We start from the raw sequence: 57,671 nt of genomic DNA on the forward strand, positions 1-57,671 counted from the left end.
CGACGCGCACAGCGGGTTTGAGGCCTCAAAGGCCGCCGCGGCCTATCTGCGCGACGAAGAGGCCCGCGCCGTGGCGCGCCTTGAGGGTGTCACGATCCGCGACGCAACGCCCGAAGATCTTGTCGCCCTTGAGCCCGCCTTTGCCGCAGGGCGCGCGGTCTATGTCAACAGCGCCCCTGAAAACGCCGCCTACCTGAGCGCCATCGAGGCGGCTTTGGCCGCGCAGTAAAACGCGCAGTAATCCGCGCCTGCGCGCGGGTACGGCACTGGTTCCCGCACCGAAGCGGGGCGCGCGACACCAAAACTTGGCAACTCTGCGTCAAGACGAAACCGCGCGCGCCTTTCATTGTGAGTCCAGCGGCGGGCGGGAAACCGCACCGCCCGGCACAGGGAGGATTACCATGACATTCACGAAATACATCGGTCTTGCAGGGATGATGGTGCTTGGCGCAAGTGCTGCCCATGCGGCTGACCCCGAAGTCACCATTCGCATCGCCGCAGGGGCATCGTCCAACGGCAACGTCTGCAAGGGCTACCTTGATGTCTGGGGCGAAAAGGTCAAAGCCGCCTCTGACGGGCGGATCGACTACGAACTTTATTGCGACGGCACGCTGGCCAAGATGGGCGATGCGGTCAACCGCGTTGAACAGGGCGTGGCCGATATGGCCTGGGACGTGCCCGCCGCCTATGGCGCACGCTTTGCAGGCTTTAACGTGATCGGCGTTCCGGGCCTCTACCACGACCCCGAGGTGGCCGGCGCTGCCCTGTGGCAAACCTATGCCGAAGGTACGCTTGGCGGCAGCGACGAGGTCAAGGTGATGTGGGTGCAGGTTGTGAACAACAACAGCTTCTTCATGGCCAATCCGATGGCGGATTACGCCAACTTCGACGGCGCCAAAATTGGCATGGGCAGCCAGATGCGGGCCAAAGTGATCGAAACCATGGGCGGTGTGCCTGTCGCGATCAAGGTGCCCGAATATTACCAATCCCTTTCCAAAGGCGCCATTGATGGCATCATGTCCACCGCAGGCGCGATCTTCGACTTCGGGATGGAAAGCCTGTTGAGCGAGGTTTACGAGGGCGAATTTGGCGGCGGCTTGACCTTTGTGGTGATGAACCAGGATTTCTACACCAGCCTGCCCGACGACCTGCGCGAGATCATTGACGAAAATTCTGGCCTCGAGATGACGAAATGGGCCTCGGCCTATCTGCGCGACCGCGAGCACGACGAAATGAGCGCCCTGCCCAACGTCAAAATCATCCAGGCCAGCGACAGCGATATGGTCGCGTTCGAACCTGCCTTTGCCGCCGCGCGCGACGTCTACCTCGACTCCGATCCGGCGAATGCCGGCTATCTCGCCGCGCTTGAGACAGCCCTCGCGGCGCAGTGAGAGATCGCCTAATCTCGGCGGGGCCGGTGGGAAACCGTCGGCCCCTTTGTCACGACAGGAGGCCGCCATGCCGGACCGTTTCACGCTCGACACTCTGGCAGATCTGCCCCCCGAGGCCCGACCTTTGGCACAGCGTGTGCTCGAAGTGTCCTCGGACGGGATCGGCGGACCGTTCAACCTGTTGCTCAAGTCGCCGCAATCAGGTGCAAAGATCGTCGATCTTCTGGATCACTTCAACGGCGGGTTTTCCAGGATCGACAGCGACAGCCGTCGCCTTGCGGTCTTGATCCTGGCGCGCTCTGCGGGCGCGCGCTATGCGTGGTGGACCCACGAGCGGCGCGCAATTGCTGCGCAGCAATTTTCGCCCGACCAGATCGCCGCCCTGAACAATAAACAGCGCCCCCTCGGCCTGACACCGCGCCTGAATGCGGTCTTTGACTATGTCACGGCCCTGAACAGGGGCACGCCGACGCCCGCGGCCACCCTTGCAGCCTTGCAAAGCGAGATGTCTGAAGCCGAAATTGTGGATCTGATCCTCTTTTGCGGCCTCTACACGACCATTGCCCTGCTGCTAAACGAAGGGGATGTCGCCCTCCCCGAGGGCGCGCACGACAGTCTTAAACGCGACTGACGAGATCGGATAACCACGTTGAAAAGGCGTCAGGATCTTCGACGTGGGGCGCATGGGCGGCATGGGCGAACAGGTGTGTCTTGGCCTGCGGATAGCGTTGTTTCGCCTGTGCCAGCATCGCGGGGGTGAACAGGCGGTCGCGCGCGCCTGTCGCGATGCAAAGCGGGGCCATATCTGTCAGAGCCGCCGGATCAGCGGGGCAAAACTGCGCAGGCTCGCCCGCATTTCGACGCTGGTTTTCGGCCTCTTGCCGGCGCCAATGCTGCGCAGCATTTGTCGAGCGGAAAACATCCGAAAGCTCGCGCTCCTCGCATGTGCCCTGCGGGGAATCCTCTTGCGTCAGCGCAAACCAGTCGCGCGCGGGTTGCCCCAAGAAAGAGCACGCAAAGCCCAACCCCAGAACGCTTGACGGGCTCCGCCGCGCAAACTCCACAAGGCAGGCACCGCCCGCCGCCACACCGACAAACACGGCCCGAGCAATGTTCAGATGGGCCAATAGCGCGGATAAATCCGCCCCCTGACTTTCCGCATACGCCCCGCGCGTCGACTGCCCGTAGCCCCGACGATCCCAGATCAAAACCGGACCGCCATAGCGTGACAGCACGGCCGCAAAGCCGGACATCGTGCCCGAATGCGGATGGGCCAGCACCAGAATCGGCCCCGCCCCCCGCCGCAGCCGATAGGACAGCTGCGCCCCGTCATCGCAGGAAAAGACGGCGGGGTCAGGCACCTTCGGGAACAAACGCATAGCCCTCTTGCGTGCGCGCAATTCGCCCGCAATGCGGCGCGCCGAAATGGCACGGCATGACCAAAGCGCCCGTTTGCGCCATCTCTGCCAGGAATGCGTGTCGCGTGTTGCGCGCCACATCCTGTTCGACATCAATCACCGTGTTGATGTCAGGGCACAGGATTTGCAGCGGCGAGTGGAAAATATCGGCGCAAAACACCCCTTTTTCGCCCTCGCTCTCGAGATCGACGCGCATCATTCCCGGCGTATGGCCAAAGGCATTGCGCGCGCTCAGACCGGGGGCAAATTCCAGGCCCTCGTCGTAAAATTCCACCCGCCCCGCCTCAACGAGCGGATTGATCGCATCCACAAAGGCTTCGGTTTCACCAATGCCCTGCGTCTCTAGAAATTTGCGGTGCCAATGCGCATAATCCTTGCGCGGCATCCAGTAGCGCGCATTGGGGAACATCGCGGCCCAGCCCGATCCATCCGCGGTGGTGTTCCAGCCCACATGATCGCCGTGCAAATGGGTGTTGATCACCTGTGTCACCTGATCGGGTGCCGCCCCCGCCGCCGCAAGCCAGCTTGGGACCAGCGTGTTCAGCCGGTCAAACCGCGCCAATCCGCGCGGCTTGCCATTGCCGACACCCGTGTCGATGACGATGACCTCCTTGCCCAGACGCACCACCCAGATCTGGATGCCGATCACCAGTTTGCCCACTTCGGGGCGGTAATGCGCCGGCGTCAGCTGTGGCGCGATTTCGGCAAATTTTGCAGGCGATAGCGCGGGATAGAGCATTTTGGGGTCATGCGTCGGGCCGATCATTTCGACAATGTTAAAGACATCGGCCGCGCCGATTTTGCGATGATACATCATGGGAATCCTCCGACCCTCAGTCTGACAGGGGGGCGTTATGGGGTCTTGACCCTTGGTGGCGCAGTTTTTGGTCCAGCGTCAAGCAACACGCTTTGAGCGTTGCGCGGCCCGCCCTTGGCGCTAGGCTGACCCGACAGCGACGAGACCCCCATGGAAAGGACCCCCGCATGACCTGGCATCTTTATACCTCACCGCGCTCGCCCTTCGTGCGCAAGGTGATGATTGCAGCCCATGAGTTGGGTCTTGCGGATCAAATAACCACACAGGACGTGGTGACCACCCCCATGACCCCTGCTCCCGAACTGCTGGTCGATAATCCTCTGGGCATGATCCCGACGCTCATGGCAGGGGAGCGGATGATTTTCGACAGCCTCACCATTCTGGAAGTGCTCAACGATGCGGCGGGCGGCGCTTTGTTTCCCGCTGGAACGCGTCAGGACTGCCTGACGCGTCATGCCATGGCCAACGGGATGATGGACAAGGCCGTGCGCATTCTTGATGAACAGTTTCGTGCGCAAAACGGCGATACAGAGGCGCATATCGCAGGCTTTGTCGCGGCCATCAAACGCGGAATTTCCTGGATGGAGCCGCGCCTGACGGAAGGGCGGTTCGACGCGGGCGACATCGCGTTTTGCGCACTGCTGGCCTATCTGGACATGCGCTTTCCAAAGTTCCTCTGGCTTGCGGATGCGCCCGTGGCCGCGCGCTGGTATGCAGACATCAGCACGCGGCCCTGTGTCGCCGATACCGCCTTTCAAACCCCGCCCTTTGTCTAGGCGCCATTGTGTAGGCGCCCCACCGCTAGGCAAGCAAATCGGCGACCAGCTTTGGCGTTTGCAGCGCCATGAAATGCCCGCTGTCGATTTCGCAAAATCTCGCGCCTCTCACGCGCTCTGCCACGGCTTTGACAAGCGCGGGTGTGCGCGCCACATCCTGCGTCCCTGCCACAAATCGCGCAGGACAGGTCAGACCGGAGAGGGCGGGCCCAAGGTCCATCTGCGCGAGCATGCGATAGGTCGCCGCCAGCGATGCCGGTGAGGTGCCCAGTTGCGTGCCACAGAAGATCTCGAACCCTTCCCCCCTCTGCGCGAACCGGGGTTCAGGCCATGCTTTGGGCAATGTGTCCTTCATCAGAAACGCACGCAAGCCGCCCTCCTCCAACATCTGCGCGAGGTTCAAAACACCTGCGCGCCGCTCGGGCGGCACGCCTGTTGCAGGCGCAAAGGCGGTAAGCGCCGCCACCTGCGGCCCCATGGCAGCCGCGGTGGCAATGGCCACGCCCCCGCCCACCGCGCAGCCCGCCAGATGCACAGGCCCAAGGCCCAGCAGCTTGATCAAACCGGTGACATCCCCTGTGTGATCGGACAAAGCGACCGCTCCGGACGGCTTTTCAGACCGCCCAAAGCCACGCAGATCCAGCCGCAGAACGGCGCGCCCGGGCAGATGGCGCAGCACCAGATCCCAGCTTTCCAACGCCCCGCCCATTTCGTGCAGCAAAACCAGCGGAACTCCCGCGCCATCTCGCCAGTCGAAATGCAGGCTAACCCCGTTAACTTGCGCGTAACTCATTGCGCGATAACGCTGTTTTCCAACCGGCCGACGTTGTCGATCTCGACACTTACCACCTTGCCCGGCTCAAGCAGAACCATTGGACGGCGGGTAAAGCCCACCCCCCCCGGCGTGCCGGTGACAATCACATCCCCCGGCAGTAATTCGCAAAACTGCGAACAATAGGCGATGAGGGTCGGGATATCGAAAATCAGAAAGTCGAGCTTGGAGCGCTGCATGATTTCCCCGTCCAACAGGGTGCGCAATTCCAGCTCTTCCAGCGGGCCGGTTTCATCCAGCGTGACCATGTAGGGGCCAAAGGGGCCGGAGGTCGGGAAATTTTTACCCGGTCCCCATTGCTCGCCCTTCATCTGCCAGTCGCGCATCGACACATCGTTGAAACAGGCGACCCCTGCGACGTGATCCATCGCGGTTTGCGCCGTCAGGTAGCGCCCGGGTTTGCCGATGATCACCGCCAGCTCGCCCTCGTAGTCGACTACATCGGAGTTGCGGGGTTTGACAATCTGCGCCCCGTGCCCGCAAAGCGAGGTCGCGAAGCGCATGAAAATCACGGGGTGTTCGGGATAGGCCTTGCGATGCTCGGGGCGGGTTTCGTCGCGGTGATGCTGATAGTTCAGGCCCGCGCAAAAAATCTGCGCCGGATCGGGGATGACGGGGGCAAATTGCACGGCATCCAGAGGAATCGCAGGGCGGCTGCGCAAGTCCTGCGCGATGGCCGCCAGATCCCCCGCGACCACCGATTTAAGGGTCAGCCCATGGGCCGCAAGGTGGATCGCATCGCCTTCGACAAGGCCGAACCGGAGGGCACCCTGATGGGTCACTGTGGCAAATTTCATTTTGTGTCTCGCAGTTTGGCGACCAGATCCATGCCGTAATCCCCGCCGTTAGGCGTGCGGGTGATCGTGTGGACATGGAAACGGGCCGGTTCTTTGTTGGTCAAAAAGACCGCTTGGTGATGATCTAGTTCGACCAGCACAACAGGCGAATAGAGGCGGATATAAAAGGGCGACCAATCATCTATGCCCCCCATCCACACCAGCCAGGTCTGATCCAGATGCGCTTCGATTTCCGCCCTGCGCGCGCGACCCGGTCCTTGCGGCAGGGCGGTGAAAAACGTCTCGAAAAGCGTCATCAGACGCGCCTTGTCGGCAGGGGTGAACTCCTGCGCACAGACCCCTTCTGCGGGGATGATCTGGTTGTCGCGAAATGCGCCGCCCAGATGCAGACTGTCGGCCCAGTGCCGCCGACCCGCGGGCACATCGCCGCTCAGGATCGAGGGCAGCACGATGGCGCGCGCCTGCAGATCGGGGGCCAGCCCGCGGATCAGGTCCAGCGCGGCCTCTTCCGTCTCGATGAAGGCGTTGATTCCTGCCTTGGGCCCTGTGTCGACAACGGTCGGCTCGGCCGCCAGCAGGGTCGGTGAGAGCACATAGGTGTCACCGACCACACGACAGGACAGGCAAATATGGTGACCGTAAAATTGCCACCCCCAAGCGTCATCCTCGGGGGTGCCGAACAGGCCCACCGTGTAGCAAAATTCGTTCAGGTATTTTTCCCGCCCGATCAATTCGCCCGAAAAGCGGTTGATTTCCAACAACGCCTGTAGCGTGGCAAAGCCTTCTTGGGACAGGGAGCTGCGCAAAAGCGCCATCACCGCGTCGCGTTCTGCCGTGTTCATTTCCTCAAGGCCCAGACCATCGCGCGGCCAGGCCATGGGCATGTTGTGCCAGCGCCGCCACGCGGGCGCATCGCTTGGCAAACACACCGCAGCCGCGATCTCTGGGCGCAGCACCGCTTGCAGCGCGCGCATGGCCGTTGTCATCTCGGCAATCGGGGCGTCATTGCCCGCAAGCGTGCGCGTTCCCGCCGCCTCCTGCCCGTCGAAACGGACCCCCACAAAAGGCGCCTCCATGGCTTTCGTCATCAGCGCGAATTGCTCTTGGAAGAAGGCCCCTTCCATCACTTCGGCCGTTCGTTGATGGCGGGTCGAATTCAGCGCAGGGGGGGCTTTTTGCGCGGGCACAAAGGGGCGAAAGTCGCGCGGATGCGCCATCTGGCCAAAGGCCGCTTTCAGCTTGGCATCCGTTAGCGGGGCCAGCGTTTTGGACGGGGCTGCATGGCTCATGTCAGGGTGCCTTCGGGTTCGTTGACGAAAGGCGGAGCAGTCGAATAGTCGATCTGTACCTTGTAGTCGAATTGAGTGCCCGATGCAGGTTCGGGGATCAGGATTGCCAGATGGTATTCCGGCGTGGTGCCGAGATTGAGGTTGGTATGCACACAGCCCTTGGGCAGCATCACCAGATCCCCTGTGCGCGCCACGGCGCGTTCATGGCCGACCTGAATCGTCAATTCACCGCCATAAACATAGTAAAACTGATCGAAATCGTGAAAATGCAACGCCGGACCGCCCGCGCCCACGGGCACTTGGGCTGCATAGATGCGCGCATGTTCTGACCCCGTTTCGCGGCGCGCCAGATGTTGCGAGGCAAACAGCCGCCCCATCGTGTAGCCATCGGGGGTGATCGGGGTGATCAAAGCGGCGGCATCGGGCACTTCGGGCACCTCCCCCTCCCAATATTCGATCAGCCGGTCTTGGGGCGGGCGGGGCACCATCAGCTCCAGATGTTTTTCGTAGGCGTCGGTTTCATTCCAGTTGCAATGCGGCGTGCCGGCGGGGAAATGGACCATCGCCATCGGGCCGACCTTGAACACATCGCGCCCGATCTGCACCGTCGCCTGCCCCTCGAAAATCACATAGAACTGGTCCACGGGATGGGTGTGCAGGCGCGGCCCCCTATGGCCCGGGGGCACGCGGCTGATCAGGAAATTGCAGCTGTCCACGCCCCCCTCCGGCCCGTTGAGCCAGAGGGATTTGAAGGTCTCGGGGAACTGCTCCTCGGGGTTGGGGATGATATTGCGCATGTTAGTGGCCCGCGTTGAACAGGTCGGGCGCTTTCCAGCCGTTCAGATCGTATTCGGCCATGCAGGTATCGACGAGGCCAAGCATCTGTTCTGCCGTGCCATTCTGGAAACTGCGCACATATTGATCGACGCGCACCTGTTCTTGCGACCCTGCATAGTTGGTTTCATACAGCTCGTGACGCGAGGCAAATTCCGACCCGAACGCATCCCACGTCAGCTTGAGGATCTTGGAGCGGTCCACCGATGACATCCCGTTGGAGCCGCGCGCATATTGATCGAGCAGCGGGCTCATGTCGGGGTTCAGGTGATCCTTGGCCGAGGACGGCAGATAGATTAGCCCCGAGGCCACATGACGCAACACCGACTGGCGGATTTTGGAATACATATCGGCGGCGATCACGCGATAGGCATGGCCATGCACGCGGTTGGGCATCTGGTATTGCCCCTGCCAGTCGTGGCTGTCGCGCGCCATGGCTTCCATGATGGCCCAAAGCGTGTGGCGATAGGCAATTGCCTCGCCCACGGCCGCCTGAACGCCGCGAAAATCCTTGGTGCCGCCGACTTCGACCGCTTTCATGAAGGCCCCGCAGAGGAAATCGAGCTTGACCGCCAAGCGCACCCCTGCCTGCAACAATCCGCGCGACGCCTGTCCGGGCACAGCCATGAAGGTATTGGCCTTTTGCGCATCATACATCAGCACGTTTTCCCAGGGCACCAGCACGCGGTCGAGCACAAGGATGGCATCGTTTTCATCCAGCCGCGATGACAAAGGCGCATCAAAGGCGCTGGCGGTCTGGTTCGCCGTGCCCTCATAGGAGCGGCGGCAGTACATCTTGACGCCGGGGCTGTTCACGTCGAGCACAAAGACCGGCGCGAATTTCTTGTCCGTGACGGGAATGAAATGATGCGCAATGAGGATTTGTTGCGCCAGCGCCGATCCGGTCGCGACCACTTTGGCCCCCGACACGATGATCCCCGCATCGGTTTCTTCCTCGACGCGGATCATGATGTCTTGGGCTTTTTCGGGCGACGAGCGGTCGATGGGCGGGTTCACGATCGCATGGCCGATGAAGGACACATTTTCGCGGATGTGTTTGGCCACACCACGCGCATTATCGGCGTATTCCCCGAAATACTCCGCCTCGACCTCAAGGCTGGGCACGAAAGCCGCCCCCACGAAATCGGGCGAACGCCCCAGCCAGCCATAGCCAACCCGCGCCCAAAGCGCATAGGCGTCTTTCTGTTGCAGGCTCTCTTCAAGGCTGCGCGGTGCCTGAAAGGCCGAATGGGTCCAGCCCGTGCCATCGCGCAACGGCGCGCGCATGGTTTTGGCGTTTTTCTCGTCGTGCAACGCCTCGTAAAGCCGCGCGACCATGCGGGCCGAATTGCGAAACGCCGGATGGGTGGTCACATCGCGCACGCGCTCGCCATCGACCCAGACTTCGCGGCCATCATCCTTGATCGAGTCCAGATATTCTGCCCCCGTCTGGGGACGTTTTCCATCCTTGCTGGTTTTGGCACGGGCAGGCGCTGTCAAAGTTGTCGCACTCATTTGGTGGTCCTCTCAATCTGGCTCAAAGGCGTTGCCCCGACTGTTCCAGAACCCGCAGAGGCGGTCTTGAACGAGAGTCGCCAGCTTTTGGGCCTGCGCGAAGGCGCGCAGCATGCCCTGCGGACCCGCGCTCTGAAATTGGCGACTCTCAGGCAATCCCCCGCTGCGCTTTGCGTGGCATGTCTTTGGAAAATGACCCTATGACCGGAGCTTGCCCCCATGTCCTCGCTTGATAACACCGTCGCCCATCAGATCGTTCGCGCGCTCAAACGCCACCGGATCGACTGCTTTTTCGGCCAAAGCCTGCCCTCGGCGCTGGTGCTGGCCTGCGAAGACAACGGCATCCGCCAGATTTCCTACCGACAGGAAAATTCCGGGGGCGCCATGGCCGACGCCTATGCCCGTGTGTCGCGCCGCATCGGCATGGTGGTGGCGCAAAACGGCCCTGCCGCCACGCTTTTGGTGCCACCCATGGCCGAGGCAAAACAGGCGGGCATCCCGATGATTGCCTTCGTGCAGGAAGTTGAAACCCCCACGGTGGATCGCAACGCTTTTCAGGAACTCGACCATTTCGCGCTGTTTCATGGCGTGACCAAATTTGTGCGCCGCATTGACGATCCCGACCGCGTGGATGACTACATCGACATGGCGCTAACGGCGGCGACCACCGGCAAACCCGGTCCTGTGGTGCTGCTGCTGCCCGCCGATGTGCTGCGCGGCCCGCAAGGCAAAGCCCCCTACAAACGCACGCAAAGCCTCGGGCATTTCCCGCTTGATCGCCCCGCCGCCGCCAGCGCTGCGGTGGCCCAAGCCGCCCGGCTGATCGCCGGCGCAAAGCACCCCGTTGTGATTGCGGGCGGTGGCGTGAACATCAGCGATGCCAGCGCGATCCTGGGCGAGGTGATGGATCTGGCCCATCTGCCGGTCTTTACCACCAACATGGGCAAGGGCGCGGTCGATGAAACCCACCCGCTGGCGGGCGGCGTGCAAGGCGCGCTGAACGGTCCCGCATCGCTCGCGCGCGAAACCAAACCCCTGCTCGAAACAGCCGATGTGGTGTTGCTGATCGGCACGCGCACCAACCAGAACGGCACCGACAACTGGAAAATCTATCCGCAAGGCGCGACCTTCATTCACATCGACATCGACCCGATGGAAATTGGCCGCACCTATGAGGCGCTGCGCCTGCAAGGGGATGCGCGCGAAACGCTGACGGCGCTCAAAGCCGCCCTTGCCGCGCAGGACCTCGCGGCGCGCAAGGCCGCGCGCGCAGGACTTGAGGCCAAGATCGCCACGGCTTGGGCGGATTTCGAAAGCGCGCGCGCAAAATATGCCGCCTCGGATGAAACCCCGATGCGCCCCGAACGGCTGATGGCCGAACTCCAGAGGCTGCTTACCCCTGAAACGGTGGTCGTGGCCGATGCCTCCTATTCGTCGATGTGGGTCGTCGGACAGCTGCGCAACGCGACAACTGGTGCGCGATTTATCACGCCGCGCGGACTGGCGGGTCTGGGTTGGGGGATGCCGATGGGGCTTGGCGCGGCAATGGCGCGCAAGGGCGCCCCGGTGATTGCACTGGTGGGCGACGGCGGCTTTGCCCACAACTGGGCGGAACTGGAAACCGCAATGCGCCACAACATCCCGCTGGTCACCATCGTCCTCAACAACGGCATTCTCGGCTTCCAGAAAGATGCCGAAACCGTGAAATTCGGCAAATACACCACCTCGTGCCATTTTGGCGAGGTTGACCACACGCAGGTCGCCAAAGCGGTCGGGATGCAGGCCCTGCGCATCGATCGCGTCGATCAGATCGCCCCTGCCCTGCGCGAAGCGTTGGCCGCGCGCGCCCCGCGCATGATCGAGGTCGTCACCTCCCCCGCCGCGCATCCCGCGCTGTCGCTTTTTGCGGGCAGCCTCGACACATAAACCGGACATATAAACCGGCAGGGCTGCGCGCGCCGACTTGGGTCTGCGCAGCCTATTTTCCCAAAATCCCGCGGGCGCCGCCTGAAATCAGCAGCGCCACCTCGGCCATGGCCACCATGGGCGACACATTGGGCGGTAGCGCGATATAGCGCGGACGCCAATCGGGGCGGAATTTCTGTTTGAAGGCCCGCAGCCCCTCGAAGTTGTAAAACGCTCCGCCGTGGCGAAACATCTGATGCCCGAAGCGATCCCAGAGTTTCGCCGTGCGCCGTTCGTTCAACCCGGCCAGCGGCGCAACCCCGAGGCTGAATTCCTGCGCCCCCGCCTCGCGGTAGTGCTCGATCAGCGACAGGAACAAAAACTCCATCATTCCAGAGGCATGGTCAGGCAGATAGCGCATCAGATCAATCGCGACCCGCGCGCCGCTCCCCGGCGCCATGACATTGGCAAAAGCCACGATCGGCCCCTGGCTGGCGGGCAGATCACCCGTTTGAGCTGTGTTTTTGCGGATCACGGCGATGGGGAAATTGTCCAGATAGGCCGCGTCGAAGCGTCCCACCGAAAACCCTTTTTCGCGACCGGTTTTCCCGCCCAGCCAGGCGTCCGAGACCCCGCGCAGCGTCTCGATAAGCTCGGGCGCATGGGGCGGTGCCAGCATCTCAAGCGCATAGCCTTCGCGCTGCGCTTTGTTGAACGCCGCCCGCATGGTTTTGAATTTGGACCCCGACAGCGAAAATTCCGGCAAGGGGATCACGGCCTCTTCGCCCACTTTGTGCAAGACCATGCCCATCTCGATCCAGAGCGGCAGGCGATGGGCGCTCACCTCGTAGAAAATCGGGCGTCCGCCCGCCGCAAAAGCCGCCTCGCGAAAGCTCCATGCCGCTTGGGTGGATTGCTCGGCATCCCCGATCGGATCGCCAAAGGCCACCCAGTTCGAACGGTGACGCGCATACATCACGCAGGCCCCGCCCTGAGCGGAGAATTCATAGCTTTTGTCGCCCGAAAGCGCGAGGCAGGCCTGTGGATCGTCTTGCCGAGTGACGATGGCCCGCGCCTTGGCCACCTGATCGATATCAGGCGCAAAGGCCGGCTTTCGCGCCGGTTTTAGGGCGATGTAAATCGAAAAGGCCAGCAAGACCGCGGAGCCTGCAAGCCCTGCGCGAAAGGCGCGCGGCGTGTTGGCACCGGGGCGGAATTCGGTCCAGAACGCGTCGGAATAGGGCGTGGCCTCGCGCAGGAAAAACAAGAACGACAGCGCCGCGATGACAACGGCTGCGACCACCGCGAACCACGCAGGGCTGAACACCCCCTCCGTCAGCTTTGCGTGGCGGTGGAATTCGCGCCGGAACGGCAAAAGCGCCAGCGCGCCAAGCACCAGAACGATGGCCGTGCGATAGTCGAAATTGTTGAGAAGGGCAGCAACCATCCCCCCCCCGAGCGCCAGTAGCGTCAACCAGAATGCCCCCTCGATGCGGCGGCGCAGGGCCTGGCTGAGGATGATCAGGATGGTGCCGATCACCGCAGAGGCCATGGTGCCGCCCTCGAACAGGATCGCCGCGACAAGATCGACCTCATCGGGTTCGCGGTAGAGATGGGGCAAGGCCGAGGGCATCAGCGACACGAAGATCAAAAAAGCCCCGAACCCGAGCGCCCAAAGCGCTGCAAGACCCGGTGCCGCGCCCCCCAAGGCGCCCACCACCGGCTTCATCGGCTCGGAAATCCCGCCAAACACCTTGGCGATCCAACCGCCCGCCATGCGCGCCTCGTTGAGCGCGACAACGACAAAGGCCAGCGCAAAGGGCAGCAGGAAGTAGATCAAGCGAAACAGCAAAAGCGCCGCCGCAATATGTTCGACACCAAACTGGCCGTCGGCGGAGACCGGCATCGCGGCGATGACAACCGTTTCAAACACCCCCACGCCACCGGGAACATGGCTGGCGATGCCGATCATCGTCGCGGCGGCGTAGATGGGCAAAAAGTCGATGAAATCAGGCCCGCCAGCGGGCAAAAGCACCCAAAGCGCCAGCGCCGCCATTGTGGTGTCAAACAGCGAGAGCACGATTTGACCCGCCAGCACCTTTGGCGGCGGCATGGCCATTTCGAACCGGCCGATCTTGAGGGTGCTTTTGCTGGCCGAGAGCGCAAAAAGCCCCGCAAGCGAGACAAGGCACAGCGCAACGGCGATGATACGCACCGCCAGATCCGAAAGCGGCACAAGCGCGGCCAGCGCCGCAGGATGGATCGCCACGGAGGCGACCCCGACAAGCGACAGGCCCAAGCCCACGGAAATGGCAATATAGGACGACACGGAGGCCATCTCGAACGCGTTCAACCCGAAAGCCGAATAGATGCGCCAGCGGACCGCGCCGCCCGACAAAACGCTGACGCCCACGGTATTTCCAAAGCCAAAGCCCAGAAAACTGCCCAAGGCCACGGTGCGCGCGGGCAGGTGTTTGCCCACAGAGGCAAGCGCCCAACGGTCATAGCCCGCCATCGCGCCGTAGCCCGCAGCAGTGGCAGCCACGGCCGCCAACAGAAGCTGCGGATCCATCGCGCGCACCTGTGCAAATACGCCCCCGATGTGCACGCTGCGCAATTCATGGGCCAGCGCCCAGATCCCCAGACAGAACAAAACCAGCCCGATCACGATCGGCATCAGCGTGCGCAGCCGCCCCTTGGCATCCAAAGCTTTCGCCCCCCCGTCCCGTTTGGGAGAGGTCGCAAGCTGCGCCGTTGGTTCGCTCTGGTCGGTCATTTGTGGCCCTCGATGCGGTTTGGCGCGGTGGTATCCAGCAGCGCGCAAAATTTCAACAGCGCAAGTACCAATGAGGCGGGGCGGTCAGGCGGCGATCAGGGGGTCAGCGCATCCGACACCAAAACAAGCGTGCGCGCAAGAATGTCGCGCGCGCGCGCCTGATCCGCGGCCTGCGCATAGACCCGAAATTCGGGCGCATTGCCGGAGGGGCGCAGGTGGGCGACATCGCCGCTGTCGAAATTGACCCGCAAACCATCGGTCAGATCGACGGTTGCGATCCGGCCGACGGGAGCAAAGAAGGCCGCGCGGCTGTGGGGATCTTCAATCAACCCCGTGAGAAAGACGTGGGCACGCGCGCGGTCGATGTCTTGCAGACGATCGGCGGTGGTAAAACAGGGCGGCAGGGCGGCCACGCTCTGGGCAAGGCTTTGGCCCGACAGCTTGGCCCCGTGCAGCGGCGCGAGCACCGGCAACAGGCAATCGCGCGTCGCCAGCGCCGACAAAGGCGCGGCAAGCTGCGCGTCAAAGCCAAGCAAAAAGCCGCCGTTGGCCTCGAAACCGACGACCGCGCGCTGCGCCGCGCGCGCCTCGGCCATGCCCGCGATCACAAAGGGCGAGCCGATGCGCGTCAGGATCACCTCTTCGAATTCGGGGCAGCGGCGCACCATGTCGTTGGAGGAGACCGGCGTGACAACGATGGCCGCCTTGAGATAGCGCGCGCTCAACACCCCCAGGACATCGCCTGGGATCACGGTCCCCGAAGCATCGGCCAGCAGCGGGCGATCCGCATCGCCATCGGCAGAGACCACCGCATCCAGCGTGTGATCGCGTGCCCAAGTGACCAGATCGGCGCGGGTTTGGGGATCAACGGCTTCGGTATCGACGGGGATGAAGCTGTCGGAATGGGCCAGCGGCACGACCTGCGCCCCCAATCCCGTCAACACGGCTTCGATCGCATCGCGCGCCACGCAGGAATGGCGGTAGACCCCGATGCGCAGCCCCTCCAGAGCGCCTTTTCCAAAGGCCTCGACGTAGCGCGCGACGTATTGCGCCTGCGCCTGCGGATAGGCCCGGTAGCTGCCGCCAGCCCGCGCGCTCGGGCGCAGTTTTTGCGCGTAGGCGGCGGAGATCGCGACCTCGTCCTCTTTGGAAATCTCGCCCTCGGGACTGTAGAACTTCAGGCCGTTGCGGTCGGCGGGAATGTGGCTGCCGGTGACCATGATTGCCATCGCCCGCGCCGGAAGAGAGGCCAGCGCCAAGGCGGGTGTGGCCAGCGCACCGCAGTCGACGACATGGATGCCACAGGCCTGAGCCGCGCTGCTCAGGGTCTGGGCAATGGCCGGCGAGGAGGGGCGCAGGTCGCGGCCCAGATACAGCGTGTCGCAATCGGGCTGGGTGGTCAGAAATGCATGCAGATAATCCGCAATCAGATCGTCGGTGAGGTCAACCACGAGCCCGCGCAGGCCGCTGGTACCAAAAGAAGGAGCCATGTGGCGATGTCCTTTTATACACGGGGCGGCACTCCCGTGGTTCTCGTCGATTTCACACGGCTCTGGCGCCAACACAGCCACGGGCCGCACGCGCCTGCGCCGATCCGTTTGTGCCACGCTACAGCGCAGGCGCACCAAGGTCGAGTAACAAGCCACCGTGCGTGGCACGCCTGCCCATGAAATCCGCAAGGCGCGCGCGAAAGCCGCCGATTTTTCGCATGGGGCGGGCGACAGTTGCACGAGGCCAAGCGTCAGAGTAGCTAGGAGGCGCAAGAAACCCGACGGAGACCCCCGTGAGCGAGAAGACACGCGCCACCGATGGCCAATCGATTTCGCGCGCCGTCGCGGTGCTGCGCGCCATCGGCGCACGTCCCGGTGCCTCGCTGGGCGAAATTGCCAAGGAAACCGGTCTGGCACGTTCCACCGTTCAACGCCTTGTGGGCGCGCTGAACAACGAAGGGCTGGTGACGAAAAATTTCGGCCAGCAGGGCGTGTTTCTAGGTATGGAACTGGCGCGGCTTGGGGCGCAGGTCAATCTGGATGCGCGCACCATTCTGGCCCCGATGATGGACGAATTGCACCAACAGATCGGTGACAATATCGACCTCACCGTTTTCGAGGGCGACAGGGTGATTGTCATCGACCAAAAGGCCTCCAACGAGTCGATCCGCGTGGTTTCCCATGTGGGCAAAGAGCATCCCATCCACGCCACCGCCAACGGCAAAGCCCATCTCAGCCAGCTGACCCGCGCCGAGGCCGAAGCGCTTTTGCCAAGCGAACTTCCCGCCTTTACCGCCAAAACCTTTACCGAACGCGCCCGGCTTCTGGATCAGGTCGAGGCCTTCGGCCAGCTCGGACTCTACATCGATCGCGAAGAATTCTCGCTTGAAGCCTGTGCCATCGCGACCACCTTGCCCCCGTTTGGCGGGCGCAAGCTGGCGGTGGCGATTGCCATGCCAAGCGCGCGGTTCGCGCGGCGCGAGGAGGACCTGAAATCCGCACTTTTGGCCTTTCGCCGTGCGGTGCAAGAGCGTTTTGGCGCCTCCATCTAAGCCCCTTCAGCCCCCCTGCTCCCCGTGCCCCCCTGCTCCCTGTGCCCCCGTGCTCCCCTGTTTGACGGGCGGGAAGGACAGGGCCGGACCTGGGCAGTGTTCACGCAGTTAACCTGGCGTTATTTTGCACTTCCAATCCCATAAGAAACGTGCAGGCCGCGATAAGCGGGGAGTAATGTGACCGCCTGAGGCGTTGACCTTCAAGCCGTCAGGCACAGCATAAGACCGGCGCGTGCTCACCGCGCTATTATGTTTCAAAGGTCTCCCTGCCCATGTCACCAGCTCACACCCGCCTCTCCCGCCGCCAGCTTCTTGTTTCCCTGATCGCCATACCGCTGTTTTCCCCGCGCAGCGTCTTTGCCCAAACGGCGGGAACAGACAGCGATATCGCCCGCGCCAGTGCCCTGCTGACGGGGCGCAGCACACTTGCCCCTGAAACTGCGATGCGGGTTCAGGAGTTGCTCAGCGCGCAGGACGCTGCCTTTCCCAGCCATCTTGCCAGCTTGATCCGCGCGCTCGAGACCGCCAGCGGCACCGATCCGCAAACCCTTTCCGACAGCCTTAGCGACACCGATGCCGCCACGGCACTTGCGATTTTGGAGGCATGGTATCTGGGCTATGTGGGCAGCGTCTCCACCAGCTCGATGGATTATGACGGCAAATTCGTCACCTATCTGCAAGCGCTGATGTTCGAGCCGACGGGCGATGTCACCCCGCGTCCGGCCTATTCGAAACGCGGTGCGAATTACTGGAGTGCCGTGCCCGAGGGCGTAGCGGCCCCCGCGATGGCTGACAATGTCGCAACCTGGGGGCTTGCGGGGCTGAAACCCACAACATCCCCGCCCGACCCTGATCCGGCCTGGCTTTACATGATGCAAGGCTACGCGACGACGATCACCGCCGCGCGCGCGGCCCTCGCAGGCGGGGCCGCACCGCTGACATCCGATGAGGTCAACGCCAAGTCCCTCGCAGCCGCGCAGGCCTCGGCTGGCGCCCAAACCACTGGCGCCCAAACCAGTGACAGCGAGACGCGCGAGGGGGACTCCAAATGAGCGACTATGATGCAGATGTGATCATCATCGGCTCCGGCACGATCGGCTCTCACGTGGCCTTGCAATGCGCGCAGGCTGGAAAATCGGTAATCATCCTCGAAGCAGGCACCAAATTGCCGCGCTGGAAGGCCGTGCAGAATTTTCACGAAGACGCCGCCAAGCGCAACTGGAACGCCCCCTACCCGCGCCTGCCTTGGGCGCCGCATTCCTACATGGAGGGCTATATCGAGGCCACGGGCGATGCGGATTTCGACTATGTCACCAGCTACCTGCGGGTTGCGGGCGGGACAACGCGACACTGGGCGGCGGCCTGTTGGCGGCTTTTGCCCAATGATTTCAAACTGAAATCCACCTACGGGGTCGGGCGTGACTGGCCCATTTCCTACGATGATCTCGAACCGTGGTACGTCAAGGCCGAACGCTCCGTCGGCGTGTCGGGCACCGCCCAGGACGACCAGTCCGGCCAGAACCGGGGCGCCTATCCTCCGCGGTCGCAAGACTACCCCATGCCCCCCGAAGCCATGCCCTATTCCGTGCAGCGCATGACGTCGAAACTGACGGACATGGGCTACAGTATTGCGCATGAACCCTGCGGGCGGGCCTCGCGGCCCTATGACGGGCGGCCTGCCTGTATCGGCAACAACAACTGCGAACCGGCCTGTCCGATCGGCGCGATGTATTCGGGCGATATGACGTTGGAGAAAGCCGTGGCCGCGGGCGCGGATCTGCGCACCGAAAGCGTCGCCTTCAAGCTGGAAACGGGAGAAGGCGGCGCGATCACGGCGGTCCATTTTCGCAAACCCGACGGCTCGGACCACCAGCTGACGGCACGCCGCTTCGTCGTTGCCTCCCACGGGCTTGAAAGCCCGAAGTTGCTGTTGATGTCGGATGTTGCCAATAGCTCGGATCAGGTCGGGCGCAACCTGATGGACCACACGGGCCTCACCTTTTCCTTCCTTGCAGACGAGCCGCTGTGGACGGGGCGCGGATCGGTGCAGCACGGCTGTATCGTGAACCGGCGCGACGAACCCAGCCGCGCCCAACATTCCGCAATCCGCTATTCGTTTCGCAACCTTGTGCCCAACCTCGATATCGCCCCCGATCTGATCGAACAGGGTCTGCGCGGCGAGGCGCTGGATGATGCCATTCGCGACCGCGCGGGCCGCTACATGCAGATTTCGACGATGTCCGAAACCCTCGCCATCCCCACAAACCGGGTCCAGCCCAACCCCGACTGGACCGATAGCATCGGCTTACCCGGCCTCAAGGTGACCTATCGCCTCGACCGGTACGTGCGCGCCATGTTGCCCCAGGCGCAACGCGACTTTGCCAATTTCGCGCAGGCCTTTGGGGCCGAGGTCCTGACCGCGCCCAACCAATGGCGCAACCAGTTCCATATCATGGGCACCTGCATCATGGGCGATGATCCCGCCGATTCCGTCGTCGATAAAGACTGTCGGACCCACGACCACGACAACCTTTTTGTCGTGACAACGGGCGTCATGCCCACATCCGCCACGGTAAACCCGACGTTGACCGGTATCGCGCTTGCGATCCGCGCCGGCGACACGCTGGTCAAGGAGCTCTGAGCGATGAAACACATGCGTCCCATCCTCGTTCTTCTCGCCGCGCTCTGCGCAGGGCCGCTGAGCGCGCAACAGGCCGATCCTGCGCTGGTCGCTGCGGGCAAAGCCGTGGCCGTTGCAGGCGATTGCGCGGCCTGCCACACCAACCCCGAGGGCAAAGGTGATTTCGCCGGAGGCTATGGCGTCGACAGCCCGCTGGGCACGATCTACGGGGCCAATATCACGCCCTCGCCGCAGGGCATCGGCGATTGGAGCTTTGATCAATTCGACACGGCCATGCGCAAAGGGCGCGCGCCCGATCTGCATTTTCTCTACCCCGCCATGCCCTACACGGCCTATGCGGGGATGGCCGAAAGCGACATGAAGGCGCTTTACAGCTATCTGCAGCTCGGGGTTGACCCCAGCGACAACGTGCCGCCGCACACCGACCTTGGCTTTCCCTTCAGCTTTCGCGCGATCATGGCGGGCTGGAACCTGTTGTTTTTGAACGGGGACGTCGTGGCGGGTGCGAATGCCGAGGCAGGCAGTGCGGCGCGGGGCGAATATCTGGTGAAAACCCTTGCGCATTGTTCCACCTGCCACACCCCGCGCAACGCGCTTATGGGCGAGGAAAGCGACAGCTTTCTGGGCGGCGGCGCGGTTGGCGAATGGATCGCCCCCAATATCACCGCAGGGCCGGATGGCATTGGCGACTGGAGCCGCGATGACATCGCGCGCTTTCTTGCCACCGGGCGCAACGCGCATGGCGTTGCGGGCGGCGAAATGGGCACGGCTGTAGAACGCTCTTTCAGCAAAATGCCCCGAAGTGATCTCGATGCGATCGCTGCCTATCTGGTGAGCGTGCCAGCGGTTGCGGGCAACGGGCCAGTGCGCGGCGCGCGCGATCCGGCCAGCATTCCCGACATCGAGCCGCCGCTCTCTGGTCTCAACGACTATATCGACACCACCGACATGAGCGGCGCCCGGCTGTATCAAGCGGCCTGTGCAACCTGCCATGGATGGGACGGCATGGGGTCTGTGGACGGCGCGCATCCCGCGCTGGTGGGCAATACCGCCGTCGCCCTGGACGATCCGGGCAATCTGGTCATGACCATCCTGAACGGTGCGCAGCTGACGCTTGACCCAGATGCGAGCCTCATGCCCGCGTTTGGCGACCAGTTCACCGATGCAGAGGTTGCCAAACTCGCCAGCTATGTGCGCACCGGCTTTGGCGCAAAGGCGCTGGCGCCGGTCACGCAGGCGCAGGTCTGGAACATTCGCAATGGCGTGGTGCAAACCGGCTGGCTGCTTGCCAATGCCAAAGCCCTGACGATCGCCGGGCTGGGCCTTGGGGCGCTGATCCTGATCGCAGGCCTTGCGGTACTGATCCGCAGGCGGCGGCGCATCCGCTAAAGCGGGGCGGGCCGCCATGCGCGGCCGCCCCCTCCTGACCAGATCATCGTTTGACCAGATCGCCGTTACGCCAGATCGGGGGGCAGGATCTCGGCCGGAAGGTTCTGGAAACAGACGGGCCGCAGGAACCGCCGGATTGCCATCGTCCCGACCGAGGTCGCCCCGAAGTTGGTGCTGGCAGGATAGGGTCCGCCGTGCACCATCGTGTCGCACACCTCGACCCCCGTGGGAAAACCGTTGGCCAGAATGCGCCCCGCTTTATGTTGCAGGATCGCCAAAAGCCCGCGCGCCGTCTCCGTGTCGCCCGCGTCCAGATGCAGCGTGCAGGTCAACTGCCCCTGAAGGCTTTGGGCAACGGCCACCATCTGGGCGGGATTTTCCACCGTCACGATCACCCCCAGCGGGCCAAAGACCTCCTCGCTCAGACTGTGATCGGCCAGCCAATCGGTGGCGCAGACGCGGTAGAGATAGGGCGTGGCCTGGCGCAAATCGCAGGTCGAGGTCAGCACCTCCTGCACCCCCCTGCCCGCCGCCACACGCGCGCGCCCCGTGCGATAGGCCTGCGCGATACCGTCGGTGAGCATGGTCTGCGCACCGGTCGCGCCCAACGCCTGTGCAGTCGCCTCTGCCAGAGCCTGCGCCTGCTCCTGCGCGACAACCGCGATGCCGGGATTGGTGCAGAACTGACCGGCCCCCATGGTGAGTGACGCCGCCCATCCTGCACCGATCTGCGCGGCGCGCGCCGCTCCTGCCTCGGGCAGAATGAACATCGGGTTCACCGAACCAAGTTCCCCAAAAAACGCAATAGGTTCAGCGCGCTGCGCGCATAGGTCAAACAGCGCGCGCCCCCCCGCCAGCGACCCCGTAAAGCCCACGGCCTTGATCAGCGGATGGGTAACGAGGGCCGTTCCCACGTCGCGCCGCCCGCCCTGCACCAGGCTGAAGACCCCGCGCGGCATGTCAGCGGCTTTGATCGCCGCCAGCACCGCCTCGGCGATGATCTCGCCCGTGCCGGGATGGGCGGAATGGCCTTTGACCACCACCGGACAGCCAGCGGCAAGCGCGCTGGCCGTGTCCCCGCCCGCCGTGGAAAAGGCGAGCGGAAAGTTGGACGCCCCGAAGACCGCCACCGGACCAAGGGGCAGCTGCATCATCCGCATGTCAGGGCGCGGCACAGGGGCGCGATCGGGAAGCGCCGGGTCGAACCGGCGATCCAGATAGTCGCCCTTGCGAATGTGATCGGCAAAGAGGCGAAGCTGGCCCGTCGTGCGCCCGCGCTCGGCGTTCAGGCGCGCCTCGGGCAGGCCGGTTTCCTGCGTCGCGATTTGGGTGATCGCCGCGGCACGCGCCTCGATCTCATCGGCGATGGTGTCGAGAAAATCCGCCCGTTGCGCGCGCGAGACCGTGCTAAAGACAGGAAAGGCCGCCTGCGCCGCACAGGCCGCCCGATCCACCAGTTCAACCGTTCCGACCCCGAACTCATGTGCAGGCCCGTGGGCAGGCTCGGACGAGAACCGCGCATCGGTGGCAATCCAGTCGCCCGCAATCAGGTGTTTTCCATGGGGGGTAAATCGCATCAAGAGGGTCACTTTCTGTGTCTTGTGTCAGGGTAAAAAATCGCGCCCAAATCAGCGCAGGAATCGGGGCAGAAATCGCGTCAGCGCACCGCCCTGATCGATGTCTGACGGGCGTCAGGCCCAGCCGATCCAACGGTTCATGTTGGCGCCAAGGATCGCGGCAAGGTCGGCCTCGGAGGTAAAATCAAGCGCGCTCCAGAAATCGAGACCCTCAGAATAGGGGCCCTTCAAAAGGGTGATATCGGAGGCGTAAATCAGCCGCTCGGGCCCGAAACTGTCATAGGCGTGACGCACCAGCGCCTGCATGTCGGGAAAGGGAAAGGCGGCTGCGCTATCGCGCGGGATGGCCCCGGTTTTGAGCATCACATTGGGCAAAGGCGCAAGTTTTTGAGCAACAATGCGGAATTTGGGCAGGGCTTGGTCCTCCTCGACCCCGCGCCCGAGGCCAAAGGCATCCACGCATAGTTTAAGGTCGGGATAGGCGCGGGCGGCCTGCGCCAGCACATCAAGACTGTCACCGGCATGTACCGAAACCGGAATTTGCTTTTGCGCAAGCACGGGCCAGAGCCAGTCGGCCCCGCCTTCGGCCAGCCATGCCGTGCCGCTGTCGCTGGACAGGAACATCCGCATGCCCGCCATTCCGGCCTGATCCATCCATGTCTCGACGGTGGCACGCTGATCTTCGCCGGGCATGGAAATCAGGCCCAAAACTGCCAAGCGGTCCGGGTATTTTTGAGCCGATTCAAGGGCATAATCATTGCCGCGCGCCGCCCAGCTTGGGGGGACGATCACCGCGCGATCGACAGCATTCGCGTCCAGCGTTTCCAGAAGTTCTTCGGCAGACAACGGGTCCTGACGGCCGCTGGCACTGGGGCTTTTGGTGCCGCCTGCTTGCCAGATGTGAACCTGACCGTCGGTGATCTGGCGTGGCAGGGGGGCCGCCTGCGCGCGACCGACGCCCAGCCCGACAGAAACACCGCCGCCAAGCCCGGCAAGCGCCGTCGCCGCACCGCCATGGGCCAAAACCGTCCGTCTGTTTAGGGTAAATGTCATCTCAAAGGCTCCTCGCGAAAGCACGCAAGGACAGCCCCCGCGCCGCGCCACTGTGACGCCAAACTCCCCAAACTTCCCCATCGAAACCCTTGCTTTGGGAATTGAAAAATCGCACCGCCGCAGCCCTTTTCTTATTGGCAGGGTGCGCAATCCGATTTGTTCCCCGGGGGGCAGGATGCCAAGGTTCAGGCAGCCGGCTGTTGCGTGGCCTTTGCAGGGCGCATCCACAGGCGGGCACTATATTCTTGGGAGGAATACATGACAATTTTCAACACAGGTAAATGCGCGGTCTTCGGCCTTGGCGCGCTGCTGGCAAGCACCGCCGTTGTGCAGGCCCAAACCGCCGAAGAGTTTTACACGGGCAAAACCGTGACGATGGTTGTCGCCGCTGCGCCCGGTGGCTTTGCCGATACGATCGCACGCACCTTTGTGACGAAATTTGCCCAACATTTTCCCGGAAAACCCGAATTTATCGTGGTGAACAAACCCGGCGCGGGCGGGATTGTGGCCGCTGCCCAGCTTCAAAACACCGAAGCCAAAGACGGCACGACCATCGGATTTTTGTTGGGCAACGTGTTGACGACGCCGCTGGTGACCGGCCAGACCGCCCAATTCGACCCACATAACGTGCAGTGGATCGGCTCGATCCGCAACGGCGACTACCCCTATGCGCTCTATGCCAAAACCGATAGCGATATCCAAAGCGCCCAGGATCTGTTCGACAAGACGCTGGTCGTCGGCTCGACCTCCTTTACCAATTACAACCGCGTCTTTCCCGCGCTGATGAACGAATATATCGGCACGCAAATGGACATCGTGGCGGGCTACCAAGGGTCGGGCGAGGTCTATCTGGCGCTGGAACGCGATGAGGTCAGCGGCTGGATGGAAGGCTCGCATGCCATCCTCAACAAGACCAACAAAGCCGGTCAGATGATCGACGAGGGCACGCTCAAGCCGATCATGTTGATGGCCAAGGAAACCGACGAACGCTGGCCGGACCTGCCGATCCTCGAGGATTACATCACCGATGAAAACCAACGGGCGGTGGCCAACTTCTTGATGACCTCCTCGGCCTCGGGTCGCCCCATCGCCGTGCCCGCCGAAGTGCCCGCCGAGCGCGTCGAGGCGATCCGCGCGGCCTTTGACGAGACCTTCGCAGACCCCGAATTCGTGCCCTACATGCAGGAAATGCTGAGCACGCCGGTCGTGCTGTCGCTGTCGGATGACGATCTGAACGGGATGATCAACGATTTCTACGCGGCCTCCGAGGAAACCCTCGAAAAAGTCCGCGGCTTCATGGTCGACTAAGCCGTCAAAGCGGCCCTGCCCTTTGGCCCTTTGTGGCGGGCCGCTTTGATCCCGTGCTGATACGTTGCGCACAGACCCCCGATCGGCCGGCATCTTGCGCGGCCTTTCGTCGTTGTGCCAGCCGGTCTGACGACCCCGCCCGCCCCGGCCCAACAGGCCAATCAATGACCCCTAAAACGGGCTGACCCGCCGCACAAAACCAACCAGACTGCGCACAAGCGACAGGAGTTCTGCATGTCAGATCACAAGACCCCAACCACCTTCAAGGATTTCATCCCGCCCATGGGCACCCACCGCCTCTATGGCATGGGACCGCAGGATTTTCTGGACACGATGCCCGAACGCCGCTGGACGCGCCGCGCAGCAGAAATTGCCGAGATCACACCGGAAAATTTCAAGGGGATCACAACCGACGGCACGGTCATGCGCGACGTTTTTTCCATCCGCTCCGAAGGCGCACCGACCCTGAGCGTGGTGGAGGCCGCGGGCAAAATGCTTGGGCTTTTGAACGATGCACAGCGCGCCAAAGTGGTGCAACCCGTGACCTCGATGCAAAAGAACCGCTGGCAGAACGGCATCCCCGACTACGAAAAGGAGGGTATCCGCCTTGACGAGGTCCGCCCCCCCGTGCGCGACGCCGTGATGGCCATTTTGCGCGCTGCCATGGGCGCTGAGGGGTACGCGCGCCTGCGCGATGTGATGCGCCTGAACGGATATCTGGGCGAACTGGTCGGGGCGGAAAAATTGCTGGGGGAATGGTGTTATCGCATCCACTTCTGGGGCACGCCCTCGACGAGCGAACCCTGGGGCTGGCAATTTGCCGGTCACCATCTGGCGATGACCTGTTTCATGCTGGGCGATCAAATGGTGCACACGCCGATCTTTTTCGGGGTCGAACCCAATGAGGCCTCCGAGGGGCAATTCGCCGGGGCAAGCGTTTTCAAGGACGAGGAAGCCGCAGGGCTGCGCTTTGCCCAGGGGCTGGATGCTGACCAGCGGCGCAAGGCAGTGATCTATGACAGCATCCTTCCCGGTGATCTCCCGCCGGGGCGTCATCATCCGCTCAACGGTTTGAACCTTGGCAACGCCTATTGCGACAATGTGGTGGTGCCCTACGAAGGGATCACAGGGGCCGATCTGCGCCCGGATCAAAAGCAGGGCTTGCTGGATCTGGCCCGCAGCTACCTGCGCACCTTGCCCCAAGGCCCCCTGTCGGCAAAGATGGAAGATCTCGAACGTCATTGGGCCGAAACGCGGTTCTGCTGGGCGGGGGGATTGGAAGAGGACAGCGTGTTTTACTATCGCATCCAAAGCCCTGTCGTGATGATCGAATTTGACCACCACCAAGGCGTGGTTCTGAACAACGAAGCACCCGAAAGGTTTCATATTCACACGCTGGTGCGCACCCCCAACGGCAATGACTACGGGGCGGATTTGCTGCGCCAGCACTATGAAACCTCGGCCCATCACAACCCGCAGGTGGCGCAGGCACAAGATCACGCCCATTCCCACAGCCCTGCCAAAGAGCACAGCCACCAAAACACCCATGCCCAGGATCACCACCACGGTGACGGGCAGCTGCATCACCATCATAAATAGACCCTGACCTGCCACGAAACGGGCCGCGCTTTGGACAAAGCGCGGCCCTCTTTTTTGGCTCACGCCTGACACAAGCGCAAAAGGCCGCCCCAAGTGGAGCGGCCTTTCGTTTCACATTTTAGGGGGCTTACATCGACGGGATGTGCTGTGCGAACCACGCAAACCTCTCGCCGATCAGCGTATTGGGCCAGGGCACATGGATCACCTGATCAAAGACGACATAGATCGCCACCGTCACGCAGGCCGCGTAGACCAGCGTCAGTTTCCACGGCTCGTTGCCCTCCAGCCGCATATAGGCGACGATCAGAACCGGCACCGTGGGGATAAGGCCGATGGTCGCCATCAGGATCAGAAAGGCGAGGAACCAGCCGAAAAAGACGCCCGCGCGCAGCAGCACGATCTTGCGATGATGCCCGTCGTCACTGGCGAGGTCCATATGGATGCCGCGGTGCGACGTGTCGGCCTCGGCCCCTGATCCGCGCCCCGAAAAGAGCAAAAAGATCAGGCTCAAACCACCCGCGACCAGCATCGTCAGCGCCACAGCCGTCGGACCGACCCGCGCGCCAAAGCTCCAGCTTTGCGCCTCGACCAACATGTAGCCGCCAATCGCAAGGAAGAAGACATACAAAAGGTCTTCGGCTCTGACGGAAAACCTGCCGCGCGGTACAAAGGCCCGCGCGCCGATCGCGCGAAACTCGGTGTAGACGGGGCGCAACAGCACCATAGTGGCCATGCCGAGCAACAGGATCACCACAGGGCGCGACAGCCATTCCCCGCCAAAGCGCTGGATGGAAATCGACATGTAGCGTTCGATCAGCGCGCCCAACACGAGGCCGAGGATCAGCGGCGGGCGCGGCCATTTCAGCCGTTTCATCGCCCAGCCCACAACACCAAAGAACATCAGCGCATAGAGGTCGCCCCAAGAGCCCGAGCCCTGAAACGCGCCGACAAACACCACCGCGATGATCGCGGGCAACACCAGCGTGTAGCGCAGGGTGGAAATCTTGGCGAATTGTCCCGACAGCAGGAAACACAGGCCCGCGCCGAAAATATTGGCCAGCGCGATGGACCAGACCAGCGTGTAGGTCACATCAAGGTTGGTGGTCAGCATTTCGGGTCCCGGCACAAAACCATGCACCATCAGCGCACCCAGCAGGATCGCTTGGGACGCCGATCCGGGCACTCCGAAGGCAATCGTGGGCACAAGGCTGCCCCCCTCTTTGGCATTATTGGCCGATTCCGGTGCGATCACGCCGCGCACATCACCGGTGGAAAAGCTTTCCTTGGCCCCTTTTTCCGAACGGATGGCATGGCCGTAGGCGATCCAGTCGGTGACCGATCCGGTGATGCCCGGAATGATCCCCAAAAGCGCGCCGATAGAGGAACAACGGATAACGAGAAACCAGTTCTCAAGCACATCACGCGCGCCGCGCAGCATCCCTTTGGTGATGGAATGCTCCATTTTTTCCGCCAGGGCCGAGCGTTTGATCGACAGGTCGCACAGTTCGGGCAGCGCGAACATGCCAAGCAGAACCGGCAGCATCGGCACACCGTCCCAAAGGTACAAAATATTGCCCGCCCAGCGGATCGTGCCCGTCTGGCTGTCAGTGCCGATCATGCCGACAAGGATGCCAAAACAGGCAGCGACGACCCCGCGCAGGGGCGCATTTCCCGACAAGGCCGACACCATCGCAATGCCAAAAACGGTCATCGCCAGCAGTTCGGGCGTTCCGATGGCCAGCACGAAAGGCCGGATGACCGGGATCGACAGCGCCAGAACAACCGCTCCGAAAATGCCGCCAAACAGGGATGCGGTAAACCCCGCACTCAGCGCCCGCCCCGCCTCGCCTTTGCGCGTCATCGGAAACCCGTCGAGCACCGTCGCCTGTGAGGCTGCCGTTCCGGGCACCCCGAATAAAACGGCCGGAATTGTATCCGAGGTTGATGTCACCGAATGCATGCCAAGAAGCATCGCAAAGGCCGCGAAAGGGTCCATCGTATAGGTAAACGGGACCAGCAACGCAAAGCCCGTCATCCCGCCGATCCCCGGCAAAAGCCCGATAGACAGGCCCACGACGACGCCCACGACAAGAAACCCGATCCTTTCGAGCGACATCAATGTGCCCATCGCCTGACCCGCGGCATCCATCATATAGGCCAGCTCACTGATCGCCATTATTCCTCGCTCCCTTATCCAAGTATCGCACTGCGGCCCGCGCTTCGTGGCGCGTGCACCGGCAAAAATCCGGCGTCTCCCCCGGGCCGCACTACCGCGCAAAGATGCGGTGCGCCGCGCGTTGAGCGCAAATCATATTGCAGGGTCGCGCCATAGAATTTGGACGGCAAACCCGTGAAAAAGCCACGCGACATTGAAAGTCGCACCCACACCATCGGAAGTCACGCCCCCCCTATTCTCGGACGATATCGCGCGCGCTTAGGGTTGGCCGGATCGGGCGCAACCCGCCGTACATCTTTCACACAGGCACGCAGACCTGCAGGCGAAATCGCGCAAAGCTAAACAGCGATGCTGCGTCACAAAACGCCTGCGCGCCCCTCAGTTACGCAGATCAAGGGAGACCCGCATGGGACAGACGATCATCGACATCCACCCGCATATCATTTCCGGCGACACGACGCGCTATCCGCATAATCCATTGGGCGGAAAGCGCTCGGACTGGTCCGCAGAGCGCCCCTTTGCGGTGGAACAATACCTTGAGGAAATGAAAGCCGCCGGTGTCAGCCGCGCCGCCATGGTGCATTCCTCGACCACCTATGGCTACGACAATTCCTATGTTGCCGACAGCGTTATGGCCCATCCGCAGGCGCTTGTCGGTGTCTATTCCGTCGACATTTGCGCCCCTGATGCGGTCAAAACGATCGAGGGCTGGCGCGCGCGCGGCATGGCAGGCCTGCGCCTGTTTGGCGCGGGATCGACCGTGCAAACCGATGGCGCATGGATGATTGCCCCTCAAACCCTGCCCGTTTGGAACCACATGGCCGACATCGGCATGACGGTGGCCATCCAGACCACCAAGATCGGCCTGCCGGTCGTCGAGCAAATCCTCACCAAATTCCCCAAAGTCACCATTGTGCTTGACCATTTGGGCCGTCCCGACCTGAGCGATGGCGCGCCCTATGCCAATGCGGCGCCGCTTTGGGCGCTGTCGCGCTTTGAAAACCTGTTCCTGAAAGTCACGCCGCGCACCTTTGATCTGTCGCAAAAATCCCCCGCCACGCCGGACACGTTTTTTCCCAAACTCGTCGCGCAATACGGCGCGAACCGCCTTGCCTGGGGGTCCAATTTCCCCGCCAACGAAGGCACGCTCAAGGATCTCGTCGATCAGGGGCACCAGTGCTTTGCCAGCCTGTCGCAGACGGATCGCGACTGGATCTGGGCCAAAACGGCGCAATCGCTTTACCCCGACCTTGTCACCGCCACGCCAGAGGAGGCCCGCACATGAGCGACTTTCAGACCCGCGACTACCCCGAAAGCGGCCCGCTAACGCTTGCGGCCAACATCACGTTATATGGCGGGACCAAAGCGCTGATGGAGGGCGATGTCGCCTCCGACCTCGTCAGCTTCGACTTTGCCGGCTTGAAAAACGCCCATGCCGGCTTCAAGGACATGCTGCGACGCGGCAAGTTCGATGTCAGCGAAATGGCGGTTGCGACGCTGTTGCAGGCCCGCGCGTACGGCAAACCCTTTTCACTGCTGCCAGCGGTGGTTCTGGGGCGCTTTCAACACCATTGCATCGGCTTTAACACCGATGTGCATCCCGATCTCAAACCTGCCGATCTGGCGGGGAAACGGGTCGCTGTGCGCTCCTACACCCAGACCACGGGACTTTGGGTGCGCGGCATTTTGCAAAATGAATATGGTGTCGATCCCGACAGCGTGACCTGGGTCTGCTTTGACCAACCGCATCTGGCCGAATACACCGATCCGCCCAGCGTAGAATGGGGCGAAGCGGGCAAGGACCCTGTTCAGATGCTGCTGGATGGCGAAGTGGATGCGGCGATTTTGGGGATGAACATGCCCAGGGATGCCCGCATCAAACCGCTGGTTACCGATCCGCACAGGGCGGCAAACGCCTGGCACAGCCGCGTCAATCTGGTGCCTCCGAACCACTATATCGTGGTCCCCGATGCCTTGATCGAAGCCCGCCCGGATGTGGTGCGCGAGGTCTACAGGATGCTCAAGGACAGCCGTGATCGCTTGGCCCTGCCCGACGACGGGATCGATCCGATGCCCTTCGGGATCGAGGCCAACCGTGCCGCTTTGGCCTGCGCGGCTGACTATGCACTGCAACAGCACATGATCACCACGCCGATTGCGGTAGACGATCTGTTCCACCCGCTTGTACGCGCCTTCGCGCGCTGAAAGCCCCCTCTTTCCCGCTCATAAATTCGCGGGCGGGAAAGAGGGAAATCTATCCTGTTAATCTAAATATTTCAGTTATTTAAACGATATTCTGCATCACAATGCATGTGCCGCGTGCAAAAATATGATGGCTTTGCGGCGATATGTTATTGGCGCTTTGGGGCGAGATTTGTAAGTTCGTCCTCTCATTGAGGCTTTGAAAACGAAGCCATCGGGGGCGGTGTTTTGGGGAACATCGCGGTTTGGGAGGACCAAAATATGGACGCTTATCCAGAAATTCCGAACCTGCGCCATCTGCGTATGGTTCAAGTGATCGGTAAACTTGGCGGCGTGACCTGCGCCTCGCGCGAGCTGAGCACCTCGCAACCCGCCGTCACGCAGGCCGTGTCCAACCTGGAAGCGGAACTGGGCACGGCGATCTTTGAACGCCGCGCAACGGGGACCTACCCCACGCCGCTGGGCCAGCAGTTTTTGCTGCGCATCGATCGCTTTTTTGAAATTCTCGACAACGCCGTGCGCGTCATCCAGCCCCGCAGTGACACCCTTCAGACGCGGGCGCTCCCGCTGGTGGAGCGGATGATCACCGGCACGCAGTTGCGCTCGCTTATTGTCACCGCCGATCCCGGCCGCGTTGATGAGATTGCACAACGCATGGGCCTATCAACAGCCTCGCTCTATCGCTCGGCGCGCACGCTTGAACGCTCGCTCGGGACCACAGTGTTCGACCGCTCCGCCCAAGGGCCGATCCTCAACAAAACCGGCCTTGCGCTGAACCGCGCGTTTCGTCGCGCGATCCGCGAAATCGAAATGGGGCGGGGCGAAATCATGATGGCAGCGGGCGAAGGCTGTCTCGAACTGGTGGTCGGCGCTTTGCCGATGTCGGGTTCCTTCGAGCTTGCCGAAGCCATCCGCCGCTTCACCCCGCAATGCCCCAATGTCAAAGTGCGCGTGGTTACCGGCGAATATCACAAGCTGCTCGACGATCTGTCCAACAGCCGGATCGACATGATCTTTGGCCTGTTGCAGCGGCCCCAATGGGCCACCGAAATCAACGAAGAAGCCATGTTCAACGACAGTTACTGCGTGGTCACCCGCCCTGCGCACCCTTTGTCGCATCTCGCGGATATCACGCCAGACGCGCTCAGCGGCTATGAATGGGTCGTGCCCGCCGCCGGAACCCCGCGCGGGCGGCGCATCGAAGCGCTGTTTGACAGCTGTGAAAAGCGGCCCAGTTTCAACATCGAGACCAGTTCGATTTCCACCTGCCGCGCGCTCTTGCTGCGCTCGGATATGGTCACGGTCATGACCCGCTCGGAGGTGCAATTGGACGTGAGCCTTGGCATTCTCGACAGCCTGCCCTGCCGCTATCTCGATGCAATCCCGCCCAAAGGTGTCAGCACCCGCGCCGATTGGTTGCCCACCGCCGCGCATGACACCTTTCTTGACTGCCTGCGCGCCGTGACCTCGGACACCCAGCATGATGCGCCCCACACGCGACCGCAGATTGCGCTGGCCTCGTAAAACGCGCCCGCAAAAAAGGCCCCGCGACATGGATCGCGGGGCCTTTTCGTTTGGCAGTCCTTTGATTTACATCAGGGATTTTGCCTTTTCCAAAGTCGCGTAATTGCGCGACGGTGTGGTAAAGAGGATCGAATAGCCCTCTGCAATCACCTGTTCGACATTCGCGCCTGTGACATGGGGATGGGCCACGGGGACCCCCGCCGCCTTGCCTGCGGCGAGAATTTTCGCCTTGGCCTCGACGACAACGGGATGCTCGTATTGGCGCGCGTAGCCCAGCTGTTGGCTCAGATCGCCCTCGCCAATCATGATCGCGCCGACACCCGGGACCTTGAGGATCTCCTCAAGGTTTTCCATTGCCTCGACGCTTTCGATCATCAGGACGACCATAATTTCGCCCTTGGGATCGAGGGGCCAGACATCGGCCCGCTCGTAATATTCGGGCACGCTCAGCCCCCAATAGCGCGCGGCATTGATCGGTCCATCGCCGCGCGCGCCTTTGGGCTCATAAATCGGCGCATCCTTGGGACGGGCATAGCGACAGGCGGCAACCGCGTTGCGCGCGTGTTCGGCCGTGGCGATATGGGGCCAGACCACCCCGAACACACCCTGATCAAGCACCTGCTTGGCCATCCATTGGTTCATTTCCGCACCATTGGCAGGCAGGCGCACGAAAGGCGTGACATTGGGCGCAAGCGAGCCGCTGTCGATCATGCGCCGCCGGTTCATCAGATACTGCAACGCATCGCGCAGACCCACGCCTGTATAGGCGGTGTGCTCCATTTCAAACAGCACAGCATCCAGTTGCGACATGCCAAATTGCACCGCTTCCTCGCGCTCGGCGCGCGCAAATGCGAGGGTGGGTTTGCGCCCTTCCTCGAGGGCGCGGATCACACCGTTCAGTCGTCCGATTTTTGTCATTTCTGTCTCGTTTCTGTGGTTTCAGGCGCGTATCAGGCGTTGAGCGGCAAGAACATATCTTCGGCCGCATAGCTGCGCGGGATCAGTCCCTGTTGGCATCCGTATTTGATCAGCGCCTCGATCGAGGCGCGGTTGTTTTCCAGACCGTAGGGAATGGGATCATCCACGATCTGCATCAGCTTCAAATCTTTCTGAGCTTGTTTTCCGGTGGCAGTGCCCGCCTTGAGCGCGTCCAGATAGGGCGCTTTCGCCGCCGAGAAGGCGTCAAAAATGGCCTGTCCAAGATCGGGATTATTGCGGATGTGCTCTTCTTTGATCGCAAGACAACCGTGGATCGGATAGACGCCATTCTTGGCAAAAACGTCGCGATCGAGGCGCGCGTGATCGGGGAAAAGTTCGGTCAGATTGTCGGGCAAAACCGGTGCATTGGCGTTCCAATCCTTGCCCGGCGCGCCCGCGCGGCCCACACCCGCATCCCCCGTACAGCCCGCATCGATGCCGCCATCGCCAATCATCGAGGCCAGCGACTGGCCCTCGGGCACATGCACAACGTTGCGCGGCAGCGTCATTGCATCGACGTGTTCCTCATCGTCCACGACCCAGGTCACCTTGTCGATATCGACGCCGTATTCGTTCTGCAACAGCCCGCGTTTCCACACGCCCGTGGTCACAGAATAGGCGCGCACGCCAACGCGCTTGCCCTCGAGGTCCTTGGGACCACCGATGTGGCTTTCGGGGCGCGTCACAAGGCCCTGGTGATGGAAGCGGCGCACGAAAAAGATCGGCAAAGCGATGATCGGCACCCCATGCGCGCGCGCAATCATATAGGTGGTCGGCGCCAGTTCGCACAGGTCGAATTCAAGGTCGCGCACCATACGGCGAAACGCGCCGATGTGGGGGTTTACGTCGATGAAATCAAGCTCGGCGCCGTCAACCTTGATCTCGCCGGATTTGATGGCGGACGTGTAGGGATAGGTGCGCAAGGCGATCGTCAAGGGTCGGCCCGTCATTGCAAAAGCTCCAGTCTGAGAAGTGTAAAACGTCCGTGAGGCGGACGGATTTTGAAGGTCTGCGCATTGGAACGGATGCCAGAGAAACATGAAAATAGGAACTCCCGTTAGGGCCATAGGATTGTCGCAGCCGCAAGATGCGGCGCGCCCCCCGTCGGAGATTCAATGGCTTGCGGATGGCAATGGATTTGGCATTACAGCGCGACTTCAGGTTAAGGTTGCGCGAATAGGAAAGGCTGGCCATGCCCAAGACCCCCCCGTCGATCTTCGCCCAAAACGGCTACGGAAATTTCTTGGGGGCGTTGCTTTTCAACGGGATTTCTGTGCAAATCCTGACCGTTTCGGTAGGGTGGCAACTCTATGACCTCACGCGCGACCCCCTTGACCTCGGCCTTGTGGGCCTGTCGCAATTCGCGCCGGCCCTGCTTTTGTTCCTGGTGACGGGATCGGTGGCCGACCGCTTTCCCCGGCGCCTGATCATGAGCATCTGCCTTGCGTTGATGGGCATGGTGTCGGGGGCGTTCTTGCTGTTCACGGCGTTGGGGCGCATCACACCACCGCTGGTTTTCGGACTGATCGTGGTTTTTGGCGTTGCGCGGGCCTTTTACAACCCCACGCGCCAGTCGCTTGCCACGAATGTGGTCTCGGCGGCCAATCTGCCGCGCGCGCTTGCGCTCAATTCCTCTGCCTTCAAAATCGCCACGATTTGCGGCCCCGTTCTGGGCGGCCTGCTGTTTGGCGTTTCGGCCGAACTGGCCTATGGCACGGGCTTTGCCTGCGCGCTGGTGGCCAGCCTGTTGATCCTGCTCGTGCCCGCGCCCGCACAGCGCAGCGCGATCGCCAAACAAAGCTGGAGCGAAATCACCGCAGGCCTGCAGTTCATCCGACGCCAACCGATCATTCTGGGCGCGATTTCGCTCGATCTCTTTGTCGGCCTGCTTGGCGGGGCATTCGCTTTGCTGCCGGTCTATGCGCGCGACATTCTGGATGTCGGCGCTTTGGGCTTGGGTCTGTTGCGCGCCGCCCCTGCGGTGGGCGCCATCACCATCGGATTTTGCCTGATGATCATGCCCATCCGGCGCAATGCAGGGCGCCTCATGTTTCTGACGGTCGCGCTTTTTGCGCTGGCCACGCTGGTGTTCGCGCTGTCCAAAACCGTCTGGATTTCGGTTGTCGCGCTGGTCGTCGTCGGTGGGAGCGACATGATTTCCGTCGTCATCCGCTCGACGCTTGTGCAGCTCAACACACCGGACGAATTGCGCGGGCGGGTGAACGCCGTCAATGTGGTGTTCATCGGCGCATCAAACGAATTGGGCGCCTTTCGTGCGGGCACGATGGCGGCCGTGTTCGGACCCGTGGTGGCGGTCGCAGGCGGCGCTTTGGCCGCGCTTGGCGTCTGCGGTCTTTGGTGGCGCTACTTCCCTGCGCTGCGGCGCGCAAACGACCTTAGCGGCCATTAAACCTGCGGCACGTGCGCTTCTTTATGCACGCGGGACGATATCCGATTGGCCCCGCCGCGCGCCCTTTGGCTAAGGTCTGACCAAACAGGCGGCCCCTGCGGCCGATTGCCCTGCCAAGACACATCAAAACAAAGGCTTCCCTCGCTATGATCATTGATTGCCACGGTCACTTCACCACCGTTCCCGGCTATTTTCGCGACTATCGCAAGGCCCAGATCGAAGATTACAACGCAGGCAAGACCTCCGGCTTTTGCGATGCCCCGCGCATTTCGGATGACGAGTTGCAAGACGGTCTGGAAAAGAACCAGATCCGCCTGCAAAAAGAGCGCGGCATCGACATGACGCTGTTTTCGCCCATCGCCGGTTTGATGGGCCACCATCAGGGCAATGAGGCGATGAGCCAGCACTGGTCGCGCACCTCCAACGACCTCATCAAACGCGTTGTCGACCTCTATCCCGACCGCTTTGCTCCCGTCGCCCAGCTCCCCCAAAGCCCCGGCGCGGACCCGCGGGGCTGCATCGAGGAACTCGAACGCTGCGTGAACGAGCTTGGCTTTGTCGGCTGTAACCTCAACCCCGATCCATCGGGCGGCTACTGGACCGATCCGCCCATGACCGATCCCTATTGGTATCCGCTGTATGAAAAGCTGGTCGCGCTCGATGTGCCCGCGATGATCCACGTTTCGGGGTCTTGCAACCCCAATTTCCACGGCACCGGCGCGCATTACCTCAACGGTGACACATCGGTGTTCATGCAGCTTTTGATGTCCGATCTGTTCAAGGATTTCCCCGGCCTGCGCCTTGTGATCCCCCATGGCGGCGGCGCGGTCCCCTACCACTGGGGCCGCTATCGTGGTCTGGCCCAAGATCTGGGCCGCCCGCCGCTGGCCGAGGCATTGATGGACAATGTGTTCTTTGACACCTGCGTCTACCACCAACCCGGTGTGAACCTGCTGACCGAGGTGATCCCCGCGAAAAACGTGCTGTTTGGGTCGGAAATGGTTGGCGCCGTGCGCTCGATCGACCCCGAAACGGGCCATTATTTCGACGACACCAAACGCTATGTGGACGCGCTGCCCCTGCCCGCCGACACCAAAGCGCAGATTTTCGAAGGCAACACGCGCCGCGTCTATCCCCGCCTTGATGCGCGACTGAAAGCGATGGGCAAATGAGCCTGCAAACCGCCCCCCGCACAGCCGCCCGCGTCCTCGTCGATCAGCTGGTGATCCAGGGCATCGACCGTGTGTTCTGCGTGCCGGGAGAAAGCTTTCTCGCCGTGCTCGACGCGCTGGTCGACAGCCCCGAAATCGAGCTGGTCACCTGCCGCCACGAAGGCGGCGCGGCGATGATGGCCGAAGCCTACGCCAAGGTGACCGGCCGCCCCGGCGTGGTGTTTTGTTCGCGCGGTCCGGGGGCGACGAATGCCTCCAGCGGTCTGCATGTCGCCTTTCAAGACAGCACGCCCTTCCTCATGTTCATCGGACAAAATCCGCGTGATGTGATGACGCGCGAAGGCTTTCAAGAGGTCGATTATCGCCGCATGTTCGGCACGCAGGCAAAGGCCGTGTTGCAACTTGACGACGCTGAGCGCACCTCGGAATTTGTCACCCGCGCTTTCCAGCTGGCGCTGTCAGGACGTCCCGGACCGGTGGTCATTCCCCTTCCCGAGGACATGCTGACCGACACGGCCGATTGCATCGACGGCAAGCGCGCGACAGCGGCGTTGAGCGGGCCGACGACAGAGCACATCAACGCCGTGCGGGCGCGCATTGCCGCCGCCAAGCGCCCGGTGGTGATGCTGGGCGGTAGCGGCTGGACGGCTGGGGCGGTGCGCGACTTTCGCGCCTTTGCCGAGGCCAGCGACCTGCCGGTCTGCGCCAGCTTTCGCCGTCAGGACCTGCTGGACAACCAAAGCCCCAGCTATATCGGGGAAATCGGGCTGGGCGCGAACCCTGCCCTGCTGAACACCGTCAAGACCGCCGATCTTCTGGTCGTGCTCGGCGCGCGTCTGGGCGAAATCGGCACCATGAGCTACACGATCATGGAATGCCCCGTCCCGACCCAGGAGTTGATCCACATCTACCCCGATCCCGACGAACTGGGGCATGTCTATCAGCCCGATCTGGCGGTCGTCTCCAACGCGGGCGCCTTTGCGCAGGCCTTGGCCGCAGGCGGGCCGATCAGCGGTAGCTGGGGCGAGATGCGCGCCCGCTGCCGCGCCGATTTCACCGCATGGACCGCGCCCAAAACCAGTCCCGGTGCCATCCAGATGTGCGAGATCATGGCGTGGATCGACGCCCATGCGCCCGAGGACACGATCTACACCAATGGCGCGGGAAATTTCTCGGTCTGGCTGCACCGGTTCCACCGCTATCGTCAATTCGGCACGCAGGTCGCGCCGATTTGCGGGTCGATGGGCTACGGCGTGCCGGCGGCTCTGGCCGCGAAATTCGCCCGCCCCGACGCCCCTGTGATCTGCATCGCCGGCGACGGGGATTTCCAGATGACGGGAAGCGAACTGGCCACCGCCGTGGCGCATAAATTGAAGCTGAAAATCATCCTCCTCAACAACGGGATGCTCGCAACAATCCGCATGCATCAGGAAAAACATTTTCCCGGGCGTCTCAGCGGCACGCAGCTTGAAGCGGGCAATCCCGACTTTGTCGCCTTTGCCAAAGCCTATGGCGCCTTGGGGGTTCGGGTGAGTGAAACCTCTGAATTCGCGCAGGCTTTCACGCAGGCTGACGCGTTTGACGGGCCCTCCCTGATCGAAGTGATGATCGACCCCGAGGCAATTTCCCCCAATGTCACCTTGAGTGAACTCAGCGGCGCGTCCTAGGCGCGCCGCCTGCGCGGATCACTCGATGAACCAGCGTCTGGCGTTGGTGTAGCTGATGTCGCGCACCAGCCCCTCCAGCGCCTGTGGATCATCGGGCAGATGGCCTGTCTCGGCCCACCGTCCGATCAGACGGCACAACAAGCGGCGGAAATATTCGTGGCGCGGGAAGGACAGGAACGAACGACTGTCGGTGAGCATCCCCAGAAAGGTGGAAATCAGCCCCATCTGGGTGAGGTCGATCATCTGGCGTTCCATCCCGTCAAGCTGGTCGGCATGCCACCAGCCGGTGCCGACCTGCACTTTGCCCGCGACGCTGCCGTCCTGAAAGGAGGCGGCCGTGGTCGTGAGGATGGCGTTTTTCGTTGCATCGACGCAGTAAAGCACCGTGCGCGGCAGCTCGTTGGTGCGATCTAGCCGGTCGAGCAGCGCATTGAGCGGCTCGGCAATGGCGCGGTCGCGCACCCCGTCGCCCCCCGCATCGCGCCCTTTGGCGTGAAGCAGGCGCGAGGAGGTGTTGCGCAGCGGCCCGATGTGCAACTGCATGACAATGTCGCGCTCGGCATAGGCGCGGCCCAGTGCGACCAGCAAGGCGGCGCGCAGGCTGGCGGCCTCATCGCTTGTGACGCTGTCCATGCCCGTATCGAGGCGGCGGCGCAGGATATCGTCGAGCGTCGCGCCCGACACTTCGTCGCCTGCATCCAGCAATTCCAGCCCGTGATCCGAGGCTTTGCAGCCATGGGCCACGAAATGGTCAAGCCGTGTCACCATCGCCCCAACCAGCGCGTCGAAATCGCGGATCGGCGCGCCCGTGACCCCGGCCAGACGGTCGATGTAGGGCGCAAATTCCGCCGCCTCGACCTTGAGCGCCGTATCAGGGCGAAACGAGGGCGCAACCACCAGCCCCTCAGCGCCGCGCAAGGCCGCGTGATGTTCAAGCGTGTCGCAGGGATCATCGGTGGTGCCGACGAATTCCACCTTCATTTTTGCAAGCAAGCCGCGCGCGCCGAAACCGGCTTCGGCCAGTTTGGCATTCGCCTGCTCCCAAATGGCATCCGCCGTTTGAGGCGACAGGACCGTGCCGTCCAGATCGAAGTAGCGCCAGAGTTCCAGATGCGACCAGTGGTGAACCGGGTTCAGCACCATGCGCGGCATCGCCTGCGCATAGGCGTTGAATTTGTCGTGCCAGCTCGCAGTGCCCGACACCCGCGCCTCTTCGATGCCCGCCCACCGCATCATCCGCCATTTGTAGTGGTCATGCGCTAGCCACAGCTCCCCCAGATTGTCCCAGTGGTGATCGGCAGCGATTTCGGCAGGGGGGAGGTGGTTGTGGTAGTCGATGATCGGCAGATCGGCGGCGACCTCGTGATACAGACGCCGCGCGGTGGCGGTGTCGAGCAGGAAATCGGCGTTGAGAAAAGCGGACATATCGGACCTTTCTGATCAGAGAACGGGGCTGTGCAGCCGCGCATTGATCGCCGCGCGCACGCCCTTGGTGGTAAGCTCGGCGTAGGCCTTCTGGATCGCGGCGGCAAATTCCGCGTTATGGGCCAGATCAGCGTCAAACACCGCGCGCAGGCTTAGCAGCGCAGACACATATTCTGCGCCGTCCTGCGCGGCTACGATATCGCGCAGCGCGTCGGCCAGCGGATCACAAAGCGGCAGGTCGTTGCCCGCCTCATCCTTGCCGCGCAGATACAGCATCCAACCGGCGATGCCCAAAGCGGTCAACGGCCACGCGGAGCCGTCGGCCAGATGCGCCTTGGCCGGTGCCAGCAGGCGCTGGGGCAGTTTCGCGGAGGTGTCGGTGGCGATCTGCGTGGTGCGGTGTTGCAGGCGCGCATTGCCGAAACGCGCGATCAACGCATCCGCGTAGGCGTCCAGATCGACACCCGAAAGAGGCGCCAGTGTGGCGGCCTGTTCAGCCCCCATCAGCTGGCGCGCGGCGGCACGAAAAACAGGATCGGCCACCGAACTGGCGACGGTTGCATGGCCCGTAACCGCCCCCAGATTCGCGATAAATGTATGCGCGCCGTTGAGCATGCGCAGCTTCATGTCCTCAAACGGGCGCACATCGGGCACGATCTGCACCCCCACCTTTTCCCACGCGGGGCGCGGACCGGCAAAATTGTCCTCGATCACCCATTGGCAAAAGGGTTCGCACAGGATGCCATTGGCATCCTCATGCCCCGTCACCTCCTCGATCAGCGCGGCGCTGTCGGCGTCCAGCGCAGGAACGATGCGATCCACCATCGTAGCAGGAAAGCGGCAGGTGTTCTCGATCCAGCGCGCCAGCGCGGCGTCACGCGCTTGCGCAAAAGCCAGCACGGCGGCTTTGGCCAGCGCGCCGTTTTCAGGCAGGTTGTCACAGGACATCACCGTAAGCCCGCCCTGGCCCGCCGCGCGCCGCCGCGCCAGACCTTCGACGATGACGCCAATGGCGGTCTTGGGGGCCGTGGGGGTGTCCAGATCGGCCTTGATCCCCTTGTGATCCAGATCAAGCGTATGACCGCTCAGGCAATAGCCCTTTTCGGTAATGGTCAGGGACACAATCGCCAGATCAGGCGCCCCAAAGGCATCAAGCAGCCTGTCGCGCCCGTCGCGTTCGGGATGGCAAGTGCCTGCGATCACACCGATTTCGCGCGCGGTGAGCGTGTCGTCATCGGCTTCGATCACCGTATAGAGGCCGTTCGCGGCATCCAGCGCCGACAGCGCCTGCGCACCCGAATTCAGGCGCACCGCCATCACGCCCCAATCGCCGCCCTCTTGCGACAGCAATTCATCCAGATAGACCATCTGATGGGCGCGGGCAAACGCCCCGAACCCGATGTGCAGGATGCGCGGCTTGAGGGCGCTGCGATCGTAAGCGGGGGTGATTTTGGTGACCTTCATCCTAGGCTCCCAAGCTGACGGTATCGCCATCTGTGACGGCTTTGCCTGCGACCGAAACCTTGCGCGTTTCACCCTTGGGCAGGCGGATCGTGAACCGATCAAAGGCCGGTTTGAACCCGCCTTCGCTCATGAGGTCAAGGCGCAGGTCCTCATCCCCTGACAGGGTGGCGGTGATCAGGCAGTGATTGCCCGACAGCGCGTCACGCGCCAGACCGTCATCCTCATAGCTGATGCTGCTGGTGTCGTTTTTCCCGTTGGCGGGGAAAACGGCCAGCACCCGCGTACCGCTGCTGGCATCGGCGCGGGTTGCGCCCTCGGCCAGCGGCAAGATAGCCCCCGCGCGCACGAACAACGGCATGGAGCCCAGCGTCACAGGCACCGTGATCTGCTGACCGCCCGCGTGCCACGCGCCTGACCAGAAATCCCACCAGCCCGCCCCGTTGTCGGGCAGATAGAGCGTGCGGCTGGTCGCGCCTTCCTCCATCACGCTCGCCACCAAAAGGTCGCGCCCGAGCAGGAATTCGTCGCATTCCTCAAAGGTGCGCGCATCGTGTTCGTGATCAAGGAAGGTGGGGCGGATCATCGGCTCATCCGCCGTCACCGATTGGTAGAGCAGCGTGTAAAGATAGGGCACCAGCGCATAGCGCAGCGCCAGGGCGTCGCGCACCTGCGGCAGGATTTCGGGATACATCCAGGCTTCGTTCACCGTCGCATCATCGTTCCACGAATGGATGGTGAAACGCGGGTGGAAGATACCGTTCTGGATCCAGCGCAAGAACAATTCGGGTTCGGGACGCGGGCCCGAAAAACCGCCGACATCATGACCGACGTTGAAAATCCCCGACAGCGACAACCCCAGCCCCATGCGGGTGTTGTAGCGGATGGTTTTCCATGCGGTGCGGTTGTCGCCCGTCCAGGTCTGCGCGTAGCGCTGGATACCGGGCGCACCGGAACGCGAGATCAGATAGGGGCGTTCCTCGGGGTTGAAGGCAAGCTGCGCCTCTTCGGAGGCACGGGTCATCAGCACCGAATGCAGCGGGCGGATCAGCTTGATGTCGATCGCCTCGCCAAAGCCCTGACAGATCGCATGGCCATCCCAGACTTCGTATTCGTTGTTGTCGTTCCACGTAGAACCAATGCCATGCGCCAGCAGCTGGGTGGTCACGTTTTCCTTCCACCACGCGATGGTGTCGGGATTGGTAAAATCGAGGTGCGAGCCCTCTTCATCCCAGTAGGACGAAATTTCCGGCCTGTCCTCTTCGCTGTCGCGGATGAACAGACCGGCCTCGGCCACCTCACCGTAGCGCGGGTGATCGCGCAGCAGGCAGGGTTTGATATTGGCCACAAGGTTCACGCCCTCGGCGGCAAAATCGGCTGTCATCGCGTCGATATCGGGGAATTTCGCTGTGTTCCAGTTGAACACATAGCGCTTGGGGCCAATCGAGGTATAGCCCGAGGACATTTGAAAACTGTCGCAGGGAATGGCGAATTCGTCGATCTTTTCGAGGAAGGTCGAAAGCTGCACCTGCGCATCTTCGGCGTCGGTGTAAAGCATGGTCGAGCCGGAATACCCCAAGGCCCAGCGTGGCGGAAAGGCCGTGCCACCGGTGATCGACGCCTGACGTTTGACAAGCCCCAGAACATCGGGCGACCACGCAAGGTAGTAGTCCAGATCGCCGTCCTCGGCGCGGTACACGCGGTAGGGCTTGTGGTAGTTGTCAAGCTCGTTGCCCAGATCGAACCAGCAGCTCGACAGGTTGTCGTAAAACACCGAATAGCTACCCGCCTGCGCGGTGCGCGTCAGGGTGACGGGCAGGTGTTTGTACAGCGGATCGGTGCTTTCGGCGTCATAGCCCATCGCATCGAGGTTGCGCATTTCATAGCGCTTGCCGCTACGTTCGAGATCGCCGGATTTCTCGCCCAAACCATAGTGGCGTTCGCCGTGCTGGCGCAGAAAGAAATGCGAATGCGCCGACGTGCGCGTACCGGCCATATAGGCGCCGGTGGGGCGTTCTTGGGCAAAGGTTTTCCACGCACCGTCCACTTTTGCATCCCATGTCAGGCACAGGGGTGTCGCCACCGTCAGGCGCACCGAAGCAGTTTGCAAAACCAGCCTATCCGCGCCGCGATCAAGCGTGAAGGCAGGGCAGGAAAACCCGTCGTTGCTGTCACGAGAACGGCCTTCCCACGCGACATCGCTGTCCGGGGCGATGGACCATGTGCGATCCAACCGCCAGCCCGCCTCGCGCAGCATCGAGACCCGAAAGAGCGTGTCTTCGAGCACCGCGATCCGCAGGGACCGCCCGCCGTCGAGGGATAGGATCACGCCAGTGGCGCTCTGATCCGCGACAGACCAGCTTTTGAGCGTTTTCATCTTATGTCTCCGGATCAGTAATTGAGGATCAGTTGCGGCAGGAAGAGGCTGATTTCAGGGACATAGGTCACGACCAGCAACAAAACGATCAGCACCGCATAAAAGGGCATCATCGGTTTGATCACGCTGCCAATCGGCACCTTGCCGACCGAACAGCCGATAAACAGCACCGAACCGACAGGGGGGGTGCACACCCCGATGCACAGGTTCATCGTCATCATGATGCCGAAATGCACGGGGTCCATGCCAAGGCTTTGCACCACGGGCAGGAAAATCGGGGTAAAGATCAGCAAAGCGGGCGTCATATCCATAAAGGTGCCGACAACCAGCAGGGCGATGTTGATGACAAGCAGGATGATCAGCGGGTTGTCGGACATGCCCAGCAACAGATCAGAGATCGAATAGGGAATATCGCCAAAGGCCATCGCGCGCGACATCCCCATCGAGGCGCCGATCATGAACAACACGATGGTGGTCGTCACAGCGCTTTCAAGCACGATTTTGGGCAGATCGCGCAGACCGATTTCACGGTAGACCGCAAGGGCGAGGAAAAGCGAATAGAGCACGGCAGCGGCGGAGGCTTCGGTTGCGGTAAAGACGCCGAATACGATGCCACCCATCACGACGACGATCAGGCCCAGCGGCAGGATCGCGTCGCGCGCCGTGATCGCGATTTCGCGCCAACTGGGCTTGGGCGCCAGCGGATAGCCGCGTTTCTTGGCGATGATCGCCGCGACCGTCATCAGCGCCACCCCCATCAGGATGCCCGGCAGATAGCCCGCCACGAACAGCGCAGAAATCGAGGTACCGCCGGTGATCAGCGAATAGACGATGAAGGTGGTCGAGGGCGGGATCAGCAGACCCGTCGGGGAAGAGGCAATATTGACCGCCGCCGAGAAGGACGGATCATAGCCCGCCTTGCGTTGCAGCGGGGCCATCACGCCCCCGACAGCCGCCGCCGACGCCACCGCAGAGCCGGAAATCGAGCCGAACATCATATTGGCGATGACGTTAACATGGGCCAACGCACCCGGAAGGCGGCCCCCGATGACCTGCGCAAGGTTGACCAGTCGCATGGCCAGCCCGCCACGGTTCATAATGTTGCCCGCAAGGATGAAAAAGGGGATCGCGAGCAGCGTGAAACTGTCGAGGCCGGAGGCCATTTGCTGGGCGATGACAAAGACCGACTGGTCAAAGCTCATGAACAGCAGAAAGGTCAGCGCCGCCGAGATGCCGATGGAAAAGGCAATGGGCACGCCCACGACCATGAGAACGCCAAAAGACGCAAAGAGGATGATTACAGCCCAGTTCATTTGGCAGTCCTTACTCTACAGGAGGCGCATCGTTGATCAGCTGCATCGGCAGGCGACCACGTGCCAGCTCGATCAGCGCGACAACGGCATAGGCAAGGATCACAACCCCTGCAAAGGGAATGGCGAGATAGACCAGACCCATGGGAATTTGCAGCGAGGGCGAAATCTGCCCGGCGTCCAGCGTGCGCGACACCAGCTGATAGCCGCCCCAGATCATCACGAAGAGCGCGAAAGAGGCGACAAGCAGCGTGATACAGGCCTCGATGATCAACCGCGCGCGGCCCGTCATCATCATGGGAATCACGTCGATCGCAAGGTGGCGCCCCTGCCCGTAGGTATAGGCACCGCCGATCAGTGCGAGCCAGATAAAGAGAAAGCGTGCGATTTCATCCGTCACGGTCGAGGGCACGCCAAGCGCGTAGCGCGTGATCACCTGCCAGCTGACACAGCCGACGAGAACAACAAAAACAGACACGATAACCGTGACTTGAATGCCTTCCAGAATGCGTTTCATGCCGCACCTGCCCGACAAAAATAGAGTGATGGAATGTCCCACGGTGTTCTCATAGCGCCCCCCTCCTCAAGGAATATTCACGACATCACCAAGCTTGACGCAGGCCTGCCGGAAGTTTGGCAAACATGGCCCCCGCGGCAATATTGGTCAACCAATTTTATTTTCTGGTTGACAAGTTTGGGGTCTGAATGGTCTTCATTGCGGCACACCGGCGCCAAAATGGCAAAAATCGGTCAACCAATTTACGACGTGACCGCCCGTCAGGATATACCCGTCACGTCGAAGTTTACGAGGGAGGAGAACCTTAAATGACGAAAACACTACGTACATTGATTCTTGCAGGGACGGCTCTGGCCGCTCTGGGCAGCGCTGCTGATGCGAAAACACTGCGCCTGAGCCACAACAACCCCCCCGATCACCCCCTGCATATCGCCATGCAGCTTATGGCGGATCGTGCCGAAGAACTCACCGATGGCGACCTTAAAATCCGCATCTACCCCAACGGCCAGCTGGGCAACCAGCGCGAGTCGATGGAACTGGTGCAGAACTGCTCGCTCGATATGGCAAAATCCAACACCTCCGAGCTGGAAGCCTTTTACCCCGAATACGCCGCCTTCAACCTGCCCTTCCTGTTTGAAAGCGAAGAGCATTTCTGGTCGATCATCAACGGCGACATCGGCGCTGAAGTGTTGACGGGGTCCGTCGACAACGGCTTTCGCGGCATTTCCTACCTGACCGAGGGCGCGCGTTCCTTTTACGCCTCAAAGCCGATCAACAGCCCGGCCGACCTGCAAGGCATGAAAATCCGCGTTCAGCCCAGCCCCTCCGCGATCCGCATGGTCGAACTGCTTGGCGGCAACCCCACCCCCATCGCCTGGGGCGAACTCTACTCCGCCTTGCAGCAGGGCGTGGTCGATGGCGCTGAAAACAACCCCACGGCGCTCACCACCGGGCGTCACGGCGAGGTCGCCAAATTCTTCTCGCTCGACGAGCACACGATGGTGCCCTCGGTTGTCGTGATCTCCAACTGCGCCTGGGACGGCCTGAGCGACGATGAAAAAGCAGCCCTCGACACGGCGGCAAAGGAATCCATGTCCTTCCAGCGTGACCAGTGGCAGGGCATCGTCGACGAGACCTTCGCCCAGGCCGAGGCCGACATGGGCGTGACCGTCGTCGAAGTGGACAAAGCCCCCTTCATCGAAGCCGTTGCACCGATGATCGAGGAAACCGCCGCGACCAGCCCTGAAATCGCCGATCTGATTTCGCGCATTCAAGCGGCTGCGAACTAAGCGCCCCCAATGGTGGGTCCGGCCATCCTCCCATGGCCGGACCTTTCCCCAGCCCTGTTGCACGCGCGAGAGCTGTGACAAACTTGGTCCTGAGGACATAAAAAGACCCGGTGCCCGCGCGGCACGGATTGGGATGGAGACCAAAGCATGACCGATGAAGCCCGCCGTTATCAGGATGTCGCGCGTGAATTGCGCCGCCATATCGTTGCGCAGGGTTTCAACGTGGGCGATCGGTTGATGACCGAGCGCCAGATTGCCGAATTGCTCAATGTCAGCCGCGGATTGGTGCGCGATGCGGTGATCATGCTGGAAGTCGAGGGAACGGTGCAGGTTCGCAAAGGTTCGGGCATCTATCTAACCCGCAGCCCCGAGGGCGAAGTCCAACCCGACCATGACGACATCGGCCCGTTTGAATTGCTTCAAGCGCGGCAGCTTTTGGAAAGTGCGGTTGCGGGATTTGCCGCGGCGATGGTGACCAAGGCCGACGTGACGCGGATGCGTGAGGCGCTTGAAAGCGAACGCCGCAACATCGAGGCAGGCTCTGATGATTATTCCGGCGATGAGCGGTTTCACCGACTGATCGCCGAAGCGACCCAGAACGGCGTTTTGGTCAGCATGGTCGAAGACCTCTGGGCCAAACGCAGTCAAAGCCGGATGTGGGAACAGCTGCATCACCGGATTTTCGACGAAACCTATCGCCGCCAATGGCTGGACGATCACCACGAAATTCTTGCCGCTCTGCAAGCGCGCGATTCCAACCGTGCGCGTCAAGCCATGTGGGACCACCTGACCCATGTGTCCGACACGTTGATGGCGCTGTCGGATGTGGATGATCCCGCTTTTGACGGCTACCTCTTTGCACCCCGTGCAAAGATTGCAATTTGATTTCGCAGTCAGAAAACTGCTTTAAAACAATACGGAGACAGATGTGAAACAGACATGGCGCTGGTTTGGGCCCGAGGACGCAATCAGTCTGCAAGACATCCGTCAGGCAGGCGCCAGCGGCATTGTCACTGCCCTCCACCACCTGCAAAATGGCGCGGTATGGTCGATCGAAGAGATCACCGCGCGGCGCGACATGATCGAAGCGGCGGGTCTGACGTGGGATGTGGTCGAAAGCATTCCGGTCCATGAGGACATCAAAACCGCGAGCGCGGGTTGGGAACAACACGCCAAGGCCTGGGCACAATCCGTGCGCAACCTTGGCGCCTGCGGCATCACCACCGTGTGCTACAATTTCATGCCTGTGCTGGATTGGACCCGCACCAACCTGTGGTACGAATTGCCCGATGGCGCGCGCTGCCTGCGCTTTGACGCCACCGATTTTGCTGCCTTCGACATCCATGTGCTCCAGCGCAAAAACGCAAAAGCAGACCACGCACCGGCCCTGCGCGAGGCAGCCGCCAAACGCGCAGCGCAGATGTCGAACGCGCAGCGCGAGGCCCTGATTGGCACAATTCTGGCCGGTCTTCCGGGATCGGAAGAAAGCTATACGCCCGAAAGTTTTAACACCCGCCTGGAGGCCTATGCCGACATCGGTGCAGATGAATTGCGGGCCAACCTGCGCGCCTTCCTGATGGCCGTTCTGCCCGCCTGTGAGGAAAGCGGTGTGGTGCTTGCCATCCATCCCGACGATCCGCCGCGTCCGATTTTCGGCCTGCCGCGCGTGGTCTCCACCGCCGCCGACATGGATTTCATCGCCAACATTTCCGACAGTCCCGCGAACGGATTTACGTTTTGCACAGGCTCCTACGGCGTTCTGCCCGACAACGATCTGCCGGCGATGCTGCGCAAACACGGCGCGCGCACGCATTTTTTGCACCTGCGCGCCACCAAACGCGAAGCGGACGGGCTATCGTTCCACGAAGCGCCGCATCTTGACGGCGATGTGGACATGGTCGCGGTTGTGCGCGCGGCCCTTGAGGTCGAAACGGCGCGCGGCGTGACCCTGCCCTTTCGTCCTGATCACGGCCACGCCATTCTGGACGACAACACCCGAAAGACGGCTCCGGGCTATCCGCTGATCGGGCGCTTGCGCGGCATGGCCGAAATTCGCGGCATCGAACGCGCCCTGAAATCGGTGATGTAACGCAAAAGGCCCCCCGGATCGGAGGGCCTTTTATCGTTAGAAGCTTAATGTTGCCTCGACAGCGCGCCGCCACGCGGCGTATTTTTGCGCGCGCAGATCCGGGTCGATCGCGGGCGTAAAGGCGCGCTCCACCGCCCATGTTTTCGCAAATTCGCCTTGATCGGGCCAGACGCCCGCCCGATGCCCCGCAAGCCATGCAGCCCCCAAAGCGGTCGTCTCGGTAATTTGCGGGCGATCCACCGGCGCATCCAGCATGTCAGACAAAAACTGCATCGCGAAATTGCTCGCCGACATCCCACCATCCACCCGCAACACCGACTGGCCACCACCACTGTTTTGCCAATCGTCATGCATCGCATCGACCAGATCCCGCGTCTGGAACGCAACACTTTCAAGGGCGGCGCGGGCCAGTTCCGCCGGTCCCGAATTGCGCGTAAGCCCGAAAATCGCCCCGCGACATTCCGCGTTCCAATAGGGGGCCCCAAGGCCGGTAAAGGCCGGAACAAGAACAACATTTTGCGTCTCATCCGCTGTTTCCGCCAGCGGCTGGGTTTCGCCTGCATCGCGGATGATCTTCAACCCGTCGCGCAGCCATTGCACCACGGCCCCCGCCACAAAGATGGAGCCTTCCAACGCATAGGTCGGTTTCCCGTCAAGCTGGTAGGCGATGGTCGTCAGCAGACGGTTTTTCGATTCGACCGGCGTGTCGCCCGTGTTCAAAAGCGCAAAACACCCCGTGCCGTAAGTCGATTTCATCATACCGGTTTCAAAACAGGCCTGACCGACGGTCGCCGCCTGTTGGTCGCCCGCAACGCCCAGGATCGGAATTTCGCGCCCGAACAGGTCCGCGCGCGTCATGCCGAAATCGGAGGCGCAATCGCGCACCTCAGGCAGCACCGTCATCGGGATATCCAGCATGTCGCACATGGTCTGCGACCAACGGCCCTTGCGGATATCATACAGCATGGTGCGCGCCGCATTGGTCGCGTCTGTCGCGTGTACCCGGCCCCCTGTCAGCTTCCAGATCAACCACGTGTCCACGGTGCCAAAGGCCAATTCGCCCCGCGCGGCCTTGTCCCGCGCGCCCTCGACATTGTCCAACAACCACTTCAGCTTGGTGGCCGAAAAATACGGATCCAAAAGCAACCCCGTGCGGGCGGTGACCGTATCGCCGTGACCCTGCGCAACAAGGTTGCGGCACAGATCAAAGGTGCGGCGGTCCTGCCAAACGATGGCCCGATGCAAGGGCTGGCCGGTTTTGCGATCCCAGATCAACGTCGTTTCGCGCTGGTTGGTGATCCCGATACCGGCGATCTCGGAAATCGGCACGCCTGAACGCTCGATTGCGGCCCGACAGGTCGCCGCCGTACTGGCCCAAAGGTCGGCTGCCTCATGCTCGACCCAGCCGCTGGCGGGAAAATGCTGCGCAAATTCTTCCTGCGCTTTGGCTACGATCCGCGCTTGCGCGTCGAACAAAATCGCCCGCGTTGATGTGGTACCTTGATCAATCGCCAGAATATGACCCATGTTTCAACTCCCCCCGTCTATCTTCATTTGCAACCTGTCTTCAGGCCCGTATTTTCAGGCCATATTTTCAGGCCATATTTTCAGGCCCGTCGCGCCGCCATAAACGCTTCGACGGCGCCGATTTCATCCTCGCTCATGCGCAGGCCCAATTTGCTGCGCCGCCAGACCACGTCCTCTGCATGGCGTGCATATTCCTTATCCATCAGCCAGATCACCTCCGCCTCCGAGAGGCTCGCGCCAAAGTCGCGCCCAAGGTCACTTGCCTGCGTTGCCGTACCAAGGATCAGATTTGCCTCGGTGCCATAGGCGCGGATCAGGCGGCGCGCCCACCGCGCGCTCAGGAAAGGATAGGCCGCTGCAAGCCGTTCGACCAGAAGGTCAACGTCACCGACCGCAAAATCCCCCCCCGCAAGAGCGACACCCGCCGTCCAATCCGGTTTGCGCACCTCAAGATGCTGCGCGATTTTTTCGACCGCATGTTCTGCGAGTTTACGATAGGTGGTGATCTTGCCGCCAAAGATGTTCAACACCGGCGCGCCCCCATCGGTGTCGACCTTTAGCGTATAGTCACGGGTCGCCGCCGCAGCCGAACTTGCGCCATCATCATAGAGGGGCCGCACCCCCGAATAGCTCCAGACCACGTCCTGGGGCGTCACCGGTTTCTTGAAATAGTTGCTGGCAAACGCGCAGAGATAGTCACGCTCTGCCTCGGTGCAAACGGGTTTCTCATCCGGCGTTTGGTGGTCCGCATCCGTCGTGCCGATCAGCGTGAAATCCGTCTCATAGGGGATCGAAAAAATGATCCGCCCGTCGGTGCCTTGGAAAAAATAGCATTTATCATGGTCATAAAGCCGCTTGGTGACGATGTGGCTGCCGCGCACAAGCCGCACGCCCTCGCGCGAGTTCAGGTCCAATTTCGTACGGATCACATCGCCCACCCAAGGGCCAGCGGCGTTCACAAGCATCCGTGCATAATGCGTGGCGCGCGTGCCGTTGCTGTCGGTTTCGATGCGCCACAGATCGCCTTCACGCACGGCGTCAAGCACTTTGGTGCGCACCATGATCTGCGCGCCGCGCGCTTCGGCGTCCCTTGCGTTCAACACGACAAGCCGCGCGTCCTCGACCCAGGCGTCTGAATATTCAAACGCTTTTTCAAACCGGTCATCAAGCGGCACACCCTCGGGCGCGCGGGTCAGATCAAGGGTGCTGGTCGCGGGCAAAATTTTGCGCCCGCCAAGATTGTCATATAAAAACAGGCCAAACCGGATCAGCCATGCCGGGCGCCGCCCCTTCATCCAGGGCATGACCGTGCTGAGCAGACGCGATGTCGGCGTTGTGCTTTCAAAGCGCATGTCGCGGTGCACCGGAAGCACAAAACGCATCGGCCAGCTGATGTGGGGCATGGCGCGCAGCAAGGTTTCGCGTTCGATCAGGGATTCGCGCACCAAGCGGACTTCGAAATATTCCAGATAGCGCAAACCGCCGTGGAACAGTTTGGTGGAGGCCGAGGAGGTCGCGGAGGCAAGGTCATTCATTTCCGCCAAAGCAACGCTTAAACCGCGCCCCGCCGCATCGCGCGCAATGCCACATCCGTTGATCCCGCCACCGATCACAAAGAGATCGAGAGGGCTTTGGGGCGCGCTGCCCGCGATCGCCGGGGTCATTTCAGGGTCAAAAGCCATTTCGCACCTTTTCACACATCCGTCGCGCCAAGGAAGGTAGGGCGCGCGCTCTTGATGTCGACTTACCCAAACCGATCAGATTAGAAAACATCTATTTTCGCAAATGTTCGTTTTCAAAACATGTCGCTGCGGATTTGGCTGTATTTTGCGCAAATATTTTTCGGATTTATTCCAGAACGCCGCCCGTGCTATCGAGGGGAAAAGGAACCCATCATGTCCCAAGCCCTGCGCCATCCCGAGATCCTCGACCTTGCGCGCCGTGACGGCAAAGTCACGGTCGAAGGGCTGGCATCGCATTTCGGTGTGACCTTGCAAACCATCCGCCGCGATCTGTCCGATCTGGCGGATGCGGGGCGATTGGAACGCGTCCACGGGGGAGCTATTTTGCCCTCGGGCACGATGAACATCGGGTATGAAGAGCGGCGGCTGATGAACCTGCGCGAAAAACAGGACATCGCGCGGATCTGTGCGCGCCACGTCCCCGAGGATGCGTCGCTGTTCATCGGCATCGGCACATCGACCGAAGCTGTCGCACATGAATTACTGGCCCATCGCAACATGATGGTGGTGACCAACAACATGAATGTTGCCAATATTCTGGTCGACAACGCGAGCTGTGAAATCAATGTCGCCGGCGGGACCCTGCGGCGCTCGGACGGCGGGTTGGTGGGCACGCTGACAACGGAAACCATCGCCCGATTCAAGTTCGATCTGGCCATCATCGGCTGCTCGGCGCTCGACGAGGACGGTGATCTGCTTGATTTCGATATTCGCGAGGTGGGCGTCAGCCAAACCATCATGCGCCACGCGCGGCGCGTTTTTCTGGTCGCGGATCATTCAAAAATCGCAAGATCAGCGCCCGCGCGCATTGCGTCCCTCGCGCAGGTCGAGGCGCTTTTTACCGACCGCCCGCTGCCCGACGCGCTTGGTGCGCGCTGCGCGGATTGGGGTGTGGCCGTGCATTGCGCGAGGGCTTGGGACCAGACGCGCTGATCAAGCGCGCGCCGTTTCGACCGGTAGAAAACCGACCCAGCCCGCCCCTGCCTGCGGCGCGCGGACCTGTGGCTCGTCAAACAGTTCAAACATCTGCGCCCCCGCAGCCAGAAAGCGCACATCGACGGGGGGCGTGCCCGCCAACAGATGCACGGCCGCGACCTGCGTTGGCGCAAATTTTTGCGCCAGATCGGCGGCGGTTTGTGCCACATCAACGCAGCGAATACCGTAGTGATCGTGCCCCTGCTCGGTGATCGAGCCATCGCGGCGCATGCAAAATTCGATCGGCCAGCCTTCCGGCCCGTCAAAAAAGACAAAGCGCACCCCGCCCCAGAACGCCGCAATTTCCCGCGGGCCGTCGGGGGTGAACTGTTGCGACACAACGCCCCCCGCCCGGGTCACGCGGGCTTGCAAACCGTCGACATCGGGCACGCGCAGCGCGAGGTGATCAAGCCCCTGCGCAACGCTCCCCTCGGGCAGCGCGCCGGCTTTGGCGACGAAAACCTGTTGATCCCCGAAGGCAAGCAGCCCTGCCTCGATCCGCGCAAAACCGAACACCTCGACAAGCTGGTCACAGGCCGCGTCTACATTTTGAACGGCAAGAATCGGGATCATGTTCGGCAGTCGCTTTCGTGTGAGACCCGCCGCTTGCGGGGCGGGCCGATGGGAGGAGCATCGCGCGATGCCATGTTTGCGCTCTCATGTAAGGGGGCATCGGCCCCAGAGCAAGCGCATGAGACCCTGCATAGCATCCCCTTGCGCGCCGCGCGATCGGCCCAAGCCGCACAACCGCACGCCCCGGCGCCCAAAAAACTTGCAAAACCTCCAAAGCGCACGCCAACCGGCGCATTGGAGGCCCTGATCGGCGCGCCTCCCTTGAACCTGCGCCCCAGCGATTGAAAGGTTAAGGGAGCAGAAGGTAACATAACTTATGGACAAACCGGCCTCGAAAATCCGCGAACGCCTCGGCGCTTTGCTTGCGCAAATTTATCCCGATCAGGACAGATCGGCCCTGACCACCGCCGCGATCGAGGCCTTTTGGCCGCAAGGCGCGGTCATGCGCTCACGGGCGCGCGTCCCGGGCAACAGCCTGTGGAGCGAAAAGGACACCTTGGTCATCACCTACGGCAACTCGCTGGTGGATGGCCAACACAAGCCGCTGGATTTGTTGCGTGATTTTCTTGAACGCTACCTGAGCGGCGTTGTAAAAGGCGTCCATATCCTGCCGTTCTTTCCCTACACTTCCGATGACGGCTTTGCGGTTACGGATTATCGGGCGGTGAATTCCGCCTTGGGCGATTGGGAAGACATCCAGCGCATCGGCGCGGAATTCAAACTGATGTCCGATCTGGTGCTCAACCATGTGTCGAGCCTGTCGACGTGGTTTACGGAATACCGCCAAGGCCACGAACCCTTTGACAAATTCTTTTTCGAAGCCACGCCGCAGGACGATCTGTCCTCGGTGGTGCGCCCGCGCACCTCCCCGCTGCTGCGCGAGGTCGAAACGGCCAATGGCACACGCCACGTCTGGTGTACCTTCAGCCATGATCAGGTCGATGTGGATTTTCGCAATCCCGAAGTCCTGTTCGAGTTTCTGCGCATCATGCGGCTGCATATCGACAACGGGGTGCGCATTGTCCGCCTCGACGCCGTGGCCTTTGTCTGGAAGGAAATCGGCACTTCCTGCATCCACCTGCCCCAGACCCACGCCATCGTGCGGCTGATGCGCCTGCTGTGCGATTATGCAGAGGAACGGGTGGTGTTGCTGACCGAAACCAACGTGCCCAACACCGAGAACCTCAGCTATTTCGGCAACCGCAACGAAGCGCATGCGGTCTACAATTTCTCCCTGCCGCCGCTGTTGCTGCACGGGCTTTTGACGGGCACCTCGGCGCATTTGAACAAATGGGTGATGCGGATGCCGCCTGCGCAACTGGGCTGCGCCTATCTGAACTTTTCCGCCTCCCATGACGGGATCGGGGTGCGCGGCGCCGAGGGCCTGTTGTCGGACGACGATCTGGACGGGATGATCGCCGCGATCCGCGATTTTGGCGGGCGGGTGTCGATGCGCGCGCTGCCCGGTGGGGGCGAGCGGCCCTATGAGCTGAACTGCACCTATTTTGATGCGCTCAAAGGGACCGTTGCCGGCCCCGACGCGTTTCAGGTCGAGCGGTTTTTTGCCTCGCAAACCATTGTGATGTCCCTCGAAGGTATCCCCGCCTTCTACATCCATTCGCTGATCGCCACGCCCAATGACCAGGAAGGGGTCGAGAAAAGCGGCGCGAATCGCGCCATCAACCGCTACCGCTGGGACTATGCGCAGTTGCGCTCCGCGCTCGACGATCCGCAAACCGTCCACGCGCAGGTGCTGGGCGAATTGAAGCGGCGGATTTCGATCCGAACCGCCCAAAAGGCGTTTCACCCCAATGCGACGCAGTTCACGATGCAGCTTGGCGACAAGATTTTCGGGATCTGGCGTCAGAGCCTTGATCGCGACCAGTCGATCTTTGCGCTGCACAACATGACCGGCGAAACCGTCAGCCTGCCGGTGATTTCGATCAATATGATCGACGGCGAAAACTGGATAGATCTGTTGTCGAACGAGGCGGTTTCTGTGGAGACAGGGGCGATCACCTTTGCGCCCTACCAATGTCGCTGGATTTCAAACCGCGCCCGCTAGGGGCGGTCCCGCACCGCCCCCCAGCCGCTTTTGATCAGGCGGCAAACCCGCCCATCAACAGGGCGATGACGCGGGTGAACACCTCTGGCGAAAGGGTCTTGGAGGTGGACACCGCCCCATGTCCGAGCGTTTCCATCCGCCGCACCAGCGGGTCAAGATCCGCGAGCATGTGGATCGACGCCCCGCGCGCAAATTCGTATCGCCAGATAATCTCCTCGCGCGACACCTTCGCAAAGGTTTTACCCATCGCGTCGAGAAACGCCTGCGCCACGTGATCGTTGCGATCAAAGGCTTCCTGCGCAAACCGGTCCTGCGGATTGATGCGCATCTGGTAAATCATGCGCAGATAAAGACTGCCGCCATCGCGCGCGCGCGACACCTCCGCCACGGGTTCGATCAGGGCACGCAAAATATCCTCAGGGGCCAGCGCCTGACCCTGAGCGGCGACCTCATAGCTGCGCAACCGCGCGAGGCGCGCCGCGTTCAGCGCGTCGGTGATCGAGGTCATGGCCTGACGCACCAATTCCTCTTTGGAGTGGAAATAATAATTCACCGCAGCGACATTGGCGCCCGACGCTTCGGTAATGTCGCGCACCGTCGTCGCGTGCGGCCCCTTCAACGCAACCAACTCCCGCGTCGCTTCCAAAATCGTGATCCGCGCTTGTTCGCCCTTTTTCAAGGGGCTCTGTGCCACGGCACCATCGGGTGAAATTTTCATGTCCTGCGACTGAAGCGACATTGGTTCTCTCCTCATACACTCTGTAAAATCACGGCGCACACAGCCGCAATCCAAGGCAACTCCCACGGCCTTTGTGTGGAGTTTGCGACAGTTAGCGCAATTGAACAATTGTTTAAATACTGCGTTGCGGCGTTGCACGCCACGGACTTGCACCTTTTGAATTAGCGCTTGCGGGGCGCGGGCATGGCTCTATCCTTGACGCCAAAGCACCGCGCGCACCCGATGTCTGCGCGCTGTTTTTTCGCGGCGACCCCGTCGGAGCCACGCATATATGTCGGTTTGAGGTTCTCATGCGCCTGATTTTAGCGATCCTTCTGGGTCTCGTGCTGCCCCATACTGTGCGGGCAGCCGATGTGACGGTCTTTGCCGCCGCAAGCCTGCGCGGGGCCCTGGACCGCGTGGTCGAGACCTGGCAAAGCGAAACAGGCGCACAGGTCGCCGTGTCTTACGCAGGCTCGGCCACGCTGGCCCGTCAAATCCAGAACGGCGCACCTGCGGATCTGTTTCTCTCGGCCAATAGCGCGTGGATGGATGTGCTCGAGGCCGCGGGCGCGCTGCAACCCGACAGCCGCATGGATCTGCTCGGCAACACTTTGGTGCTGGTCGCGCATGGCGCGGGCGGCGACACCGATCTGGACGCCCGGGCGGTGCTCGGGGCGAAACCCGCCGCGGCGCGGATCGCGATGGGGTTAACCGGCTCGGTCCCTGCGGGCATCTATGGCAAACAAGCCCTGATCAGTCTGGGCCTGTGGGACGCGCTGGCGGGCGATGTCGTGGAAAGCGACAATGTTCGCGCGGCGATGGCCCTTGTCGCGCAGGGCGAAGCCCCCTTTGGCATTCTTTACGGCTCGGACGCGCGCGCCGCGCACGATGCACAGCTCGCGCTTCATGTCGTCGCGCAGTTTGCCCCGCAAACCCATGATCCCATCACCTACCCCGCCGCCCTGACCGCCCGCGCGACCCCTCTCGCATCCGCCCTTTTGTCGGCGCTTAC

Annotated in this window: 46 protein-coding genes (1 of these 46 running past the window's edge); 23 read left to right on the forward strand and 23 right to left on the reverse strand. The window is 62.0% G+C overall.

Annotated features, from left to right (window positions below; translation table 11 throughout):
• The 3 genes from AQS8620_RS17000 to AQS8620_RS03030 form a co-directional block, all read left to right on the forward strand.
• Positions 1-229: hypothetical protein (locus AQS8620_RS17000; RefSeq protein WP_159453186.1), on the forward strand; the 229-nt coding region annotated here is incomplete at its 5' end.
• Positions 230-401: 172 nt separating this feature from the next.
• A complete protein-coding gene (gene dctP, locus AQS8620_RS03025) occupies positions 402-1,391 on the forward strand; it encodes a TRAP transporter substrate-binding protein DctP (RefSeq protein ID WP_085835381.1) in 990 nt (329 codons plus the stop codon).
• A gap of 67 nt (positions 1,392-1,458) precedes the next feature.
• On the forward strand, positions 1,459-2,022 hold the full coding sequence (locus tag AQS8620_RS03030; protein WP_085835382.1) for a carboxymuconolactone decarboxylase family protein: 564 nt from the start codon (positions 1,459-1,461) through the stop codon (positions 2,020-2,022).
• Here AQS8620_RS03030 and AQS8620_RS03035 read toward each other — a convergent pair.
• The gene (locus AQS8620_RS03035; protein ID WP_159453187.1) at positions 2,009-2,770 is read right to left on the reverse strand and encodes an alpha/beta fold hydrolase; all 762 of its coding nucleotides are present in this window, start codon (positions 2,768-2,770) and stop codon (positions 2,009-2,011) included. The genes AQS8620_RS03030 and AQS8620_RS03035 overlap by 14 nt on opposite strands.
• A complete protein-coding gene (locus AQS8620_RS03040) occupies positions 2,745-3,626 on the reverse strand; it encodes an MBL fold metallo-hydrolase (protein ID WP_085835384.1) in 882 nt (293 codons plus the stop codon). Before AQS8620_RS03040 ends, AQS8620_RS03035 begins: the two co-directional genes overlap by 26 nt.
• 167 nt (positions 3,627-3,793) lie before the next feature.
• Here AQS8620_RS03040 and AQS8620_RS03045 point away from each other — a divergent pair, with 167 nt between their 5' ends.
• On the forward strand, positions 3,794-4,402 hold the full coding sequence (locus AQS8620_RS03045; RefSeq protein ID WP_085835385.1) for a glutathione S-transferase family protein: 609 nt from the start codon (positions 3,794-3,796) through the stop codon (positions 4,400-4,402).
• Positions 4,403-4,427: 25 nt separating this feature from the next.
• On the opposite strand, the gene AQS8620_RS03050 is transcribed toward AQS8620_RS03045, so the two are convergent.
• Genes AQS8620_RS03050 through AQS8620_RS03070 form a run of 5 tightly spaced genes read right to left on the reverse strand, consistent with a single transcriptional unit; the run spans position 4,428 to position 9,669 of the window.
• Complete coding sequence (locus AQS8620_RS03050; protein ID WP_085835386.1) at positions 4,428-5,195, reverse strand: alpha/beta fold hydrolase; 768 nt, start codon at positions 5,193-5,195, stop codon at positions 4,428-4,430.
• Positions 5,192-6,031 carry a fumarylacetoacetate hydrolase family protein gene (locus AQS8620_RS03055; RefSeq protein ID WP_085835387.1) on the reverse strand — a complete coding sequence of 280 codons (840 nt, stop codon included), beginning with the start codon at positions 6,029-6,031 and terminating at the stop codon, positions 5,192-5,194. Before AQS8620_RS03055 ends, AQS8620_RS03050 begins: the two co-directional genes overlap by 4 nt.
• The gene (locus tag AQS8620_RS03060) at positions 6,028-7,320 is read right to left on the reverse strand and encodes a DUF3500 domain-containing protein (protein ID WP_085835388.1); all 1,293 of its coding nucleotides are present in this window, start codon (positions 7,318-7,320) and stop codon (positions 6,028-6,030) included. Before AQS8620_RS03060 ends, AQS8620_RS03055 begins: the two co-directional genes overlap by 4 nt.
• On the reverse strand, positions 7,317-8,117 hold the full coding sequence (locus tag AQS8620_RS03065; RefSeq protein WP_085835389.1) for a cupin domain-containing protein: 801 nt from the start codon (positions 8,115-8,117) through the stop codon (positions 7,317-7,319). The genes AQS8620_RS03060 and AQS8620_RS03065 overlap by 4 nt, the downstream gene beginning before the upstream one ends.
• A 1-nt stretch (position 8,118) precedes the next feature.
• Positions 8,119-9,669, reverse strand: coding sequence for a 4-hydroxyphenylacetate 3-hydroxylase family protein (locus AQS8620_RS03070; RefSeq protein ID WP_085835390.1), 1,551 nt, complete (start codon positions 9,667-9,669; stop codon positions 8,119-8,121).
• 219 nt (positions 9,670-9,888) lie between these two features.
• Here AQS8620_RS03070 and AQS8620_RS03075 point away from each other — a divergent pair, with 219 nt between their 5' ends.
• Positions 9,889-11,595, forward strand: coding sequence for an acetolactate synthase catalytic subunit (locus tag AQS8620_RS03075; RefSeq protein ID WP_085835391.1), 1,707 nt, complete (start codon positions 9,889-9,891; stop codon positions 11,593-11,595).
• A 52-nt stretch (positions 11,596-11,647) separates the two neighbouring features.
• Here the strand turns inward: AQS8620_RS03075 and mprF are convergent, their stop codons facing one another.
• On the reverse strand, positions 11,648-14,350 hold the full coding sequence (gene mprF, locus AQS8620_RS03080) for a bifunctional lysylphosphatidylglycerol flippase/synthetase MprF (RefSeq protein ID WP_085835392.1): 2,703 nt from the start codon (positions 14,348-14,350) through the stop codon (positions 11,648-11,650).
• 95 nt (positions 14,351-14,445) lie between these two features.
• Positions 14,446-15,840 (reverse strand): phosphohexomutase domain-containing protein, encoded by a 1,395-nt coding sequence (locus AQS8620_RS03085; protein ID WP_085835393.1) that lies wholly within the window; start codon positions 15,838-15,840, stop codon positions 14,446-14,448.
• Between the two features lie 293 nt (positions 15,841-16,133).
• Between AQS8620_RS03085 and AQS8620_RS03090 the strand changes: the two genes are divergently transcribed.
• From AQS8620_RS03090 to AQS8620_RS03105, 4 genes are all read left to right on the forward strand, one after another.
• Positions 16,134-16,892, forward strand: a complete 759-nt coding sequence (locus tag AQS8620_RS03090) for an IclR family transcriptional regulator (RefSeq protein ID WP_085835394.1) — start codon at positions 16,134-16,136, stop codon at positions 16,890-16,892.
• Between the two features lie 272 nt (positions 16,893-17,164).
• Positions 17,165-17,944 carry a sugar dehydrogenase complex small subunit gene (locus tag AQS8620_RS03095; RefSeq protein ID WP_085835395.1) on the forward strand — a complete coding sequence of 260 codons (780 nt, stop codon included), beginning with the start codon at positions 17,165-17,167 and terminating at the stop codon, positions 17,942-17,944.
• Positions 17,941-19,533 carry a GMC family oxidoreductase gene (locus AQS8620_RS03100; protein WP_085835396.1) on the forward strand — a complete coding sequence of 531 codons (1,593 nt, stop codon included), beginning with the start codon at positions 17,941-17,943 and terminating at the stop codon, positions 19,531-19,533. Before AQS8620_RS03095 ends, AQS8620_RS03100 begins: the two co-directional genes overlap by 4 nt.
• A 3-nt stretch (positions 19,534-19,536) precedes the next feature.
• Complete coding sequence (locus tag AQS8620_RS03105; protein WP_200809584.1) at positions 19,537-20,922, forward strand: c-type cytochrome; 1,386 nt, start codon at positions 19,537-19,539, stop codon at positions 20,920-20,922.
• 65 nt (positions 20,923-20,987) lie between these two features.
• Here the strand turns inward: AQS8620_RS03105 and AQS8620_RS03110 are convergent, their stop codons facing one another.
• Positions 20,988-22,499, reverse strand: coding sequence for an aldehyde dehydrogenase (NADP(+)) (locus AQS8620_RS03110; protein WP_085835397.1), 1,512 nt, complete (start codon positions 22,497-22,499; stop codon positions 20,988-20,990).
• 114 nt (positions 22,500-22,613) lie between these two features.
• Positions 22,614-23,552, reverse strand: a complete 939-nt coding sequence (locus tag AQS8620_RS03115) for an amidohydrolase family protein (RefSeq protein ID WP_159453188.1) — start codon at positions 23,550-23,552, stop codon at positions 22,614-22,616.
• 258 nt (positions 23,553-23,810) lie between these two features.
• Between AQS8620_RS03115 and AQS8620_RS03120 the strand changes: the two genes are divergently transcribed.
• Complete coding sequence (locus AQS8620_RS03120; protein ID WP_085835399.1) at positions 23,811-24,860, forward strand: Bug family tripartite tricarboxylate transporter substrate binding protein; 1,050 nt, start codon at positions 23,811-23,813, stop codon at positions 24,858-24,860.
• A gap of 234 nt (positions 24,861-25,094) precedes the next feature.
• On the forward strand, positions 25,095-26,459 hold the full coding sequence (locus AQS8620_RS03125; RefSeq protein ID WP_085835400.1) for a DUF3500 domain-containing protein: 1,365 nt from the start codon (positions 25,095-25,097) through the stop codon (positions 26,457-26,459).
• 127 nt (positions 26,460-26,586) lie between these two features.
• On the opposite strand, the gene AQS8620_RS03130 is transcribed toward AQS8620_RS03125, so the two are convergent.
• Positions 26,587-28,635 carry a tripartite tricarboxylate transporter permease gene (locus AQS8620_RS03130; protein ID WP_085835401.1) on the reverse strand — a complete coding sequence of 683 codons (2,049 nt, stop codon included), beginning with the start codon at positions 28,633-28,635 and terminating at the stop codon, positions 26,587-26,589.
• Between the two features lie 406 nt (positions 28,636-29,041).
• On the opposite strand from AQS8620_RS03130, the gene AQS8620_RS03135 reads away from it, so the two are divergent.
• From AQS8620_RS03135 to AQS8620_RS03145, 3 genes are all read left to right on the forward strand, one after another.
• Positions 29,042-29,920, forward strand: coding sequence for an amidohydrolase family protein (locus AQS8620_RS03135; RefSeq protein ID WP_085835402.1), 879 nt, complete (start codon positions 29,042-29,044; stop codon positions 29,918-29,920).
• Complete coding sequence (locus AQS8620_RS03140; protein ID WP_085835403.1) at positions 29,917-30,840, forward strand: substrate-binding domain-containing protein; 924 nt, start codon at positions 29,917-29,919, stop codon at positions 30,838-30,840. Before AQS8620_RS03135 ends, AQS8620_RS03140 begins: the two co-directional genes overlap by 4 nt.
• Positions 30,841-31,098: 258 nt before the next feature.
• Positions 31,099-32,361, forward strand: coding sequence for a LysR family transcriptional regulator (locus AQS8620_RS03145; protein ID WP_085835404.1), 1,263 nt, complete (start codon positions 31,099-31,101; stop codon positions 32,359-32,361).
• Positions 32,362-32,427: 66 nt separating this feature from the next.
• Here the strand turns inward: AQS8620_RS03145 and AQS8620_RS03150 are convergent, their stop codons facing one another.
• Together AQS8620_RS03150 and AQS8620_RS03155 are read right to left on the reverse strand one after the other, a co-directional pair.
• Positions 32,428-33,279, reverse strand: a complete 852-nt coding sequence (locus AQS8620_RS03150; protein WP_085835405.1) for an HpcH/HpaI aldolase family protein — start codon at positions 33,277-33,279, stop codon at positions 32,428-32,430.
• Between the two features lie 32 nt (positions 33,280-33,311).
• Positions 33,312-34,289: an ABC transporter substrate-binding protein gene (locus AQS8620_RS03155; protein WP_085835406.1), complete on the reverse strand. Its 978-nt coding sequence runs from the start codon at positions 34,287-34,289 to the stop codon at positions 33,312-33,314.
• Between the two features lie 242 nt (positions 34,290-34,531).
• On the opposite strand from AQS8620_RS03155, the gene AQS8620_RS03160 reads away from it, so the two are divergent.
• From AQS8620_RS03160 to AQS8620_RS03170, 3 genes are all read left to right on the forward strand, one after another.
• Positions 34,532-35,749 (forward strand): MFS transporter, encoded by a 1,218-nt coding sequence (locus AQS8620_RS03160; protein ID WP_143267399.1) that lies wholly within the window; start codon positions 34,532-34,534, stop codon positions 35,747-35,749.
• Between the two features lie 146 nt (positions 35,750-35,895).
• Positions 35,896-36,921 (forward strand): amidohydrolase family protein, encoded by a 1,026-nt coding sequence (locus AQS8620_RS03165; RefSeq protein ID WP_085835408.1) that lies wholly within the window; start codon positions 35,896-35,898, stop codon positions 36,919-36,921.
• Positions 36,918-38,588 carry a thiamine pyrophosphate-binding protein gene (locus AQS8620_RS03170; RefSeq protein ID WP_085835409.1) on the forward strand — a complete coding sequence of 557 codons (1,671 nt, stop codon included), beginning with the start codon at positions 36,918-36,920 and terminating at the stop codon, positions 38,586-38,588. Before AQS8620_RS03165 ends, AQS8620_RS03170 begins: the two co-directional genes overlap by 4 nt.
• An 18-nt stretch (positions 38,589-38,606) precedes the next feature.
• Here the strand turns inward: AQS8620_RS03170 and uxaC are convergent, their stop codons facing one another.
• Genes uxaC through AQS8620_RS03195 form a run of 5 tightly spaced genes read right to left on the reverse strand, consistent with a single transcriptional unit; the run spans position 38,607 to position 45,678 of the window.
• Positions 38,607-40,013, reverse strand: a complete 1,407-nt coding sequence (uxaC, locus tag AQS8620_RS03175; RefSeq protein ID WP_085835410.1) for a glucuronate isomerase — start codon at positions 40,011-40,013, stop codon at positions 38,607-38,609.
• Positions 40,014-40,028: 15 nt separating this feature from the next.
• Entirely contained in the window at positions 40,029-41,477 is a 1,449-nt protein-coding gene (locus AQS8620_RS03180; protein ID WP_085835411.1) for a mannitol dehydrogenase family protein, read from the reverse strand.
• Position 41,478: 1 nt separating this feature from the next.
• On the reverse strand, positions 41,479-43,851 hold the full coding sequence (locus tag AQS8620_RS03185) for a glycoside hydrolase family 31 protein (RefSeq protein WP_085835412.1): 2,373 nt from the start codon (positions 43,849-43,851) through the stop codon (positions 41,479-41,481).
• Positions 43,852-43,865: 14 nt separating this feature from the next.
• Positions 43,866-45,164 carry a TRAP transporter large permease gene (locus AQS8620_RS03190; protein WP_085835413.1) on the reverse strand — a complete coding sequence of 433 codons (1,299 nt, stop codon included), beginning with the start codon at positions 45,162-45,164 and terminating at the stop codon, positions 43,866-43,868.
• Positions 45,165-45,174: 10 nt separating this feature from the next.
• Positions 45,175-45,678, reverse strand: a complete 504-nt coding sequence (locus AQS8620_RS03195) for a TRAP transporter small permease (RefSeq protein WP_085835414.1) — start codon at positions 45,676-45,678, stop codon at positions 45,175-45,177.
• Between the two features lie 308 nt (positions 45,679-45,986).
• On the opposite strand from AQS8620_RS03195, the gene AQS8620_RS03205 reads away from it, so the two are divergent.
• From AQS8620_RS03205 to uxuA, 3 genes are all read left to right on the forward strand, one after another.
• Positions 45,987-46,967, forward strand: a complete 981-nt coding sequence (locus AQS8620_RS03205; protein WP_085835416.1) for a TRAP transporter substrate-binding protein — start codon at positions 45,987-45,989, stop codon at positions 46,965-46,967.
• A 147-nt stretch (positions 46,968-47,114) separates the two neighbouring features.
• On the forward strand, positions 47,115-47,852 hold the full coding sequence (locus tag AQS8620_RS03210; RefSeq protein WP_085835417.1) for an FCD domain-containing protein: 738 nt from the start codon (positions 47,115-47,117) through the stop codon (positions 47,850-47,852).
• A gap of 43 nt (positions 47,853-47,895) precedes the next feature.
• Positions 47,896-49,056, forward strand: coding sequence for a mannonate dehydratase (uxuA, locus tag AQS8620_RS03215; protein ID WP_085835418.1), 1,161 nt, complete (start codon positions 47,896-47,898; stop codon positions 49,054-49,056).
• Between the two features lie 36 nt (positions 49,057-49,092).
• Here the strand turns inward: uxuA and glpK are convergent, their stop codons facing one another.
• Both glpK and glpD read right to left on the reverse strand, forming a co-directional pair.
• Positions 49,093-50,583, reverse strand: a complete 1,491-nt coding sequence (gene glpK, locus AQS8620_RS03220) for a glycerol kinase GlpK (RefSeq protein ID WP_085835419.1) — start codon at positions 50,581-50,583, stop codon at positions 49,093-49,095.
• An 80-nt stretch (positions 50,584-50,663) separates the two neighbouring features.
• Positions 50,664-52,265, reverse strand: coding sequence for a glycerol-3-phosphate dehydrogenase (gene glpD, locus AQS8620_RS03225; RefSeq protein ID WP_234990361.1), 1,602 nt, complete (start codon positions 52,263-52,265; stop codon positions 50,664-50,666).
• Between the two features lie 213 nt (positions 52,266-52,478).
• On the opposite strand from glpD, the gene AQS8620_RS03230 reads away from it, so the two are divergent.
• Positions 52,479-53,258: a DeoR/GlpR family DNA-binding transcription regulator gene (locus AQS8620_RS03230; RefSeq protein ID WP_085835622.1), complete on the forward strand. Its 780-nt coding sequence runs from the start codon at positions 52,479-52,481 to the stop codon at positions 53,256-53,258.
• Here AQS8620_RS03230 and AQS8620_RS03235 read toward each other — a convergent pair whose 3' ends face one another.
• Entirely contained in the window at positions 53,259-53,873 is a 615-nt protein-coding gene (locus AQS8620_RS03235) for a VOC family protein (protein ID WP_085835420.1), read from the reverse strand.
• Between the two features lie 316 nt (positions 53,874-54,189).
• On the opposite strand from AQS8620_RS03235, the gene AQS8620_RS03245 reads away from it, so the two are divergent.
• A complete protein-coding gene (locus AQS8620_RS03245; protein WP_085835422.1) occupies positions 54,190-55,938 on the forward strand; it encodes a sugar phosphorylase in 1,749 nt (582 codons plus the stop codon).
• A gap of 34 nt (positions 55,939-55,972) precedes the next feature.
• Here AQS8620_RS03245 and AQS8620_RS03250 read toward each other — a convergent pair whose 3' ends face one another.
• Entirely contained in the window at positions 55,973-56,677 is a 705-nt protein-coding gene (locus tag AQS8620_RS03250; protein ID WP_159453189.1) for a TetR family transcriptional regulator, read from the reverse strand.
• Between the two features lie 290 nt (positions 56,678-56,967).
• Here AQS8620_RS03250 and modA point away from each other — a divergent pair, with 290 nt between their 5' ends.
• Positions 56,968-57,671, forward strand: partial view of a molybdate ABC transporter substrate-binding protein gene (gene modA / locus AQS8620_RS03255; protein ID WP_085835424.1) — the 5' portion only. 64 nt of this gene lie beyond the right edge of the window; 704 of the gene's 768 nt are visible here — the first part of the coding sequence; its start codon is at positions 56,968-56,970; its stop codon lies beyond the right edge, outside the window.

The organism is Aquimixticola soesokkakensis (assembly GCF_900172375.1).
Lineage (GTDB): Bacteria > Pseudomonadota > Alphaproteobacteria > Rhodobacterales > Rhodobacteraceae > Aquimixticola > Aquimixticola soesokkakensis.

Coding starts and splice junctions, on each gene's coding strand:
- dctP (WP_085835381.1), top strand. CDS start 402: ATGACATTCACGAAATACATCGGTCTTGCAGGGATGATGGTGCTTGGC.
- AQS8620_RS03030 (WP_085835382.1), top strand. CDS start 1,459: ATGCCGGACCGTTTCACGCTCGACACTCTGGCAGATCTGCCCCCCGAG.
- AQS8620_RS03035 (WP_159453187.1), bottom strand. CDS start 2,770: ATGCGTTTGTTCCCGAAGGTGCCTGACCCCGCCGTCTTTTCCTGCGAT.
- AQS8620_RS03040 (WP_085835384.1), bottom strand. CDS start 3,626: ATGATGTATCATCGCAAAATCGGCGCGGCCGATGTCTTTAACATTGTC.
- AQS8620_RS03045 (WP_085835385.1), top strand. CDS start 3,794: ATGACCTGGCATCTTTATACCTCACCGCGCTCGCCCTTCGTGCGCAAG.
- AQS8620_RS03050 (WP_085835386.1), bottom strand. CDS start 5,195: ATGAGTTACGCGCAAGTTAACGGGGTTAGCCTGCATTTCGACTGGCGA.
- AQS8620_RS03055 (WP_085835387.1), bottom strand. CDS start 6,031: ATGAAATTTGCCACAGTGACCCATCAGGGTGCCCTCCGGTTCGGCCTT.
- AQS8620_RS03060 (WP_085835388.1), bottom strand. CDS start 7,320: ATGAGCCATGCAGCCCCGTCCAAAACGCTGGCCCCGCTAACGGATGCC.
- AQS8620_RS03065 (WP_085835389.1), bottom strand. CDS start 8,117: ATGCGCAATATCATCCCCAACCCCGAGGAGCAGTTCCCCGAGACCTTC.
- AQS8620_RS03070 (WP_085835390.1), bottom strand. CDS start 9,669: ATGAGTGCGACAACTTTGACAGCGCCTGCCCGTGCCAAAACCAGCAAG.
- AQS8620_RS03075 (WP_085835391.1), top strand. CDS start 9,889: ATGTCCTCGCTTGATAACACCGTCGCCCATCAGATCGTTCGCGCGCTC.
- mprF (WP_085835392.1), bottom strand. CDS start 14,350: ATGACCGACCAGAGCGAACCAACGGCGCAGCTTGCGACCTCTCCCAAA.
- AQS8620_RS03085 (WP_085835393.1), bottom strand. CDS start 15,840: ATGGCTCCTTCTTTTGGTACCAGCGGCCTGCGCGGGCTCGTGGTTGAC.
- AQS8620_RS03095 (WP_085835395.1), top strand. CDS start 17,165: ATGTCACCAGCTCACACCCGCCTCTCCCGCCGCCAGCTTCTTGTTTCC.
- AQS8620_RS03100 (WP_085835396.1), top strand. CDS start 17,941: ATGAGCGACTATGATGCAGATGTGATCATCATCGGCTCCGGCACGATC.
- AQS8620_RS03105 (WP_200809584.1), top strand. CDS start 19,537: ATGAAACACATGCGTCCCATCCTCGTTCTTCTCGCCGCGCTCTGCGCA.
- AQS8620_RS03110 (WP_085835397.1), bottom strand. CDS start 22,499: ATGCGATTTACCCCCCATGGAAAACACCTGATTGCGGGCGACTGGATT.
- AQS8620_RS03115 (WP_159453188.1), bottom strand. CDS start 23,552: ATGACATTTACCCTAAACAGACGGACGGTTTTGGCCCATGGCGGTGCG.
- AQS8620_RS03120 (WP_085835399.1), top strand. CDS start 23,811: ATGACAATTTTCAACACAGGTAAATGCGCGGTCTTCGGCCTTGGCGCG.
- AQS8620_RS03125 (WP_085835400.1), top strand. CDS start 25,095: ATGTCAGATCACAAGACCCCAACCACCTTCAAGGATTTCATCCCGCCC.
- AQS8620_RS03130 (WP_085835401.1), bottom strand. CDS start 28,635: ATGGCGATCAGTGAGCTGGCCTATATGATGGATGCCGCGGGTCAGGCG.
- AQS8620_RS03135 (WP_085835402.1), top strand. CDS start 29,042: ATGGGACAGACGATCATCGACATCCACCCGCATATCATTTCCGGCGAC.
- AQS8620_RS03140 (WP_085835403.1), top strand. CDS start 29,917: ATGAGCGACTTTCAGACCCGCGACTACCCCGAAAGCGGCCCGCTAACG.
- AQS8620_RS03145 (WP_085835404.1), top strand. CDS start 31,099: ATGGACGCTTATCCAGAAATTCCGAACCTGCGCCATCTGCGTATGGTT.
- AQS8620_RS03150 (WP_085835405.1), bottom strand. CDS start 33,279: ATGACAAAAATCGGACGACTGAACGGTGTGATCCGCGCCCTCGAGGAA.
- AQS8620_RS03155 (WP_085835406.1), bottom strand. CDS start 34,289: ATGACGGGCCGACCCTTGACGATCGCCTTGCGCACCTATCCCTACACG.
- AQS8620_RS03160 (WP_143267399.1), top strand. CDS start 34,532: ATGCCCAAGACCCCCCCGTCGATCTTCGCCCAAAACGGCTACGGAAAT.
- AQS8620_RS03165 (WP_085835408.1), top strand. CDS start 35,896: ATGATCATTGATTGCCACGGTCACTTCACCACCGTTCCCGGCTATTTT.
- AQS8620_RS03170 (WP_085835409.1), top strand. CDS start 36,918: ATGAGCCTGCAAACCGCCCCCCGCACAGCCGCCCGCGTCCTCGTCGAT.
- uxaC (WP_085835410.1), bottom strand. CDS start 40,013: ATGTCCGCTTTTCTCAACGCCGATTTCCTGCTCGACACCGCCACCGCG.
- AQS8620_RS03180 (WP_085835411.1), bottom strand. CDS start 41,477: ATGAAGGTCACCAAAATCACCCCCGCTTACGATCGCAGCGCCCTCAAG.
- AQS8620_RS03185 (WP_085835412.1), bottom strand. CDS start 43,851: ATGAAAACGCTCAAAAGCTGGTCTGTCGCGGATCAGAGCGCCACTGGC.
- AQS8620_RS03190 (WP_085835413.1), bottom strand. CDS start 45,164: ATGAACTGGGCTGTAATCATCCTCTTTGCGTCTTTTGGCGTTCTCATG.
- AQS8620_RS03195 (WP_085835414.1), bottom strand. CDS start 45,678: ATGAAACGCATTCTGGAAGGCATTCAAGTCACGGTTATCGTGTCTGTT.
- AQS8620_RS03205 (WP_085835416.1), top strand. CDS start 45,987: ATGACGAAAACACTACGTACATTGATTCTTGCAGGGACGGCTCTGGCC.
- AQS8620_RS03210 (WP_085835417.1), top strand. CDS start 47,115: ATGACCGATGAAGCCCGCCGTTATCAGGATGTCGCGCGTGAATTGCGC.
- glpK (WP_085835419.1), bottom strand. CDS start 50,583: ATGGGTCATATTCTGGCGATTGATCAAGGTACCACATCAACGCGGGCG.
- glpD (WP_234990361.1), bottom strand. CDS start 52,265: ATGGCTTTTGACCCTGAAATGACCCCGGCGATCGCGGGCAGCGCGCCC.
- AQS8620_RS03230 (WP_085835622.1), top strand. CDS start 52,479: ATGTCCCAAGCCCTGCGCCATCCCGAGATCCTCGACCTTGCGCGCCGT.
- AQS8620_RS03235 (WP_085835420.1), bottom strand. CDS start 53,873: ATGATCCCGATTCTTGCCGTTCAAAATGTAGACGCGGCCTGTGACCAG.
- AQS8620_RS03245 (WP_085835422.1), top strand. CDS start 54,190: ATGGACAAACCGGCCTCGAAAATCCGCGAACGCCTCGGCGCTTTGCTT.
- AQS8620_RS03250 (WP_159453189.1), bottom strand. CDS start 56,677: ATGTCGCTTCAGTCGCAGGACATGAAAATTTCACCCGATGGTGCCGTG.